Below are 57,671 nucleotides of genomic sequence, written 5' to 3'. Positions count from 1 at the left end.
AGAAAACTGTTGGAATGAATTTGGTGCACAACCCATTGTTAGCTCTCTCAATTTCGAGAGATGACTACGAACAGAAAAATGTTTAATTTCAAATTCATTCCACTGTTTGTGGAATATTTTCAGAAGGTGGAGTGAAATGGAAACATTGCACAAACGATGTGCAGGCCTAGATGTTCATTCGGAAACAATAGTTGCCTGTGTCATTCTTGGAGAATCAGAAACTGACTTGATTAAGGAGACCGAAACATTTCCTACTTTGACGAAGGATCTGTTTCATCTTCTTAAATGGCTTGAGGAGAAGGAAGTAACCCACATCGCAATGGAAAGTACAGGCGTCTACTGGAAACCTGTATACAATATCTTGGAGGATTTCTTTGATATTACTTTGGCAAATGCTCAAAGGATTAAAAATGTCCCTGGAAGGAAAACAGATGTTTCGGATGCTGAATGGATTGCTAAATTATTAAGACATGGCTTAATAGAGAAAAGTTTTGTCCCTCCCGAAGACTTTCGAAATTTGAGAGATTTGACTCGCCTCAGAAAAAAATGGATTGGACACATGACATCCGAAAAAAACCGAATCCAAAAGGTACTAGAGTCCTCAAACATCAAATTAAGCACAGTTATTTCAGATATATTTGGAGTATCAGGACGAAAACTATTGGAACAACTGATGAATGAAGGTTATATCGATCAAGAAGATGTCGAACAAAAGATACATGGAAGAATGGCCCATAAAAAGCAATTGATTACCGACTCACTATTTGGAACATTAAATGATCACCAGCTATTTCTTATTAAGCAATCTTGGATGCACATTGTTAATTTAGAAGAATTAATATTAGATATCGAGAAAAGAATCGACGTCATTTTATCCAACTATCAGGAGGAAGTACAGCTTCTGGTTACAATGCCGGGAATTAAGAAAGACACGGCAGCTGTTATCATTGCGGAAATAGGAGTAGATATGGGACAATTTCCAACCTCCAAACATCTTGCATCATGGGCAGGATTGTCGCCCGGAAATCACGAAAGTGCTGGAAGGAAAAAAAACACTAAAACGGTTAAAGGAAATCCTCATATTAAATCTGCATTGTGTGAGGCTGCGTGGGCTGTTTCAAGAAGTCGGAATCAAAGATTAGGAATCAAATATTGGTCACTAGCTGCAAGAAGGGGAAAGAAAAAAGCACTCGTTGCCATCGGACATCGAATGCTAACTATTGTCTATCATATGCTTCAGAATAAGGAACCCTACCATGAGTCAACTTAAATTAGCATTATAGACAAACAACAGAAAAGTTAAACGAGAAACCGAAAAATTCGGTAGCTCTGCTTTCCTATTGCCCAAATTAAATTATTTATAGCTTGCACCATTTTAATCAAGTTTAAACTTAATAAATTATTCTTAAAGGCGGAGTTTTATTTTCACAGAAAAAAGCTACAAACTTCTAAAAACCCTAAATCCTTTAGATGTATAAGCTTTTAGTAGTTTTATTACAAAACAACGTACTATCTACAAACAGTCAAAAAAGAAACATCCCTAAGAGATGCTTCTAAAAATGAAAATTAAACATCCTAGTTTCACTTGATTTTGCACATGTTTATTGGATTCTAACTTGAATTCCTCAAGGGGTGCGAAGGCATAGTACCCGAATAATATTATTATTTTTGAAACTGTAATTCAGGATATAATCTTGCAAATAAAAAGGACAACCTTTTATAAAATAGGTTGTCCCTTTTAACAAATATTAAGTTTAAATAGATTACCAACCTCTATCTTGCATTCGCTCACTTGCTGCAAGTGTAGAAATTTCTATGCCTTTCATCGCTGTTCCAAGGTTTTTAGACAATTTCGCAATAAGATCATAATCAGTATAATGAGTAGTTGCCTCAACGATTGCACGTGCAAATTTTTCAGGGTTATCGGATTTAAAAATTCCGGATCCAACAAAGACTCCATCTGCACCTAATTGCATCATTAGTGCCGCATCTGCTGGTGTCGCCACTCCACCTGCTGCAAAATTAACCACTGGAAGTTTTCCAGTTTCTTTAATTTCTAGCAATAATTCATAGGGTGCCCCTAAATTTTTTGCTTCCGTCATTAACTCATCTGTCGACATACCGACAACCTTTTTGATTTGTGCTTGCATTTGACGCATATGCCTCACAGCCTCAACAATATTACCAGTTCCGGGCTCACCTTTCGTACGGATCATAGAAGCACCTTCACCAATACGGCGACCTGCTTCTCCTAAATCACGTGCACCACAGACAAAAGGTACGGTGAAATCACGTTTGTTTAAGTGATATAATTCATCCGCTGGTGTTAATACTTCACTTTCATCAATATAATCAACACCCATCGCCTCTAAAATACGCGCCTCAACAATATGACCGATTCTTGCCTTTGCCATAACTGGGATTGTAACAGCATTCATTACTTCTTCAATAATCGTTGGATCTGCCATACGGGCAACCCCACCTGCTGCTCTTATATCTGATGGAACTCGTTCTAACGCCATTACTGCAACTGCCCCTGCTGCTTCAGCAATTTTTGCCTGCTCTGCATTCACGACATCCATAATGACGCCGCCTTTTTGCATTTCTGCCATCCCTCTTTTAACACGATCTGTACCTAATTGACTCATTCTTCCCACTCCTTTTTTTCTCTCACTCTCAATCAACCTCTTTCTATTTAAAGAAAGGAGTTTTTTGACAATAAAAATTATTTTCATCTTAGTGGTAGTATATCGGGGTTTGGATTGGTAAGATATATCCATAACCATTAATTTTTATCAATCCATAAAAGGAGGGATATGATGATAAAAATAGATCGTAAAAATCAAAAACCAATCTGGAAACAATTACTTGATCAAACGATAGAAAATATTACAAGCGGGAAATGGAAGGCAGGCTATAAGCTGACCCCGACTCGGGAGCTAGCTCAACAATTAGGCATTTCTCGTTCAACTGTACAAGCAGTCTATGAAGAGCTTTTCAGCAGAGGCTATATCGTGACATCACGTAGGGGTGGGACAAGAGTTAGTGATTGGAATCCTTCGGTCATTTCAACTGATGAACAAAGCGCCTATTATTTATCTCCCCCAGCCATCCCTATACTTGAGGAGAGTGTTCAACGATTACAGAAATGGTCTGGAAGCAGGGGGAAAAGTGAAATAATTATTGATTTTTCCCCCCATGAACCATATATCGATACTCTATTTCAGAAAAAATGGAGACAGTCCTTCATCCATTCCACTTCTGGAGAAGATTTATCCTGCTGGAGTTACGGAAATTCTTTAGGCTATGAGCCTTTACGTATACAAATTCAACATTATTTATCTGTTGAGAGGGGAATTCATGTTGATATAAATCAAATTTTATTAACCTCTGGAGCCCAACAGAGTGTGGACTTAATCTCACAGGCTCTCTTATTAGAAGGAGATACTGTTTCCGTTGAGGACCCAGGATTTCCACCTGCTTGGCTAGCTATGAAATACCGACGTATGAACGTCGTACCTGTACCTGTTGATGAGCATGGAATTAAAGTTAATCGTATTCCAGAATCGTCAAAGCTGATATATGTAACACCCTCTCATCAGTCTGCCACTGGTGTCATTATGTCTTTCAAAAGGAGAAAAGAATTAACGGAGCTAGCAAAGAAAAATCATGCCTGGATTATTGAGGACGATTATGATGGTGAGTTTAGATACAGCGGGGAACCTCTCCCGACATTATTTAGTCAAGAACCCGGATGCACCCTTTATCTTTTAAGTTTTTCCAAAATGACTGCACCAGGGGTTCGGATCTCTGCGATTATCGGACCTGTTGAGGCCATTTCACAAATGTCTCGAGTATACGAGCTTACTTCTCGTCATCTTCCGATTATGGAACAACTAACACTCACTCATTTTATTGAGCAAGGCCATTTCACAAGACATATGAGACGCACAAGAAATATCTATCGAAGAAGACATGAAGCAATGATCAAGGCGATTGCGGAAACGAAATTAGAGGAAGTATTTTCTGTTAAAGGGGTAGAAACAGGTCTTCATATGCTGCTTGAGGCGAATGAGGAATTTGATGAAGAGGGGATAATGAAAAAAGCCATTGAAAATGGCATACGTGTCTATCCGCTTAGCCCTTATTGTCTGAAAAGCAAGCGTAAAGGCTTGGTATTAGGTTTTTCAAAAGTGGATGAAGAAACAATTGAATACGGAATTAATCGCTTATCAGAACTCGTTAGAAGTTGATTTCGATACTATTCGAATCAACTTCTTTACTGAATGAGGGGCCCGGTTTTCAACCGATATTTGAGTTAGTACTTTCCCAAATAGAGGAAAGATCCATGTAAATAGAATAGACCTTTATTATGAATGCGTTGTATTATTTATAATGGCCGTTTTACTTATCTAAGCAGGTAAGAGGCTTCAACGCCCTTAACATTGGAAAAATATAAGATTTATACATTGAAACGGTATCCGGCTCCCCATACTGTTTCTAAATATTTTGGATGTGCAGCATCTCTTTCGATTTTTTCACGTAACTTACGAATATGAACAGTAACCGTTGATACATCTGCGGCAGAATCTACTCCCCACACTCGTTCGAATAACTGTTCTTTATTTAATACTTGATTGGGGTGCAGAACCAAAAAAGTTAACAGGTCAAATTCCTTTGTTGTAAAAAATACATATTCACCATTAATATGAACTTTGCGAGCTACTTTATCAATTGTAATTCCATGAACATTGATGATTGTTGATACATTCCCACCGGCCAGTCGTTCATAGCGTGTTAAATGGGCTTTTACTCTTGCCACAAGTTCACTAGGACTAAAGGGCTTTGTAATATAATCATCTGCCCCAAAGCCAAGACCACGAATTTTATCAATATCTTCCTTTTTAGCTGATACTAAGAGTATTGGAATATCTTTCACTGCTCGTATTTTTTGACAAATTTCAAATCCACTAATTCCAGGAAGCATGATGTCTAGAATAATCAAATCATAATTCTGTTCAAGTGCAGATTGGAGACCTTGTTCACCCGAATGTTGTATATCGACACTAAAACTATTTAATTCTAGATAATCCTTTTCTAATTCTGCAATACTTATTTCATCCTCTATAAGTAAGATCTTTTTCAATGTTACTCACCTTTTTCCATAGCTTTATTTAACGTAAAACAAATACTTGTCCCCTTATTTATCTCACTAGTTGCCCAAATCTCGCCTCCATGCTCATTGATTATTTTTTTGACAATGGCTAATCCTAAGCCACTACCACCTGTTTGAGAATTTCGAGACTGCTCTGCACGGTAAAACCGATTAAATATATAAGGCAAAGCTTCAGGTTTAATACCACATCCGTTGTCAGTCACTTGAACGACTATATCCTTAGCTCTCTCCCTTAGAGCGATAATAATATGCTTTTCACTTTTATCCATATATTTAACACCATTATTTATTAAATTGGCCATAACACGTTTTAGCTTTTCCCTATCAGCAATGACAAAAGTTTCCCCTAGCGTATGGATTAATTCCAAAAGGATACCTTGTTGAAGTAGATCAAGTGATAGCTCCTCTACATAATCCTTCATATATTGAACAAGTTCGATCTTTTCAAATGAAAACTGTTCCTTTTGTAAATCTAGTTTGGAGAATAAAAATAATTCATCTATCAATAGGTCCATGTCCCTTGCTTTTGTGTAAACTGTCGTCAAATACTTATCCATTTTTTCTGGTGTATTCGCTACACCATCTTTTATTCCTTCAACATATCCAATAATCGATGTAATAGGGGTCTTTAAATCATGCGAAATATTTGATAATAATTCTTTTCGATTTTCTTCATATTGGAGCTGTAGGTCGATAGAATCTTTTAACTTAATTCTCATTTCTTCAAATGCTTGATTCAATTGTCCAATCTCATCCTTTGAGGAGGGAATAATTTGAAAGTTTAAATCTCCAGATTTTATCCGTTCTGCCCCCTCTCTTAGAATAGATATTGGCTTGATAATGCTTCTTGACACTAAGTAATTCAGTACACCTATCATCATAATAAAAAGAAGGAGCAATGATCCTAATAAAATTGGAAATAACTCTTTAGATAACTCAGCGTAAGAACTTACTTTTCTTAAAACAAAAATACTTCCTTTTTCTTTATCTGAAAAGCGGAAATCAAATTTTACGTAGGTAAAAAATAAACGATTGACTTTTATCGTATCGCGAGAATTTATATTTGTCTCTTCGAAAGGCGGAAGCACTTTCAGTAAAGATTGACCGTCAAAGGTAGGCGACTGATAAGTGATTTTAGCGTCTTTTCTTACAATAATGCTTATATCCTTTTGATCGATCTTCCTTACTAATTCTTGATCCAGTAGCTTATCAGGAGTATGCTTAGCCAGAAGCTTTAAATCAAGGAATGCATTTTCCTCTACAGGGGTTAAAGGCTTTTGAACATAAGTATTTTTGTAAAAATGCTCGATGGATTTTAAATCGCCAGTAATCGAAAATATAATCAAAAAAGTAGCTACTAATAATAAAACAATTGAAAAAACAATTACTCCAATATAAGACAACAGAAACCTTACTTTAATAGATATTGTCATTCCCTCCTTCCCTCTTATTCTACATTCAAGAAATGTAGTCTGGGTGGTGTTAATTTTAAGAATATCTTAATACAAGAAGTTACCAAAACATATTACTTATCGATTGTGGAATATTTGTTGCTTTTGTAAAAGCATTATAACAGCGATTCTTATGAAGGTTCGTTCTGTCTAGTTCTTATATTCCATCAAACAAATTGGGGGAATGGTTCCCCATTCCCTCTTTTAAAACTAATATGCTTGTGCCATAAGACTTTATTAATGGGTAAATTCCGGTTTTAACTCTCCTTTATAAGGTTCATGCTCAACGAATACAGTTATATCGCTACCATCTTTAGCCTTACCAGTTCTTTTATACGTAAATTTATCATTATTAAGCTCGGTCAGTTCAAGTGCCGCACCATATTTATTATCTCCTAAAGAAACATGTGCTCTAATTTTATTTCCGTGCACAATATCGAAATAGCCATAATCACCGCGACTTTCTCCAGTTTCCGGATTGAAAAATTCATATTTATTCGTCTGACTATCAAATTTTGCAATACTAATAAAATTCTTATTATATGCTGTTACATCATTACCCTCTTCATCTAATACCTTTGTTCCATGCCATAAAGTGTCTGATAAAATCTCATCTCCATCAACGTCTGTAACGATCTGTCCTGTAGAAGTGTCTAACTTCTTGTCTTGATCAGTAAAAGTAAGTTCTTTGTCCTGATATGGAATATGTTCAACAAATACCTCTACCTCATTACCATTAGCGTCTTTGCCCATTCGTTTATATGTGAATATATCTTTATTTAATTCCGTAATATCGACAACAGCTTGATAATTCATTGATTCTGAAATTAATATTCGTTTCTCTCCATCATTAGTGATAAAGAAAGTTCCTTTATCTCCTCTACTATCTCCCGTTTTAGCATCGAAAAATTCATATCTACCAGTTTTAGCATCGTATTTCGCTAGACCAATAAAATTTGCATTCTCTTTTGTTAAATCATTATTATCTTTATCATACACTTTTGTACCTTGCCAATTTGTACTACTAAGTATCTCTGCCATTTCTTGGCCTCTAGTCAATTTAGCTTCGGAAGTTTTTTCATCATTTGTTTTAGTTACTTCTGTTTTTGTTTCTCTCTCTTTAGATGCAGGATCATTTACCTCTTGCTTTGATTGACATGCTGCAAGCAGGACTGCAACCGCAACACATGCTACCATCATTACTTTTAATTTATTCATATATTTACCTCCGTTGTGTGCATCATAAAATTTATAAAGCGTATTTAGACCCCGAAGAATCCATTTTGTAGCAGATCATATAAATGATTTGCCGCGTAATTAACAGCGAGTAATAACCAAAGGTTATTCTTCCTTTTTTACAGACAAAATCATCTCTCCTTATCTATAAGTAAAATCATGAACATCCTTATCGTACATCTAACACATAAACTGCCAATAAACTGCATCTTAAAAAAATCGAAAAAAAGAATAAAAATTTTTTAAGATTTATTCAATGCGGATACGATTTGGTCACTTGAAGAATTTCTATTGTGGAGGAATCAATAATGAATTTGAGGATTTGTAAAATAGCACGGTAAATAATGAGTTAAAGAACTTCAACCTTCTGCATTCTAATGAGAAATGAGCTGCAAATATATGAAAAAAAGTAGCGAAAGGAGGGACCTTAAAATCCGAAGATTCTAACATAAAAAAAGATGGTCTTGTATAACCATCTTAAATAAATCAAAAATATTATTCACATCTCTTACGGAGAAGGTGGGATTTGAACCCACGCGGGCAGTTAACCCCTAACGCATTTCGAGTGCGTCCCCTTCAGCCTCTTGGGTACTTCTCCAACATAATTAATTATAATAAATTCATTCTGACCTCTGCAATCTTTTTGATTAAGGAGGAAATCAATAGAATAGTGCTGGATATTTTCGGTTAAATTATTGTTAATTCTGCTCCAGATTGAACATGTAATTACTTTTAGGAAAACACGTGATATAAGGAGGAATATTTAGTATTGGAAAATATCGATTTTTTAAATTTTAAGGAAGACTGGACATATATAAAACGAATGATTATTAGTGTAGCTGTCCATTTAGAGGAAAAGCATGACTACATTCGGGAACGTGCTGTAGGAGATCTTATAGATATTATTCAGGAAATGGATAAGCGGGAGCCTAGAAAAGATTATTCGTAAATTACCAATAATTTAATTATTTCGATATAGTAAAATGCGTAAAACTGGTATAGACATCTTTATCACTTTATACTATTCTTACATTACGTAGTTTCTTCGATAAATTTCACCATTTATCGAGCTTACGTAATAAAATTTCTTGAGGTGGGCATTATGCTATCATTTTTACAAAAAATCGGTAAATCACTTATGCTGCCCATTGCTGTACTTCCAGCTGCTGGATTACTGTTACGCCTTGGTCAACCAGATTTACTTGATATTAAATTTATTGCAGAAGCAGGGAATGCTTTCTTCGGAAGCATGACATTGGATCCCGCCAATGACCCTGGAGCAGTTTTTAGCAATTTGGCTTTGCTTTTCGCGATAGGAGTAGCCATCGGTTTTGCAAAGGATAATAATGGAGCTGCCGCTCTTGCAGGTGCCATTGGTTATATGGTATTAGTTTTCACTACACACGCGATTGATCCTTCCGTAAATATGGGGGTTCTAGGAGGAATCATTTCGGGGATTGCTGCTGGATTACTTTATAACCGCTTTCATGACATCCAATTGCCTACATGGCTTTCCTTCTTTGGAGGACGTAGATTCATCCCAATTATTACTGCTGTTGTAAGCGTTATAATAGGGATTGTCTTTGGATATGTATGGCCATATGTACAAAATGGCATTGATTCGTTAGCTCATTGGATTACTACTAGTGGGGCATTCGGTTATGGTGCTTTTGGTTTCCTAAACCGACTACTTATTCCACTAGGATTACATCACATCATCAATACGTTAGTTTGGTTTGATTTCGGAACACTTACAGACGCTGCTGGTGCTGTTTATCATGGGGATATTACGAGATTCCTTCATGGTGACAAAACGGCCGGTGTCTTTACAACTGGGTTCTTCCCAATTATGATGTTCGGATTACCAGCTGCATGTATTGCTATGATTATGGCTTCAAAAAAAGAAAGACGGAAAAAGGTAGCAGGACTATTACTTGGTATGGCATTAACTTCATTTGTAACAGGTGTTACGGAACCAATTGAGTTCTCCTTTATGTTTATTTCACCTTTACTTTACGGAATTCATGCTTTACTAACTGCATCTTCTTTTGCTATTACGTATTTATTAGGTATTCATACATCGTTTAGCTTCTCTGCAAGCTTAATTGATTATATTTTGAATTTTGGAATTGCCCAGAAACCGCTTTTACTAATCTTAGTTGGTATCATTTACGCAGTTGTTTATTTCGTTGTCTTCTATTTCTTTATTAAATGGCGTGATTTAAAAACGCCTGGTCGTGAAGATGAAGAAGAGGTAAATGATGAAGTAGAAAATGTTACTGGTGATGATAAATATACAAGAATGGCTACGGGATTTTTAGCTGGACTTGGCGGTAAAGAGAACTTAACTAATATTGATAATTGCGCTACTCGTTTACGTCTTGATGTGAAAAATAGCGGAGATGTTAATGACAGTATGATCAAACGCTATGGTGCAAGAGGCGTCATGAAAACGAGCAAAACGAGTGTACAAATTATTGTTGGTCCAGATGTAGAATTTGCTGCTAATGCTTTAAAGAAGCTTTATGCCATGGATCAGCCACCCGTACCGGCAACATCTCCAATACAAGAGAAGGCTGTCGAAACTGAGGATCAAAAAGCACATGTGAACATTCAACAATTCTCCTCCCCTTTAACTGGGCAGATCATGGAGATTGAAAAGGTTCCTGATCAAGTCTTTTCACAAAAAATGATGGGGGATGGCTTTGGTATTGATCCACAAGATGGTGAAGTATATGCTCCATTTAATGGTATTGTCAAATCAGTATTCCCAACAAAGCATGCAATCGGACTTGAATCCGATGACGGTCTCGAAGTATTAATTCATATGGGGCTCGATACAGTTAATCTTAAAGGTGAAGGATTTACTGTCTATGTAAATGAAGGTGATCAAATATCAATTGGTCAAAAATTAGCTGATATCGATATTGAAGCCATTAAAAATAAAGTACCATCATTAATCACGCCTGTTGTGTTTACTAATTTAAAAGATGGACAGCAGGTAAAAGTGGTAAAATCAGGTTTCATTCATCATGGTGATAAAGAGTTTTTTGAAATTCGTTAATAATGATCTTTGTTGAAAAGGGCTATAGTGAGATAGCCCTTTTCAAATTTACTCTACTTTTTTCAATCGTTCCGGAAGACTTTGAATAGATTGGACAACTGCATCTAGCTTTGATTCAATTCGATAAAGAAGATACAGGGTCACAATGATTGGAAAGCCTACCTCACTGATGAAAGGCATGAGTTGGTCCACTTATTACCACTCCTTTCATTAGTAATAAATAAAGGCCTGTCCATTGTGGACGCAGACCTTTACTTTCAAGCTTAGATTAATCAATCATAATCTCTGTGATATTATTTTCAATCAATCTAGCCCCCTTCAATCCCATATATGCTGAACCATTTGAAGTACGAAAGACATTTGATTCAATAATATCTGCCATCGCAGCCTTTACTTGATCTGTATCAACTGGTTCAATTGGAGCTTCAATTGAAATTCTTGCCGTTTTATTATCATCAGTCGTGAATTGTAATTCTAAAGTTTTCAAAACTATCACCTCCCTATAAGTTGCTAAGTGAACGAATCTTATGCTTTAACATCTGAGCTGTCATTTCTCTCAATACTAAAAAGATTCTTCTGAGATAATGAGCCGATTGCTTGTGCAGCTTGCAGAAGTTCATCTGGTGTGGCTTCAAGACGAACATTGTTGAAGGTCCTTGATTGATAGACTGGCTTGCCATTATCGTCTAAACCATTGTCAAAAACTAATTTTAAGCTTGAACCCTTTAAAAGTACCTGTGCCATGTTGTTCACCTCCTTTCACTCCTTATATATAAGTGAAAGGAAAAAATAGACACCCCCAAAGAAAATAAAATAAAAAAATCAGTGAAGAAAGAATCCTCACTGATTAGTTTTATTTGCTCTTTTTTTGTTCATTATTTGCTTAACAATAAGTATTGCTAGTAGTGCGCCTCCTGAATCTAGTAACACATCTGTGACTGAAGCTGTCCGATTTGGTACAAGTGATTGATGATATTCATCACTCGCTGCAAACAAAGTTGTTAAAAACCAAGCAAAAAAGAGCTTATTTTTTCGAAATGCAAAATATAACAAGATCCCTAATAACCCAAAAATACAAATATGGGTTAGTTTTCGAATAATGAAATTTAACACTTCTGCTGCGCCACCATTCAATCCGGTTACACGCTCGATCCAATCTTGCGTATTAGATCCTGTTGATTCTGGTGAAGCTGTGAAACAATAAATAATCACACATAAAATGATGGCTATAGCCCACCATATCTTTTGCTTTTTCATCCAATCCTACCTTTACATTAAAGTGAGTTTAATATTTCGATTCCTTCGTTTCGGGGGCTATTAACAAATTCAGAAATAGGATATGCATCCATTGCAGTTGAATCATAGGGGATTAATAAAGACTTTAATTGGTCTTCATCCTGAATTTTACGATCAAGCCATTGCCGCTCTGACTCCTTTGTTAAAATAACAGGCATTCGATCATGAATATCAGCCATCAATTCATTGGCCTTCGTCGTAATAATTGTACATGTTTGTATTATTTCCCCTGCTTGAATCCAGCGATCCCAGAGTCCTGCAAAAGCAAATGGTTGTTTATCTTTTAAAAAAATGTGAAATGGCTGCTTCTTATTTCCATCCTTTTTCCATTCATAAAAACCATCAGCTATTACTAAACATCGTCTCCTTGTTAGCAATCGTTTAAAGCTTGGCTTTTCATGGATTGTTTCCGCCCTAGCATTAATCATTTTATACCCAATTTTTGGATCATTCGCCCAAGAAGGAATAAGCCCCCAACGTAAATATCCGCCTCGCCTTCCATCTTCTCCTTCTATAATTGCTAAAACATCTTGACTTGGAGCAATATTAAATCTAGGTAAAATTTCAAACATATCGCCATTAATAAGCTCAAACTGATCTAATAAAATATCGATATTTGAATACAAATTAAAACGACCGCACATACAATCCCTCCTGTGCACCCAACTTATTTTAACTTATTTGCTCTTTTTTTTGAAAGACACTGTTCAGATAGTTTGCAACCTGAATAAAACAAGCCACATTCTTTTACTAAGGCTGTTTTCTTTTAGTTTATTGCTTTTGTATAAACCCAACTACCCGCTTTTACTACCAATAAAGGATTCTAGCAGGTCTTACAGGGATTACAGCCTTAAATTTACTAGCAAAAAAATTCTAGAAAATAAAGGATTTACAAATAACTTATCGAATATTCATTAAATATACATATTTTAGACACAAAATAGACAATTTATTTACGAAGGGTGGATTTTTCTATGACTGTACGAATAAATCTATATTCATTTTTATTAGCATTCATCAGCATACTTCTTTTTACGTTTGTTTATTTTTTTGATTTTCCTACTACAATTACCACCATTCATCCATTATACATTACCTTTATATTATCACTAATCACATTCTATCTCAGCATAATAGGCTTATTCTCAGTTAAGGATTGGAAATCCGGAGTACGCAGTCTTTTGTCCATTATTATCTCTTTAGGTCTTATTGCTTTACAACTATCCATCATTATATTTTAAGGATCATGGTCAATTAAATCTTAAAAACAACAACCATTTTGATTTGCTTTGGTGATTTTGTCCTTCATGGAATGAGCACTTATAAAATCCTCTTATCCTATAGATCGGGCAAATAATACACAACCTAAAAAAGCTGAGAGAATCTAATTTCAAACATTCTCTCAGCTTTTTATTCATTCAATAACCTATTTACTATCATTATAAAGATGACAACTTACAAAATGTCCTGGCTTTGCTTCTTTCCAGTCAGGTTTCTTCTGTGCGCAGATGTCCATTGCATGGCGGCAGCGAGTTCGAAATACACAACCGCTTGGTGGGTTGATTGGACTCGGAACATCTCCTTGTAACACGATCCTTTCCCGTTTCAACTTCGGATTTGGAATCGGTACAGCCGATAATAATGCCTGAGTATATGGGTGAAGTGGCTCCTCATAGAGTTCTTCACTCTCACAAAGCTCCATCATATTTCCTAAATACATAACAAGGATACGATCAGAAATATATTTTACCATTGAAAGGTCATGGGCAATAAATAAGTAGGTAAGACCCATGCTTTTCTGTAAATCTTTTAACAGGTTTACAACTTGGGCTTGGATTGAAACATCCAGAGCTGAAATTGGTTCATCACATACGATAAATTTGGGATTTAACGCAAGTGCACGAGCAATTCCAATCCGCTGACGTTGCCCTCCACTGAATTCATGTGGAAAACGATTGATATGTTCAGGGTTCAAGCCGACTAGTTTTAATAATTCAAGAATACGCTCACGTTTCTTTTTACCGGTTAATTCACCATGAATGGTTAGTGGTTCACCAATAATTTCTTCTACAGTCATTCGTGGATTTAAGGAAGCATATGGATCTTGGAAAATCAGTTGAATATCTTTGCGAATTTTAGCCATTTCACTGCTATTATTATCGTAAATATTTTTTCCATTATAAAGAACTTCCCCTTCAGTTGCCTCATATAAACGAATGATCGTGCGACCCGCTGTTGATTTTCCACAACCACTTTCACCTACAAGCCCAACTGTTTCGCCTGGATAAATGTCTAAATTTAAATCATCCACTGCCTTTAATGGTTGACCACCAATATTGAAATACTTTTTTAAGTTTTTGATTTCGATAAGAGGAGTAAGAGTGCTCGTCTCGTTTGTTTGATTGGCTTCCATTGTTTTCGAATTCATCTTTTCCCCTCCCTATTTCCCGCTTGCCTTTTTCATCGTCGCCATTGGATGATGAAGCCAACAGGCAGCTGTTTGTCCTTTATCAACCTCTTCTAGCTCAGGTGAGTAATCTTTACAAATCCTCATTGCCATTTCACATCTTGCATAAAATGAACAACCCTTCGGTGGATCTAACAGATCTGGTGGTGTCCCAATAATTGGAGCAAGTGGTTCTTTTTTATCCATATCCAATCTAGGAACTGACTTTAATAGTCCTTTTGTATACGGATGCTGTGGCTTTTCAAAGATTTCTTCAACCGTTCCCGTTTCTACCACTTTTCCAGCATACATAACAATTACACGGTCACACATTTCCGCAACGACACCCAAATCATGAGTGATTAATATAATAGAAGTTTCTGTTTTTTGTTGTAGATCCTTCATTAACTCTAAAATTTGTGCTTGAATAGTTACATCCAAAGCTGTTGTCGGTTCATCAGCAATTAATAATTTTGGGCGACAGGCAAGTGCCATAGCAATCATTGCCCGTTGTCTCATACCACCGGAAAATTCATGTGGATACTGGTCTAATCTTTTTTCAGGTTGTGGTATACCAACTAGTTCAAGCATTTTCCTGGCAACTTCTCTTGCTTCTTTTCTAGGTATCTTATTATGCTGCAGGACTGCCTCCATAATTTGATTACCAATTTTACTTGTTGGATTCAAGGAAGTCATCGGATCCTGAAAAATCATACTGATTTCATTTCCACGTATTTTTTGCATTTCCTTTTCACTCTTTGGAATCATATCTGATCCATTGAATATAATCGATCCACTTTTATAATTAGCAGGTGGTGTAGACAATAGCTTCATAATCGATTTTGCCGTTACACTTTTTCCACATCCTGATTCTCCAACAATACCAACTGCTTCCCCATGTTTCACTTCAAAACTAACGCCACGAACCGCTTGGACTTCACCTGCATAGGTCCCAAAGGAAACATGTAAGTCTTTAACTTCTAGTAAATTACCCATGGTGATATCCTCCTTTACCTTCATATTTGACCTTTTTATCTCGGATCAAGTGCATCTCTTAGCCCATCTCCAAAGACATTAAAAGCAAACATGGTTAACGAAATTAAGATTGCTGGAATTAAGAGTTGATAGAAGTTTCCTATCAGAATGCTTTGAAGTGCATCACTTGCCAACGTTCCCCAGCTTGCTTGTGGTGCTGGAATACCTAACCCTAAGAAACTAAGTGTTGCCTCACCGAAAATCGCTGTCGGAACTGTTAATGTAATATTGACGAGAATGGGTCCCATTGTATTGGGGATCATATGCTTTCTTAATATCCAAGACGTTTTACCTCCTGCTAATTGAGAGGCATGAACATATTCAAATTCTTTCAATTGTAGTACTTGTCCACGAACAAGCCTAGCCATTTGTATCCAGCCGGTAATGGTCATAGCGACAATTATGGAAAACATCCCACGTCCTTCTTCTGGGAATACAACCATGATTAAAATAACCATTAACAGATATGGAATCGCATACAATACTTCAGCAATTCTCATCATAATATTATCTGTTCTCCCGCCTCTTAATGCTGAGATTCCTCCATAGATAACACCTATAATAAAGTCAATCACAGCTGCTGCGAGACCAATAAACAATGATATTCTTGCTCCTGACCATGCACGAGTAAATAAATCTCGTCCCAACGTATCTGTCCCGAACCAATGCTCAGCGCTTGGTTTTAAATTTTTTTGATCTAGATGCATTTCATCATATTTATATCCATTTAAATGTGGACCGATAATTGCCATAATTATTAACAGAGCAATAATAATCATGCCAACTAAAGCTAATTTATTTGCTTTTAATCTTCTCCATACGCCTGACCAATAAGAAGTAGTCGGTCGGGAAATTTTTTCGGCCTCTTTAAAATTATCTTCTGCTGGTAAAAACATCTCTTCAGTAAATTTTAAGTCATTTGCCATTATTTACTCTCCCCCGAAACTTTAATTCTTGGATCGATCCATGTGTAAGCAATGTCAACAATGAATATCAGCAAGATAAGAATCGCACTATAAAATACTGTAGAGCCCAGTATCACAGGATAATCCCGATTGAAAATACCTTTTACGAACATTTCACCCATACCTGGGATCCCAAAGATATTCTCAACAATAAAGCTACCTGTAACAACATTGGCAATTAATATTCCTAACACAGTAGTAACAGGCAGAATCGCATTTCGGATGGCATGTTTAATAATTACCATGCTTTTTCCTACGCCTTTTGCCTTTGCGGTTAATATATAATCTTGCCCGAGCACCTCCAGCATACTTGAGCGCATCAGTCTCGCAACATAAGCCATTGGCATTAAAGCTAAAGAAATTGAAGGTAGAATGGTATGTGCCCATGATTTCCATTGAGCGACAGGGAAAAATTTCCATTCAACAGCGAAGTAGTTGATTAAAATTGTTGCTAGAATAAAGTTTGGGATAGAGATTCCTAAAATCGCTAAAATCATAGAAAGATAATCAGGCCAACGGTTTTTAAATAAAGCAGCAATAACTCCGAAAATGATCCCAAAAGGAATGGCGATGACCATTGCCTGCAATCCTAAATGTAATGAAATTGGAAATCCTGTTCGAATATAATCGTTAACAGTAATGGATTGTGACTTTAATGAAGGTCCAAAATCAAATTGTAATAGCCCTTTTAAATATAAGAAGTATTGAACAACTAAAGGCTTGTCCAAATTATAATAGGCTTGAAGATTATCAAAAACGGCTTTTGGCATTACCCCTTCCTTCGCAAATGGATTTCCAGGAATACTATGCATAATGAAAAAGGTAATGGTAATAACTGCCCAGATTGTAATGAGTGCCATTACTAATCTTTTTATAGAATATTTTAGCATGCATATTCACCCTCTCTTAAGAAAAAGCAGGGGTATGTCTTGTTGACATACCAACTGCTTTCATAGTTTTACTTCTCAATATCTGCATAGATGTATTGAGGGTATCTGTTAATAGGTGTAAAGAAACCTTTAACATTTTCTTTTAAGACATAAGGTTTTGTATAGAAATAGATTGGAACAATTGGCATTTCATCCATTAGGATTTTTTCTGCATCATGCATTGCTTTCATACGAGTTTCTGTATCCATAGATGTTTTAGCAGTTTTGATCAGTTGATCATATTCTTTATTGCTCCAGTCAGCATCATTATATGCACCATCAGTTACCCAAAGATCCATAAATGTCATAGGGTCTACATAGTCTCCAACCCAACCTGCACGTGACATTTGATATTCTCCAGCTTTTTCACGATCAAGTTTAACTTGGAATTCAACATTCTCTAGTTGTACTTCAATACCTAAGTTTTCCTTTAACATTGCTTGAACGGCTTCAGCAATCTTCTTATGTCCTTCGTTTGTATTATAAAGGATGGAGAATTTAGGCATTTTATCCATACCTTCTTCTTTAAGTCCTTCTTCTAAAAGCGCTTTTGCACCCTTTAGATCCTCTTTAAATAAATCTCCGCCATTTTCTTGGTAATCACCATTATCTCCTTCTGGAATTCCTGGTGGTACAACAGAATAAGCAGGTTGTTGTCCGCCTTGAGCAACATTTTCAACAATAGATTTACGATCGATAGCCATAGAAATTGCTTTTCTTACTTTTACGTTGTTTAATGGTTTAACTTTTGTATTTAAGTTGTAGTAGTAAGTAGATAGATCTGGTCCATTATGATATTCTTTCTTCCCATCAAGAGTAGGTAAAACATCTTGTGGTAATGGATAAACCATGTCTAACTCGCCGTTTTGATACATTTGATATGCTGTTGATTCATTATCGATAACAGCAAAGTCTACTTCATCAAGCTTGATCTTATCTTTATCATAATAATTTTCATTCTTCTCTAACTTTAAGCTTTCCTTATGCTTCCACTCAGTTAACTTGAATGGTCCGTTAGATACAAATGTATCTGCTTCTGTATACCATTTTGGTGTTGCTTCTTGTACCTTTTTATTTACAGGATAGTACGTATAGAAAGATGTTAAATCAATGAAATACGGTGTTGCTTCCTTCAATTTTACTTCTAGTGTTTTATCATCAAGTGCTTTTACTCCTACTTTGTCCTCTAACGCTTTTAACTCATCTGCTGATAATTTCTTGATGTCAGCACTGTTGTATTCCTCTCCACCTTCAAGATAGTAAAGTTGGTAGGCATAATCAGCTGCTGTATTAGGATTTAAAGCATACTTCCATGCATATTCGAAGTCACCCGCTGTTACTGGGTCTCCATTTGACCATTTAATATCATCTTTAAGATGGAATGTGTAGGTCTTACCATCTTCACTTATTTCCCAACCTTCTTTTGCCATTCCGTCTACAATTTTTCCTTCAGGTGTTTTCTTTGTTAATCCTTCAAATGTTCCCTCTAAAATCCATGAGTCATGAGTTCCTTGTGCTTTACCAGGATGAAGCGCACCAGGTTCTTCTGTATTATTCAAATGAAGTACTTTTGGTCCTGCGTTTTCTTCCTTTTTCTTGCCGCTATCACCATCACCTGATTTCGATGCTTCTTCCCCACCGAAACAACCTGCTAGTAAAAGCATAGCTGCTAGGAAAACCGCAAAAAATGAGAAATATGACTTTTTCTTCAAGCTCTTTCCCCCCTATTTTTTTAGGTATTTCTAAAGTTATGAGTCTACATGCCCAATATAAAACTATTAGAATTCTTACGTCTGTATTCCGATGGTCGAAAAATTTTTCTCAAAAAACTTTACGGAAGACGAAATACATCATCAATAGCCATTTATTGTAAGCGCTTCAAACATGCAAACTACATAAAAGGATAAAAAATTTTGATTATTTTTTATCCTATGATATTTCAAAATATACCTCAATTTTAAATTATCTGTCAATAATTTATTCAAATTTTGTTGAAAATTGCATAAAGGTGGAATATTTAATTAATTGTGTTTATCTTACGTTCCCTTTCTAGTAAACTAGTCATATTCAAATAAATATTAAAGAAGTACAATAGACCTATAAAATAAAAAAACAGGCTCACCTGCATAGAAATTATGCAGAATGACCTGTCTCTTTCAAAAACTCTCTATTATTTATCCAAATAAATTACTAAAGAAATCAGCTATTGCTTGAAATATCTTTTTGAAAAAGTCTGCAACTCCTTGCCAAAATCCTTTATCACTAGCTACATCCTTTAATTTTTCCTTAATATTGTTGGCAATATCCCCTAGCTGATTTTTCATATTATCAAAATTGATGTTAAGATCTCTCATTCTATCAAATAATTTTACGAGAAGCTCACGATCCTTTGGACTTAGCTCAATTTTTAATGATTTTAGCTTTTCATCAATTATTTTTTCAATATCTTCTTTCGTCGCAGGGTTTTGATCTGCTATTGCCTGTTTAATTTCCGTTAAAAGTTGGGTAACCTTTTCTTGATCCATTCCTTCTTTTTTTGCTAAATTTGTAGCCAAGTCTAGCTCATCATTAGCGACTTCCATACGATCCTTGTTAAGATCTCCTCCACCTTTATCATAGGCTTTATAAATTCCTACAAGAGCAGAATGGCCGCTTACCTTGACAGGAGAAGCAACCTCAACATTTGCATCCTCTACTCCTGCAGTTAATAACGCATTCGCATACATTTCTTCCGTTACCTCTGTAATATTATCAGGTGTAACGATGGAAATAGCTAGCCCCTCACCCTTTTCTTTTCTAGTAATTTTTGCTGAAGAATACAAGTTTGAGTGGGGATCCCCGTTAATATATTTAACAAGATCATCAACCGTCACTGTAACCTCATTTACCTGACTACTATCATTTACGCCTAATAGCTCTTTTACCTTTTGTTTTTGGTCTGCTGATAATTTTTCACCGTATACAACAATAGGTGCACCAAACTTTTCATTTATGCTATCACTATTATCATTTGTAGATGCTTTAACTACATTATTCAATCCAATCCCAAACAGAAAAATAGCAACTAGGATTATTTTACTTATTCGTTTAATCATCATTTTCTACTCCTTTTATTTTCAGAGTGATCCTCCTATAAGGATTGTTATCTATAACCTTATAAGACACACTATTATATAAGACGGATTTCTATTCTTTTTTGTTTCATTTTTTTACTAATGGACAAATCATCATATTTTTTATTTTCCCGCATAACCTATCAATAGGTGATAAATATATGAGAAGAAAACAGAAGCCTATTTTAAAGATGATTGTCTTCATTAGTATCTTAATATTGTTTTGTCTATTATTATATGTCATCTTTTCTCAATCAGCAAAGGACCGTGCGACTAGTTTAGTAGATGACTTTTATCAATATGAAAAATCGGGAAACTTCGGTGGTTCATGGATTCTCTTCCATCCATTGATGAAGAAAAAATTCAGTCAAGATGATTACATCCAAAAGAGAGCCCACGTTTTCATGCAGGACTTTGGTGTAAAAACATTTAGCTATACAGTAGGAAAAGCAAAGCATCTGAAAAGCTGGAGATTTTCCAAAGAGAGTCCTAAACTAAAAAATGTTTATCAAGTTCCTATTACGCAAACATTTAAAAGCACTTTCGGAAAATTCACCATCCATCAAAATGTATACGTAGCAGAAAATAAAGATAAATGGACCATTCTCTGGTCCTATGAAAAGTAGAGCCATTAGTATCCTCTCACTAGTGGCTTAATTTATGCTCTTTTCTCATATATTGTTGCTATATATGAAAAGTTTTTACTAATAAGACCACTTCACCTTTCATTTATCTGGGAAAAGAACTACACACTACAAAAAAACCGCTTCACCCCTTTTTACGGGTAAAAGCCGGCAGTTGGGCTTTTACAAAAGCTACAATCATTACGAAGAAAATGTATTTATGCTCTTTTCTCAAGGTTTGTTACTATTTAAGTAAAGTTTCAACTATTACATTTCGGCTATAGACCGCTTACCTTTCATTTTCTTTGAGAAAAGAGCTACAAACTCCATAAAAACCGCTTCACCCTTTTTTCGGTGTAAAAGCCGGCAGTTGGGCTTTTACAAAAACAACAATCATTACAAAGAAAATTTTATTTATGCTCTTTTCCCATATATTGTTGCTATATATGAAAAGTTTTTTACTAATACATTGATAAAGACACTTCATCTTCAGTTCTCTGGGAAAAGAGCGGCAAACTCAAATAAAAACCGCTACACTTTTTTCTCTAAAAAATACTAATAAAAAAGAGTTGTTTGTAAGCGCTATCTTGTTACAATAGATTTATATAAAATTTAAATCATCCGAAGATTCTATTCTTCTTTACTAGCCAATTGAACATTGAAAAATGAATGAAGTCATTGTTCAACATTCCTTCATAGATACATGTACTAATAACATACAAATAGAACATGGCCATTCTATATAAAAACAAGGGAGGAATTTTGTGAAGAAGACAAAAAACAGATGGTTGATTGCCTTGTCTGGAGTTGGGATTCATATTTGCATCGGCTCTGTGTATGCCTGGAGCAATTTCACCAATCCATTAATTCAAGAATTTGGATGGTCTGCCAGTCAGGTACAAATGACCTTTAGTGTTGCCATCCTCTTCTTAGGTCTCTCTGCTGCATTTTTAGGTCATTTTGTAGAAAAACATGGGCCACGAAAAGCGGGATTACTTGCATCCATCTTCTTTGGAATTGGTGTTTTCGGTTCTGGTTTTGCTGTTCATGCCGGATCCTTGCCATTACTTTATCTTTTTTATGGAGTATTAGGGGGAATTGGTTTAGGTGTTGGCTACATCACTCCTGTATCCACCTTAGTAAAGTGGTTCCCTGACCGCCGTGGCCTTGCAACAGGCCTTGCTATTATGGGATTTGGATTTGCCGCTGCGATTAGTAGTCCGATCATGGATGCACTTATTAAAGGATTGGGAACCGCTAATGCGTTCTTCATCCTAGGTATTGGCTATTTTATCATTATGACATTATCTTCACTTTATCTTGAAAAGCCTGCTGAGGATTGGAAGCCTAAAGGATTTTCGGAGCAAAATAGGCAAAGAAAAGCTCGGGTGACTACCGATCTATCTCAATTAACTGCAAATGAATCGATAAAAACGGCACGTTTTTATTACTTATGGTTCATGCTATTTATTAACACAACTTGTGGAATTGCCATTCTTTCGGCAGCTAAGCCGCTAGCTCAGGAAAGTATCGGGCTAACAACAACGGAAGCAGCTGCACTTGTTGGAATCCTTGGTTTATTCAATGGCTTTGGTCGCTTAGGCTGGGCATCCATCTCAGATTACTTTGGACGTGCGAATACGTACACAACCTTCTTTGTTTTACAAATTATTTTATTCGCTGTTCTCCCACATACGACTATTTCCATTCTGTTTCAAATCATGCTAGCGATTATTTACACATGCTACGGTGGTGGGTTTGCTACCATTCCTGCCTTCATAGGTGACTTATTTGGAACCAAACAATTAGGTGCCATTCACGGATATATTTTAACTGCTTGGGCAGCAGCTGGATTAGCCGGACCATTATTTGCTGCCTGGATTAAGGATATTACTGGAACCTACGCAAATAGCTTAACTTTTTTCTCAGGATTATTCATTATCGCTTTTATTATCTCCTTAATTATTCGTATTGATATTAAAAAGCTAAGAGAGAAAAAGATACAACAGTCAACGACAAAAACCGCATGAACTTGCACACAAATAAGAAGGAAAGGTGGATAAAATGGGAAAAACAAAACATCAAGGTCCAATTAAACTACCAAAAACACCTGATCCGAAGCTTTGGGTCAGTCCTATTCCTTTTGGTCTTGGAAAAATAAAACCAAAGCATATTCGGGATACGATGAAGGTCGTCTGGGAAAATCGTGACAATCTTCCCTACGCAACAAGGATACTAACACAGGGAGTATGCGATGGATGCGCATTAGGAGTAGCTGGTCTAAGAGATCAAACTTTGACAGGTCCCCATGTTTGCACAACACGTTTAAATGTTCTTCGTTTAAACACGATGCCTGCAATGAAAGAATCTATTATTCATAGTGATATAGACGAACTACAAAAGTTTAGCAGTGCAGACCTTAGAAAACTAGGTAGGATCCCCTATCCCCTTTCAAGAAAAAAAGGAGAAAAAAGGTTCACTCGAATTTCTTGGGATGATGCATTAAACCGAATATCCAAAAAAATAAAAACCATTGATCCAAAACAACTTGCCTTTTTCTTAACATCTAGAGGGATAACAAATGAGGTATATTACACTGCAGGCAAAATGGCTCGATTTCTAGGCACGAATAATATAGACAATGCATCGAGGATTTGCCATTCACCAAGTAAAACTGCCTTGAAACGCTCACTTGGTATTGGTGCATCGAGTTGTAATTATCAAGATTGGATTGGGACCGATGTTCTTATCTTTTGGGGATCTGTTGCAGCAAATAACCAGCCAGTTTCGACAAAGTATATGTATGCAGCCAAAAGAAAAGGAACGAAAATTATATGTATTAATCCATACCGTGAACCAGCTATGGATGGCTACTGGGTACCTTCTATTCCTGATTCTGCCTTATTCGGGACAAAGCTAGCTGATGATTTTTACCAAGTGAATATCGGTGGAGACATCGCCTTTATGAATGGGGTGATGAAGCATTGGTTCGAGATGGAAGAAAAAGAAGTAGGATCTGCTATCGATCACCGTTTTGTTAACGAGCACACAATTGGTTTAGAAGAACTCAAAGCGCATATAGCAAAGCAAGACTGGGAGCTATTGGAACATTCTTCTGGGCTCTCGAAACAAAGAATGCTTGAATTTGCCCAGTTACTCGCAAACGCCAAAAGTGCTGTATTTGTCTGGTCTATGGGCTTAACACAGCATCGATTTGGGACGGATAATATTTCACAAGTCGCCAATTTAGCGATGCTCCGTGGTTTCATTGGTCGTGAACATTGTGGTGTTATGCCAATCCGTGGTCATTCAGGGGTTCAAGGTTCTGGTGAAATGGGAGCCGATCCTTTTGTCTTACCTGGTGGAGATTTTGATGCAAAGAATATTGAACGCCTTGAAAAGATATGGGGTTTTGAAATTCCTAAATGGCAAGGTGATATTGTTGGCATTTCGATTGAAAATGCCATGCTTCCTGAAGACCACGAGCGACGATTGAAGGTATTCTACACCTCAGGTGGAAATTTCTTAGAGACGATGCCCGATCCGACGTTTGTCAGGGAATGCTTATCCAATGTAGAACTTCGCGTTCATCAAGATATTATTTTCAATACATCCACGTTAGTTGAAGCAAAAGAAGAGGTTATTGTTTTACCTGCAATGACACGTTATGAACAACCAGGTGGTGGTACATCTACATCTACTGAGCGGATGGTCTACTTCTCCCCAGAAATTAAAGGGCCACGAATAGAGGAAGCCCGTTCAGAATGGGAAATCTATGTTGATTTAGCTTCTCGGATTAAACCAGAAGCAACGAAATATTTAAATTTCACATCTGCCGAGCAAATACGTAAAGAAATTGCAGTAGCCAACCCAAATTATGATGGAATTCAATATTTAAAGGAAAAAGGCGATGTTTTCCAATGGGGTGGTGCCTGGTTATGCGAAGATGGAGTTTGTCCTACTGAGGATGGACGTGGACATTTGTTAAGCATTGAACTCCCTGAGTTACGAAAGCCACAAGGACATTTTTATGTGACTACACGTCGAGGGAAGCAATTTAATTCAATGATTTACAATGAAACTGATTCCTTTAACGCGGCAGACCGTTATGATGTGCTCATCAATGCAGAGGACGCAGCTGATTTAAATGTATCCGAAGGTGAAGCAATTGTTCTATTCAATCAATATGGATATTTCCACGGTCGTGCCAAATTTGCTGATACGAAACGAGGAAATCTTCTACTCTTCTGGCCTGAAGGCAATGTTCTTATTCCAAAGGGCGTGTATGAAGAATATGCAGGGATACCTGAGTATAATACAGCTGTTATTGTGGAAAAAGCAGAAACCTATCATGCCCATAAAGATACAAAATACATTGAAAAGCGAATTGAAGATTTGGAAATGGAAATTAGTTAACGCCCTTCCTTGCCTGGCATACTTTCAGTTAAAGGGATACACATTTATACAATTTAAGGGAAAGAGGGGGTGCCATGAAAAATATCATTACACACACAAAGACACTTAAATATAGTGATGGAACATTAACAAATATACAGGATGATATCGCCATTGAATTTCCTTTAACGATTATCATTGATGGAGAGGAATTTGCGACGATGGTTTGCTCCCCCACCCATCTAGAAGAGCTCGTTATAGGGTTTCTCGCGGCAGAAGGTCTAATACGGCTCTCTTCTGATATTGAGCATCTTTCTATCGATGAAAGTCATGGATTTGCCTATATAAATTTAAAAAACAAGCAATCCATTAATAAGGATTTCTATTCGAAACGTTTTATTGGATCTTGCTGTGGAAAAAGCAGACAATTTTACTTTCATAATGATGCAAGAACAGCAAAGACGATTCAAAGGACTACCACCTTAACCATCGATCAATGCTTTCATCTAATGAAACTAATGCAAGAACAATCAACTGATTTCAAACAAACAGGCGGTGTCCATAATGCGGCTCTATGTACTTCAGATGAATTAATCATTAGTCGTACCGATATTGGTAGACATAATGCACTTGATAAAATTTATGGATATTGTCTGCAAAAGAAGATTCCCCGAGCAGATAAAGTCCTCGCCTTTAGTGGTCGTCTTTCTTCTGAAGTATTATTAAAGGTAGCAAAAATTGGAATAGGAATTATTCTTTCCAAATCTGCTCCTACAACATTAGGAATTGACCTTGCAAATGATTTAGGCATTACGATGGTAGGATTTATTAGACAAAATCAATTAAACGTTTACTCCCACCCTGAGCGGATTATCTTAAATCATGAGTAGTTATAGACATTAATTTTTCATAAAGGCTCTTATCTCAAACATTACAGCGGGATCGGCTTAACTTTAGAAACTGTATTAAATTTTATACTATCTCATCTTTCGAAAAAAAGCCGTCTGAAGCATTTTCAGACGGCTTTTTCATGGATTTATTCATTCTTCCCTAATTTACGTTGATACTCAGCAATTCTGTGATAATCCTCTTCCATTTTCCTACTGATTGAAAGGAAAATGGACATTAATTCTTCATACGTTTTAGTATTCTGAGCATTGGGTTCGATATCGTTAGTGGAGCCAATCATTTCTTCTACCACTTCTAATTGCTCTATTTCACCTAATGCATATAATCCTAAAACAACTGCACCTAAGCATGAGCTTTCGAAGCTCTCAGGTATGGTCACAGGCTGTCCAAAAACATCCGCCATAATTTGACACCACAGCTTTGAACGAACGAAGCCTCCACTCGCATGAATCTTTTTCGGTTCCCCGATTAATTCCTGTAAGGCAAGCATAACACTATAAAGATTATAAATTACACCTTCAAGCACCGCACGTACAAGATGAGCACGGGTGTGATATAGCGCAAGTCCAAAAAACGATCCTCGTGCATCGGCATTCCAAATTGGCGCACGCTCGCCCGCCATATACGGGTGGAAGATTAGTCCATCTGCTCCAGGAGCTATCTTTTCAGCCATTTCTGTAAGTAGCTCATATGCATCGGCACCGGCCTTCTCTGCTTGTTGAATTTCAGTCTGGCCAAATTGATCTCGGGCCCATTGGAAGGTAACTCCACCATTATTTACTGGACCACCAATCACCCAATGATCCTTGGTCAAGGCATAACAAAATGTTCGTCCCTTCGGATCAGTTAATGGCTTATTGCTAACAGTCCGTATTGCCCCACTTGTACCGATCGTAACAGCTAAAACACCGGGTTTAATGGCGTTTAATCCTAAATTGGAAAGAACTCCATCACTTGCTCCTACTACAAAAGGGGTCGCCTCGGAGATATTCATTTCATTAGCAAACTGATGGTGTATTTCATGCAAAACATGTGTTGTTGGCACAAGGATTGGGAGCTTCTCCTCCGTAATTCCTGCAATTTCTAATGCTTCTTTATCCCATTGCAGTGTATTTACATTAAACATTCCTGTAGCTGAAGCTAATGAGTAATCCATTACATATTGATGAAACAATTTATAAAAAATATATTCTTTTATGCCGATAAATTTATATGTCTTCTGAAAAACATCCACATGTTCATTTTTCAACCATATTAATTTCGTAATCGGTGACATCGGATGGATTGGTGTTCCTGTTCGACGATATAAATCTAATCCTCGATTAGATGCCTTTAATTCTTCCGCATATTTCACACTTCGATTATCTGCCCAAGTAATACTTTTCGTTAGTGGAGTGCCTTGGTCATCAACTGCAATGACACTATGCATAGCTGAGCTAAAAGAGATAAAACTTAGCTCATCCTGTCGTATCCCACTTTTATTCATTACTTCTCTAATAACTGTAATCACCGCTTGAAAGATTTCTTCCGGGTCCTGTTCAGCAATAGATGGAGTCGGATTATAAAGAGGATATCCCTTTGAAAAAGTTGTAATAACCTCGCCACTTTTTGTAAAAATGACTGCCTTTGTGCTTGTTGTTCCTATATCCACACCCATCATATATAACTGTTTCATGTTTTATTTCACCTCAAGTTTTGGTATAACTAAAAAATCGGCAAGGGGCTGCTACATAAGTGTCTAACACTTTGCTTATAGCAGCCCCAAATGATCATTTACTAATATTATACTATTACACTTAATAATAGCACGATAATGAGTGAAACGATGGAAAGAAGTGTTTCCATAACCGTCCATGATTTTAATGTTTGAGCGACACTCATATTGAAAAATTCTTTCACCATCCAGAAGCCCGCATCATTCACATGTGACAAAATCAATGATCCTGAACCAATAGCTAAAACAATTAGTTCTGTATTAACACCATTCACACTGGCTAAAACTGGTGCAACAATTCCAACTGCTGTTGTCATCGCAACAGAAGCTGAACCTGTTGCTACACGAATTAACGCTGCTACTAACCAAGCAAACAAGATTGGAGAAATATGCGTATTTACAGCAAGGTTAGCTATAGCATCTCCAACCCCACTCGTAATTAAAACATTCTTGAAGGCTCCTCCTCCACCAATGACTAAAATAATGGTAGCGGTAGGTGCTAAACATTCACCCATAAAGCTTGAAAGCTGCTGTTTATTAAAGCCCCTAGCATATCCAAGAGTGAAAAAGGAAACGATGACTGAAATCAAAAGCGCAACAATTGGTTTTCCTAGGAACCCACTCCATTCTGATAATGTCTTACTCTCTTCTAAAACATCACTTAAAGATCCAATTAACATTAAAATTACAGGTAATAAAATGGTGAATAGTGTAATTCCAAAGCTTGGTAACTCCTTTGAATCCTTCTTTGAAAATTGTTCTGACAATGCTTTTGGCATTTCTAGACCCGATATCCTTTTTGCGATAAACGAACCAAAAACTGGCCCAGCAATTATAACGGATGGAATTGCTACAATTAATGCATAAAGTATAGTTTTTGCGACATTTGCATTCAAGCCTTCAACCGCGATCATCGGTGCTGGATGTGGGGGCAAAAGACCATGAACAGTTGATAAACCTGCTACCATCGGAATTCCTATTTTTAATAGTGACATCCCTGATTTTCTTGCTACTGTATAAACTAATGGGATTAATAGTACGAGTCCTACTTCAAAGAAAACGGGAATCCCAACGATAAAGGCAACAATCATCATTGCCCAATGAACCCTACGCTCGCCAAACTTATTCAGCAGTGTATTTGCTATTTGGTCAGCTCCTCCTGACTCAGCCAGCATCTTTCCGAGGATTGTCCCTAAACCAATAATAACTGCTATAGAGCCAAGCGTATTTCCCACTCCATCTTGGATGGCATCTGCCACATCAGGAAGTTTCATTCCTGCTAGCATTCCTAAAATGACAGAAGTTAATAATAGAACAACAAATGGATGCCATTTTACTTTTGCAATCAAAAAGATCAAAAGGATAATAGCGATCAAGGTGTAAATTAATAGACTTATATCATGACCTGACATTTATTCCAAACCTCCTAGTAGAACCTCTTTGACAAGGCTTACATTCCTAACCGTAATCGGTTCCATTTTGTTATAAAACCATTCCCTACTACGTTGTTTATATTAAAGACGTAATAGCAACGGAAAAATATTAAACGTTTACATTTATATTTGAAGAAATATTTTTTCATCACATTACTATTTTACGATAAAAATTTTTTATTTCAACATTTTTGATTAAGAATATTTTTCCTATATGAAAATTTTTCTTGAGCCCATTTACTGAGAAAAATATATAAAACTGAGGCGAATGAGTAATCATTCGTAAAACAGATAAGAAAAAAACTTTAAAGTCTGTTATTTCTTGTAAACGAGGGGTGAAATAATTTTCTACGATATTTTTCTAATAATATTTATCTAATATTCTTAACAAGAAACCTTTACCATCAACTTTTTTCGAAACCGTTTACAAAAACAGTGAGAATTGTATTACAATATAATAGATATAAGTAATAGAAAGAGGTTTTTTACAGATGGGAGCAAATTTTAATAACTTCCCCTGCTTACCTAGAATCCGAACAATGTATTCTCAATTTAGTGAAAAGGAAAAAACGATTGCCGATTATATATTAGAACACCCTGAAAAAATCATTCATTCTACGATTAACCAAGTGTCCGATGATTTATTTGTTGCTGACGCAACGGTCTTCCGTTTTTGTAAACGAATCGGTTTCAATGGTTTTCAATCAATGAAAATCGCACTAGCTTCAGAAATTGTCAACCCTATACAAGATATTCATGAAACCATCCAGGAGGATGATACGGAAAAAGAAATAGCAGAAAAGGTGTTCAAATCAAATATTCGGACACTAGATGATACATTAAATATTTTTAATGAAAATCGTTTTGAGGATGCTATCGAAATGATTATGAACGCAAGAAGAGTTGAATTTTACGGGAATGGGGGTTCAGGAGTTATTGCAATGGATGCTCATCATAAATTTTTAAGAACTGGCATACAATCAGTCGCTTATACTGATTCCCATTTTCAAATAATGTCAGCATCACAATTAACGGATCAAGATGTGATTGTGTTGATTTCTCACTCAGGGTCTAATAAAGATATGATGGATGTTCTACAAATTGCCAAAAAAAATGGAGCAAAATCAATTGGAATTACCAATCTAGCGAAATCCCCCTTAAGCCAAAAGGTAGATATACCATTATTTACTGCTTCCCAAGAGACAGATTACCGATCTGAAGCACTCTCCTCACGTATTGCGCAATTAAGTATCATTGATGCTCTTTATGTAAATGTCATGGCCAAACTTAATAATGCTGGCCATGAGTCACTTCATAAGATGCGTGAAGCTGTTTCTTTAAAAAAGTTATAATCCAAAAGGGGCATCTATTAATGCTAAACCATTAATAGATGCCCCCTTTATATGATAAGTTCTTTACGTGTTGTAAATCCATAGCTATTATAATAAATTCTTAGAAAGGATATTCTACTATGATTCGGCTCCTCTCAAACAATATCACTTTTAAATATTTTCACTAGTATATAGGTTGGAAATTTCCCACATCGATTCCCCGAGAAAAGAGCATCTAGCTTCACAAGTATCACCGAATCTTTATTAGCTATAAAAGCAGGCAGTAGGGCTTTTATAAACTATTCGAAAACAACCTATGATTAAAATAATTTTTCGCCAACTATTTGCTCCTTTGATATCGTACCAATGCTCGGATCACGGCTATCAAGGCTTTCACCCGGGGTTCGATTGTCACCCATAATAAAATAACTGTCAGTGCCGACGACCACTTCATCGATATCCATCGACTGACCGATTATGTATGGCTCATCCAATACTTGCTGATTAATATAAACAATACCATCTTTAATTCGAACATGATCATTTGGGATACCAATCACTCTTTTGACAATGTCAAACCCCTCTGGGTCTTTTACTACAATTATATCTCCTCTTTCTGGAGTAAAGAAAAGCTTACTTACAACAACTATATCCCGATCCTGAATCGTAGGATTCATTGAATCCCCACTGACAATTTTTATACCGATCGTATAATGTATAGCTCCATATAATATTACGATGATAAGTATAAATCGTATCCAGCTAATCCACTCTCTTTTCACAGTTCGAGGAACATCCTTTATATCAATTTCAGAATGAAGTATTTTTTCATTACTCATTAAACAGGCCTCCAGCTCTATTTTTGCTCTACATCCTCGCTTTCATTTGCACCATTATCTTCCTGATTGGTTTCTCCCTCGGATTTGTCTTTTCCATCGTTTTCCGCTTCATTATTTTCATCGGGCTCTTTTGGAGACATCTCCTCTTTTTTCGGTATTGTTTTCTCCATCTCATTGATTGCTTCATTCATAATGAATAGTAGTTTTTCACTCATTTGCTGTTTTTCTGCTTCATTATCAATATGCAAGTTAGCAATGAGGTGGTTAGTATACTCTTTCAGCTCATTGATACGATTCATTCTTTCTTGTTCCGTAAATGAGATAAGATCATCCTCGGATCGCTTTAATTCTAGTTGCAATTCTTCTTTTAACCGCATCTTCTGCCTATCTTTTTCTGTCATAATAGCCTGCTCAATCGTGAGAATTGATTCGCTCCCTTTATTGTCAAACCATCTGGATAATAAACCATGAATGTCTTGATCAGCATAAACAAAACCAATACTACTACCTATTGTTATACTTAAAAAAAGAATTCCAACTAGAAGCCTATATTTATTATGCTTCCTTTGTTTTAGGCTACTTCCCTTTTTACTATCCATTTACTTCCCTCCACTTCAATCAAATCAGAGCTCCAAAATGGAACTCTGATCACATGTCCCCCCACTATTATTTTCCTTATATTAGAATATTGATTTAGATTCCACTAATCACTGAATCTAATTCATTTTTAGCTATCTGCTCAAGTTCTGTAGCTTTTGCGGCAATGATTTGTTTTTGCTGAGATAATAATTCATCTGCTTTTTGATTAATTAGCTCTCTTAACTGCACAATTTTGGCATCTATTGCTGCCTTTATCTCTGTTGTAGAAGCTTCTGTTTGATAATCAAGCTGCTTTTGTATTTCCAGCTTTGCCAAATCAATGGCCTCTCTTAATTCATTAACTGCTTTATCCTTTGAAGCTGTTAACTGTGTCGTCATATCAGTGAGCGCCTTCTTGCCTTCCGCATCTGTATATTTTCCTAAATCACTTGTTGCTAGAGCATATGCTCTGTCTCCTGCACTATTAATTTCCGTCTGAGCATCAGAAACGATGCCGTCAAAAGCAGCACCCATTTCGTTTAGGATTTTTTCCTTTTGATTATTTAAATTTCTAATATGGCTATTCTTTGCATTCTTGATGGCATCATCAGCCATTGATGTTTGCATATCCTTGGCATCAGAAATTTGCTCACCCTTTTCATCCTTTAGATTGTTATATTCTTCTTTAAGACCCGGTGCTTTTGATTTTGCATATGCCTTTGTATCATCTGCAATAACCTTTGCTGATTTATCAAATTGTGCCTTATACCAAGCTTGCAATCTTGCACCTGCATCTGTATTGGCAAATACAGCACCTATTCCTGATATTAATCCTAATGCAATGACTCCGGTAACAATTTTCCCTTTAACTGATTTCATTCCACTCATTAGCTCCCTTTTTAAAATGTAGGATTAGACTTACTCCTTTGTTAAGTCAGTTAATATATCTGTTAGGTCCTTTACGATTTGCTCGCTTTCAAATTGTTTCTTTTGTTCCGTATAAACTATTATTCTATCTAGTTGTTGATATTTAGCTTCTTCGGAAAATAACTGAACTTGGCTAAGACGGTTTCTTTGATACAATGTTATATTATTTAGTACATCAACTAGGCTATTGGATTCATAATCACCTATTTCCTTCTCTGATTTTGAATTTACTGCTTTTATATCTTTTTTGAATTGTTCTAAGGAGGTTTCTATTTCATTTGTTGGAGTCTCGCTAGTAGTTACTTGTAATTTGGAGTTAGATCCTTTGCCGCTCGGATCCAATAATGCATAGGTTGTCCCAGCACTGATGAATGAAAAGATGACAAAAAGTATGACCATTGTCCGTTTAATTGTTTACCGCCCCCTTCTTTTACTTTGAGTAAATGTTTTTTAGCTTCCAGTGCCTGCCCCTCAGGATCAATGAACATCCCTAAAATGAAGGTAAAGTTTGGTTTTCAGACTACCAAGGCACCTACGCTTTTTATTGCCATGTCCATTATTAAGAACATTTGATATAATTATATTTTTTATCTCTACTTAAAGAAACAGTACGAAACACCTAATTTTACTAAATTTTCAATTAAATGATAGGTATTTTGGTTTATTTTGAGGCTAAGGCGCATCATTTCTATATGACTCAATACTTTCTACTAAAAAATACATAGAAAAGGGATATCTTATTTCGTTCTTTACAAGGAACAGGAGAAAATCACCTATGCACGGTAACCTATGCGAGGGGTTGGTTACTGGGATGGACGAATTGGCGGGCGTTCGGTAATCAAAGAGAGAGTTTGGTTACCGGGATGGAGTAAAGGGCGGGGGATCGGTAACCTAAGACAACGGTTGATTACCGGGATGGACGAATTGGCGGGCGTTCGGTAATCAAAGAGAGAGTTTGGTTACCGGGATGAAGAAAAGGGCGGGGACTCGGTAGCCTAAGACAGCGGTTGATTACCGAGTGGTCGAATTGGCGGGCGTTCGGTAACCTAAGACAACGGTTGATTACCGAGATGGACGAATTGGCGGGCGTTCGGTAATCAAAGAGAGAGTTTGGTTACCGGGATGGAGTAAAGTGCGGGGACTCGGTAATCTAAGACAACGGTTGATTACCGAGATGGTCGAAATGGCGGGCGTTCGGTAACCAAAGAGAGGGATTGGTTACCGGGATGAAGAAAAGGGCGGGGACTCGGTAACCTAAGACAACGGTTGATTACCGAGATGGATGAATTTGCGTCTGTACGGTAACCAATAGGAGTGGTTGATTACCGGGATGGAGTAAAGTGCAGGGAATCGGTTACCTAAGGGAGTGTCTGAATGCCGTGAAGGTAGAAAATACCGATACATATAGCTATCCCCCCTTTCATTTTACGAGAAAAGAACTGAAAACCCCATTGACCGATCTGAATCCTTTACTGGGAGTAAAACAAAACATGCAGTTGGGCTTTAACAAAAGCAACAAACTTGCGAAAACAATCTTCCAAAAAAAAGAGTGTCTGAAAAGTAATATATCAGACACCTCATATACTTAGAATCTACTTACATTTTAATCATTTTTACTAAAAATACAGTTACCAAAAAAATTATCCCCAAATACTCTTTTAGTGAAGCTTTTCTAATTCTGCATTGCTAGGAATACCTACCACCAAGTTCTTTTCTATTGGTTCGCTTTTATTTATGAAGCATATGACATAGAAAAAGCTTTTGTAATAAACTATTAAGCTTCTACAAAATAGTCTTTTAGCCTTGATCTTAGTTCACGTTTAAGAAATTTTCCTACGGATGTCTTTGGAATATCATCCATAAAAATAATTTCATCGGGCAACCACCATTTAGCGAATTGTGGTGCAATAAAATCAAGTAATTCCTGTTTATTCACCTTTTCCTTAAAGGCATCCTTCAAAACAATACATGCAACAGGACGCTCCTGCCATCGCGGGTGGGGAACTCCAACAACCGTTGCCTCAAATACAGCCTCATGTGCCATTAATGCATTTTCTAAATCAACAGACGATATCCATTCCCCACCACTTTTCACTAAATCCTTCGTACGATCAACAAGTTTAATATTTCCCTCTTCATCCACGGTTGCTACGTCACCGGTATAGAGCCATCCATCCTTAAATGCTTCACTCGTACGATCATCCTTATAATATTCATTCGCAATCCAAGGGCCTCTAATAAGTAGTTCTCCCATTTCTTTTCCATTCCATTGAACCTCATTGTCACCTGCAATGACTTTCATATCTAATCCAGGTACTAGTAAGCCTTGTTTAGAACGAATGGTTAATATCTCCTCTTGCTCTAGGTCCTTTTGATAGCTTTTTAATGTTGAAATGGTCGCAAGTGGTGTTGTTTCGGTCATCCCATAGGCATGTAAGAAAGGGATATTATATTTTTGCTCAAATGCCTGGATCATCGCTTTTGGTGCAGCTGAGCCTCCACAAAGAACTCCTCTTAATGAAGATGTATCATAGTCTCCTTGCTCTAATTCCTTTAATAATCCTAGCCAAATTGTAGGTACTCCTGCTGTCACCGTAACCTTTTCCTCTTGAATAAATTGGGCAAGCAGCTTAGGTGTAAACATTGGACCTGGGAGTACTTGCTTTGCTCCAAACCATGTAGCAGCAAAAGGGAGACCCCAAGCATTTACATGAAACATAGGAACAACGGCCATTGATGTATCCTTTTCAGATAAGGCAGTTGTATCTGCTAATCCTAATGCAAAGCTATGGAGAACAATGCCTCTATGAGAGTATACAACTCCCTTTGGGTTTCCCGTTGTTGCTGATGTATAGCACATTCCAGCAGGGTCATTTTCATCAATGTTTTGAATGAAAGAGTGTGTAGGGTCCCCGGCTTCTATTAGTCTTTCATACGAATAGACAGGCTCCAATGTAGTTGAAGGCAATTTGTCCTTATCTGTCATAATAATAAATGCTTTTACGGTTTTCAGATGATCTTTTACTGCTTCAACAAGTGGCAAGATATCTTCGTCAACAAATAGTACTTGATCCTCTGCATGGTTAATAATATAAGAAATATGTTCTGGAGATAATCGAAGATTAATGGTGTGTAAAACGGCTCCTATTCCTGGAGCAGCAAAGTATATTTCAAGATGGCGATGGTGATTCCAAGCTAATGTTCCTACTCTATCCCCTTTTTGAATACCAAGTCTTTCTAGTGCACATGCAAGCTTACGTGTTCTTTGTCCGATTTCCTTGTAGGTAAAACGGCTTATTCCAGACAATGTTCTTGAAACGATTTCCTTTTTCGGAAAGAACTTTTCAGCCCTTTCTAGTATAGAACCAACTGTTAATGGTACCTGCATCATGACACATATCCCCTTTATCTATGATAAATTTTTTAAATCACCTATTTGATTCTCTGTATCATTCCTTAGGGTGTCAAAATTTCTTAATCTTTCTCTCAATAGAAACTTTTGTATCTTACCACTTGCATTTCTAGGTAACATATCACAGAAGATATATGTCCTCGGGCGCTTATAATTGGCAAGATGCTCACTGTTCTTACACCATTCATCTAGTTCCATTTCTGTTACTGCTGGATCCTTTTTTACCACGAAAGCGATAACCCTTTCACCCCAATGCTCATCTGGCTGGCCAATTACTGCTATATCTAACACGCCTTTGTGTTCATAAAGAACATCCTCAATTTCTCTTGGAAAAATGTTCTCTCCTCCACTAATAATCATGTCATCCACACGGTCCTTTACCCAAAGATAACCATCCTCATCGATATAACCGATATCTCCTGAATGGTACCAGCCTTTATACATCGCCCTCTCTGTTGCTTCCTCGTTTTCAAAATAGCCACTCATCATACAAGGACCTTGGACAATAATTTCTCCTTCTTCCCCAATCGGAACGAGATCATCCGGGTCTGAAGGACCATCTTCGCGTGGCCTAGCAATCCGGATTTCATGATTTAAACAGGCTTGACCTGCAGATCCAGATTTTATCATTTGGTCATCTTCTAAAAGAAAGGATATAGCAGGACCCATTTCTGTCATCCCATATGCTTGAACAAGAGCAATACCTAACTGTTGCTGGCAAGCACGGACTAAGGCTGGAGCCATTGGTGCCGCACCATACAGACCAAGTACTAAGCTGTCAAGATTATATGATTCCAAGTCTTCCTGTAGGAGCATATTCCACATTGTTGGTGCAGCAAAGAATTTCGTGATTCTTTCCTGCTCAATTAATGATAGAATTTGCTTTGCGTTAAATTGGTGTAAAATCGTATTTTTAGCTCCAACATGAATTCGCGGTATTAGTGCACAATGTAACTCTGCACAATGAAACATTGGGGCAGTAACAAGTCCATGATCATTTGCATGGAGCTTCATCGCACTAATCACAATTAGGCTTTGTTCGATCACTTCACGATGACGATGTATAACTCCTTTCGGACGTCCAGTTGTACCACTCGTATACATAATGGCATAATCATCATTTTCTTCGATTGAAATTTCTTCTAGAACACTTGAAGCTTCTTGGATCTTATGTTGATAATTGGCTGCATAGGATGGTGTTTGATCATCAATAAACCAAAACGAAATTTGTGGATAGCGCTGTTCGATTGAGGAAATTGTAGATGCTAGCATCTGTTCAAAAAGGACAACTTTAGGCTTTGCATCATCTAAAATATACGCGAGCTCCTCCGACATTAATCTGAAATTTATCGGATTCAAAATCGCTCCGATTTTAGCACAAGCAAAAATAGCAGTTGCTAATTCCTCATTATTAAACAGATAGGTAGAGACTCGATCTCCTTTACGGACTCCTTCCCCTTTAAGAGCATTTGCTAAACGGTTCACCTGTTCCTCCCATTCTTTATAAGTAAATCTCCTATTTCGTCTAACATCATATATTGCTTCCTTATTAGGAAACTTTTTAACCGTTAAATCGAATAGTTTACCAATTGTTGTGGACATATACGAACCCCCAGCCTAAATGAATTTTTCATTTCAATTAAATTACCCTAGCCTTTCAATAATGGTTGCATTTGCCATTCCATAACCTTCACACATCGTCTGTAAACCATAAAGCCCACCTGTTCTTTCAAGCTCATGCATCATTGTTACCATTAGCCTTGCCCCACTTGCACCTAAAGGATGGCCAAGAGCGATTGCTCCTCCATTTGGATTAAGTTTCTTGGGATCAGCACCCGTTTCCTTTAACCAGGCTAATGGAATAGGGGCAAATGCTTCATTCACCTCAAAAACATCAATCTCTTCAATTGTAAGTCCCGCCTTTTTTAACACTTTTTCTGTGGCAGGAATCGGTCCCGTTAGCATAAGTGTCGGGTCAGATCCAACGACAACACGGGTATGAACTTTAAACCGAGGGACCATTCCGAGATCTTCAGCCTTTTCTCTGGACATTAGTAGGAGTGCTGCTGCACCATCACTTATTTGACTTGCATTTCCTGCATGGATGATGCCATTTTTTTTAAAGGAGGCTTTTAAAGAATTTAATGCCTCGATCGATGTTTCCTTTCTCGGACCTGAATCACTATATATCTTTGTATCACCATTGCTAATTGGGATGATCTCCCTCTGAAAATATCCTTCTGCTTGAGCCTTTAAAGCCTTTTGGTGACTCTCATACGAAAAGCGGTCCAATTCCTCTCTTGTGAATTGATAGTTTTCAGCAATTCGCTCTGCAGACAATCCTTGGTGAATCATTTCATAACGATCGGTTAATCTTGCACTAAAATTAGCCCCTTGGAAATTTGAAGCAATTGGAACTCTCGACATGCTTTCGACACCGCCTGCAACCACTATATCCATATCCCCTGATAGAATAGCTTGTGCTGCAAAATGAACCGCCTGTTGACTCGAACCGCACTGACGATCAATCGTTGTACCAGGTACGTCTATTGGATAACCTGCAATTAATGCTGCCACCCTCGCAATGTCACCTGCCTGTTCACCTGATTGCGTGACACAACCTAAAATTACATCATCTATCATCCCAGGGTCGATACCGGTACGTTCGACAAGAGCTTTCAGGACGTATGCCGCTAAATCATCTGGTCGTATATTTTTCAAATCACCATTTTTTCTTCCGATCGGGGTTCGTAGTCCTTCAACAATGACAACTTCTCTCATCTTCATCTTCCTTTCCATTGACTAACTACAATCCTAGTTTTTTAGCAATAATCGCTTTCATTATTTCATTGGTTCCAGCATAAATACTAGCAACTGGAATATCACGATATCTCCTTGCAATCTCATATTCTTCCATATAGCCATATCCTCCATGTAATTGCATACATTGGGTAGCTATATTTCTAGCCATTTCCGTCAACTTCCATTTCGCCATTGAAACTTTTGTAACGACGTCTACACCTTCAATATGTTCAGCTATTAATTGATCTAAAAAGGTTCTCCCCATTTCAATATCAGTAGCCATTTCGACAAGCTTAAACTGGTTATGTTGGAACTGGCCAATCGACTTTCCAAATGCCTTACGAGATTTTACATAATCAATGGTTAATTCCAGCATCCTCTCTGCCGAAACCTGTGCAGCAATTGCAACTATTAGTCGTTCCTGCTGCAGCTTTTCCATCATATACGTAAATCCTTCTCCTTCAATTCCAATCAAATTCTCCTTAGGAACTCGGCACTCTTCAAAGATTAACTCTGCCGTATCTTGAGAATGTAACCCTACTTTATTTAGCTTTCTTCCTCTCGAAAAACCAGATGTTCCACGTTCAATAGCAAGCAAGCTTATCCCTTTATGTTTTGGAACAGCCTGCGGATTCGTTTTACATGCCACTATTACAAGATCTGCATGAATTCCATTCGTAATAAATGTTTTTTGCCCATTTACAATATAATAATCCTCTTCTAATCTTGCGGTTGTTTGGATATTAGCCAAATCTGAGCCTGCTCCTGGCTCTGTCATTGCAATAGCTGTAATCATTTCGCCTTTTGCACACAAAGGAAGCCATCGTTGCTTTTGTTCTTCTGATCCATAAGTTGAAATGTACGGAATCACAATGTCACTATGTAATCCAATTCCAATAAGACTGGAGCCTACCCTTTCTAATTCCTCATTAATGATAACTGAAAATCCCCAATCAACCCCACTTCCTCCATAGGCTATGTCTATATCGGGACAAAGATATCCTTGCTCCCCCATTTTCAACCAGAAGGATCGTGGAATCATTTGATCTTCTTCCCACTTTTCATAAAAAGGAAGACATTCTTTTGCAAGAAATCTTTGCAATGTGCGACGAAATATTTTATGTTCCTCCTTAATATAAGGATGTTGCATGAGAAACAATCCCCCCTATACACGCTTTCCTCTATTGTAACTGATATCACAAATAATTATTAGAATATTTTGACTTAAAAACTAAAAAATATTTTATACTCTATTAAAAAGTTGTATGATGAGTGTAAAACGAATATATTAGAGGTGATGAATGATGTTACCTATCAAAAAGATAGAAAATGATTTGAAGGAACGAGCAAATAAAAACGAAGCGATTCTAATAGAAGGATGCTTTCTTTTAGTTTGTTGCTTTTGTAAAAGCCCTACTGCCGGCTTTTACACCTAATAAAGATTCATCGATTCTTATGAAGATTGCAGCTCTTTTCTCAGTGAATTGAAGGGTATTAAGGGTCTTCAACCTATATTTATTTGTTAAAACTTTAACTAAATAGAAACAATGGTTGAGAAAAGAGCCTAATGCAAAAATATATGAAAAATAATTTCAAGTTTTTCGGGTTACGCGCACCTCTTGTAAAAGAAGTTTTCAAAAACTTTATTTCATATTATTCAATTCAACAGAATGAATTAAAGGATTTAATTACTTATTTATGGGTAAAGGAAGAAAGAGAATATCAAATGATCGCCATATTGTTTTTAAACCACTATAAAAAATGGTTGAAAGAAGAGGATTTAACTCTTATTCAATATTGTATTACCCATAAATCTTGGTGGGATTCTGTTGACTCAATTGCAACGAATATTTTAGGACATTATATGAAAACATACCCACATCACATTCACCCAACAACAGAAAAGTGGTTGGAATCGAATGACATTTGGTTGCAAAGGAGCATCTTACTATTTCAATTAAAATATAAAACTAACACTAATCTATCTATCCTTTTTAATAACATTCTATTTTTAAAGGATTCTAAAGAATTCTTCATCCAAAAAGCGATTGGCTGGGCACTAAGGGAATATTCAAAAGTCGACTCTGAGAAGGTCATTCAGTTCGTTGAATCGACTGATCTTGCCCCTCTTAGTAAAAGAGAGTCATTAAAATGGATCAAATCAAAAAATAATCTAAAGTAGATGGTTACTTTAGTAAACGCCCCACCGCCGCCTTTTACACCAAATATCTACCTTTGTAGTCTGCAGTTCTTTTCTAATCAGCAACAAAAAAAGCCATTGAAAATTGGGGGATGCACGATTGAAGACAAAAAAAGGTGTTTCACTTTTTCGGATTTTCTGGGTTATATTCTTAATCTTCATCGCCATTTTTTTCGTTTATCTTTATCGACTTCATATAGAAGGAACCTTAGGAAAGCATCTCCTTCAAATCAGTAATGAAATAGCTAAAATTTTCAAGAAAAATCCCATCCTCATTTGGTTGCTACTTAGCTATATAGTCATTTTCTATTTTGGTTATTTACTTGGAAAGAACCGGAAATAGAGAAGGATAATATTAACTCATTTCCCTTTTAACATTAAATACTTTGTCAGCGTTCATTAAATAGTCCTTTTTCCAGTTGATAATTAAGCATTTTATTACTATCATTAGATTATTGTCTAAAACTTTTCTACTCAACAATTTTGCGCATAATCTCAAAAAAGCCGCATATTTTTTGTAAAGACAAATTTAGCATCTAGAATGGGATGCCCATTGGCATTATCTATGTAAAAGGAATGATATGAATGACTGATTATACGAATATTTATAATAAATTAACTTCAATCATTGATGAGAGAAATATTAAAATAAATGAAATCCTAAAAAACCATACTTATACAAGACTAGGTGGCAAGGCCGATATTTTCTTAACACCATCTACTTATGAAGAAGTACAAGCGGTGGTCAAGTTTGCCAAGTTAGAAAACATCCCTTTTACCTTATTAGGGAATGGTTCCAATCTTATTGTAAAGGATGGCGGTATTCGAGGCATCGTCATCTTGCTTAAGAACTTCAATCGCATATCAACAAATGGGAATCAGCTTGTGGCACAAAGTGGGGCTGCAATTATTGATGCTTCTAGATATGCGTTAAAAGAGCATTTATCCGGATTAGAATTCGCATGTGGGATCCCAGGAACAGTTGGTGGAGCATTGTACATGAATGCAGGTGCCTATGGAGGAGAAATTAAAGATGTCCTCGATTATGCAATTGTTGTTGATAAAAATGGTGCTGTCGTTAAGAGAACAGCAGCAGATTTGGAGCTAAGTTATCGGACGAGTAATATCCCAGAAAAGGGTGATATCGTTCTTGAGGCAACATTTAATTTAAAACCTGGAAACTATGATGAAATTAAAGCGGTAATGGATGATCTTACATTCAAAAGAGAATCAAAACAACCATTAGAATATCCTTCCTGTGGTAGTGTATTTAAAAGACCGCCTGGTTACTTTGCAGGAAAGCTGATTCAAGACAGCGGGCTCCAAGGTACTCGATTGGGTGGAGCTGAAGTATCGACGAAGCATGCAGGATTCATTGTGAATAAAGATAATGCTACGGCAGAAGAGTATATTTCATTAATCAAGCATGTTCAAAAAACAGTGTTGGAAAAGTTCAATGTTGCGTTAGAAAGAGAAGTAAAGATTATTGGAGAAGATCTAGAAAAGAAATAATGAGTGAGGGGTTGTCTATTAGAGGGTCTAACCCTTAATAGACAACCCCTTTTTCAAGCTTCTTATCATATAGATATCGAATATAACTTGTAACATGAAAAAATGAAGAAATATGTTTTTTCCAATTCTATTCTTCTTTTGGGTAGAAAAGGGATTAAAAATATCTATAAATAAAAACACTCTAATGATAGAGTGTTTTTATTAGGCTCTTTTCTCAAACATTGTTGCTAATCTTTATTAAGTGTAAAAGCCGACAGTTGGACTTTTACAAAAGCAACAAACTATACGAATACAGCCTTTATTTATTATTCAACTACGCGTCTAACGACACCTTTAAATGTTGATCTCCAGTATGAATTACTCATAGAGTCAATTGATACCCCGTGTGAGCTGTTATCATTTAAGAAGGTTCCGTTCCCTAAATAAATTCCTACATGCCCATTTCTCTTATACGTATCAAAAAATACTAAGTCTCCACGTTTCATCTCTGAGGCGCTTACTGCCCTACCTTGAACTACTAATGAATCAGTTGTTGTACCTGAAATAGGTCCTAAATTCACTCCCGCTTCGGCATATGCCCAACGTACGAATGATGAGCAATCAAAAGAACGGTTTGCAATATCACTCGCAGAACGTCCACCACCCCAATTATATGGAGAACGTCCAACTATGGATGATCCAACACTAATAGCTGTTTCGATTCCACCAGAGCCTATATTGATAGTTACATTATTTGATTGAGGTGGTGCACTATAACTAGAATTATCTGAAGATGTAGTAACTCTTGCTTGTTCCTGTGCTGCTTTAGCAGCTTGTGCAGCTTTTGCAGCAGCTCGTTCTTGCTCTGCAATTTTTGCTGCTTGCCCCTTTAACTCTCCAAGTTCATTTGAGGCAACTTTTTGTTCTTCCTTAATTTTTGCTAGAATACTATTTTTATCATTAATTTGATACTGTAATGCTACCTTCATATCTTCTAGTTCTTTTAAATCCTTCTCAACTTTTGCAAGTTTATTTGAAAGATCTGCTTCAGCTTTTTCTAGTGATTCCTTGTCTTTTTTCTGTTCATTTACTATATCCTGATCTGCATTGACAATCGTTGTTACCGCCATTGCCCGATCAATGAAATCTCCAAAGCTTTCTGCACCCAAAAGCACATCTAGATAGCTTGAGCCACCATTCTCTTGCATTGCACGCGCACGTTTTTCTAGTAGTTCATTACGTTCTTCAATTCTCTTTTTTGTTTTTGCAATTTTTACTTTTAACTCTTCTGATTCTTGTTTCGTAGTAGCTATTTCTGCCTTAGTTTGTTTCATTTTTTCATTTGTATTTTCAACTTTTGCGTTAATTTCAGCTACTGTCGCTTTTAAACTCTTTTCATTCATTTGAAGTTCTGAAATTTCTTGTTGTTTATTATTAATTTTTTGATTTAAATTCTCGGCTGCAAACACGCTATGGGTAGTAAATAATCCGCTCGTCCCAATTACAGACGCTAAACTAAGTGAAAGTAATCTTCTCTTCATTTTCTATATTCCCCCGATTCATAGTCGATTCCTGTTGCATTCTGTAGATATATATTTAAGATCTTATCGTCTATTATTATGTAAAAATAAGAATTAACTGTCTTTTTCACAAAGGCTATTATAGCATCAAACTATGTTAAAATGGGGGTTTTTCATATTACAATTATATTTCAATTCTATTACTACAATATAATTCAATTAAATTAACTTAAAATCATCATCGAAAGAAAATTATTTATTATAGTAGAAAATAGGAAATTTGTCGAAAGTGGAATGAATAAATGAGTACCCTAATGATTAATATTTTTATAGGGCAATAAAAATGTAATGAATCCAAGAATGATTGCAAAAAAACTAATAATCACACCAATCAGATAACCAAGCCCAGACATAAACATATCTTCTCCTGGATAGGAAGGTTCAAGGGTAAAAAAAACATAAATAAAATATAGTAAAAGAATGAAGTAAATAGAATGCCCTATAAAAAAGGCATACAATCGTTCTACAAATGGTTTTCTAAAGCATATCCTAATACAATTCCAAGAAATCACACTAATTACTGGTGATAACACAATAAAAAAAGGGGTTGAAATGGGAAACAAGACTACTCCTAAAATTGTCATTCCAAGTAAAAGTATATTTATACCTAACAATGCACTACCAGCAGACCAAAAATACTTAAATACAAAATTTATCTTTCCATCTATTCTTGTAAATTTCAGTCCAAAAAAGGCTAAAATGAGTGCAATAAACGATAAAGATGTTAGAGACATTCTCTCTCCTCCTAATACATAGAATTTCTATGTATATGTATAAAAAATTAAAGACCGTGAACGATCCCATAGTTAAAAGCTACTCTACTGATCGGATAAAAAAGTATTGTGGCAATCATACAAAGAATAATAAATATTGGATCTAGAAGTGGTGAATAAAACTCTTTGGGAATCATATTACTCAGTACAAGAATCATTAATAACAGATTGGGAATTAATGCTCGCATTACAATTTGACTAATACATTTTTTCCCTTTTGGACCATAAACTTTTCCAATAGTGAAGCCTAAGAAAAACCAGTAAACGGAATAAAGTAAAAGAATATATTGAGATATTCGCTCTAATACAATCCAAGCTTGATGCAGACCCGGAAAATGAAACATTTGATTCATTATTGTTAATAATATTCCGCCGATGAAGAAACACCAATTTAATAGAATGGCCATAGTTGTTTTATTTTGACCTTCTACTGGTAAATGATAGTTCTGTCCAAGTTCAGTTGGGTCACCTAAGTCACTTAAAATCGTATCAAGAGCTTCTTTTTCACTTATTCCATAAAGCATTCTTTCCCGTATGCCTTCAGCAATATGTGATGAAATTTCACGGCAAATCAAATCTTTTTCGGGATGATTGCCTAGTGATTGTTTCAGTTTTTTTAGATATACAGCCTTTTGATCTAACATTATGATTCACCTAGCATTTTAGAAATAACTCCAACAAAACGATTCCATTCTTTTGACTTTTGTAGCAATACTACTTTCCCATCTCCTGTAATACGGTAATATTTACGTGCAGGACCTTTTTCTTGCTCGACCCAATAAGAATCAATATATCCCTTTTCCTCTAATTTTTTTAATGCAGGATATAGGGTCCCTTCCTTTACATGAAGAGCCTCTTCACTTCTACGTTCCATTTCTCTCGCTAATTGATAGCCATACATATCATGTTCATTCAATAAGTGAAGTAAAAGAAGAGAAGTACTTCCTTTGACCAATTCTCGATTAAACAAATAATCACCTACCTAGAATTAAGATGTATATTCATTTTTACCATAATTAGAAAATGGCAGCAATATTAGTTGCAAACAAAAATAAGAATCTGCTGCCAGATTCCCAAAAAATCCTATTATTCAAACGTTTGATTAGTATCGTTTGTTGCGTATGTAAAAGAAAAACCCAAACCCTACTACTAGCTTTTACACTTAATAAAGTATTCAGCGGTTATTATGAAGGTAGCAGCCCTTTTCTCAGTAAAATAAAGGGTTTAGCGTTCTTCACCCACTAAAGATTACCAATTTTTTGAGAAAAGAGCATTACCCATCAGATCTCACATAACATTGAAATACCTAGCTTCAGGATGGGAAAAAACAATCGCCGTCACCGCTGCCTCAGGTTCCATCATAAACCCTTCTGTTAATTGAAGACCAATTCTTTCAGGGTGGAGTAGCTTAAAAAGTTTTTCTTGGTCTTCAAGATTTGGGCAAGCAGGATAACCAAATGAGAAACGTTGTCCTTGATATTTTGCAGCAAATCGTTGTTGCATCGTAAATTCTGGTGCATCTGGAAATCCCCATTGATCCCGCATAAGCTGGTGGACTCTCTCCGCAAATCCTTCAGCAAATTCAAGAGCCATCGCTTGCAATGCATGACTTCTGAAATAGTCCCCTTCTGCTTTAAAGCGCTGAGCTCGTTCACGAATGTTTTTCCCTGCAACCACTGCAAACATACCTACATAATCCATCACACCACTATCTTTCGATCGTAAAAAATCTGCAAGGCAAAGATACGGTTTCTTGTCCTGTCTCGGAAATGTAAATCGTTCTAGTATTATGCTCGGTGTATCAGGGTCATATATAATTACATCATCACCCTCGGACTGAGCAGGAAAAAATTGAAAGATGGCAGATGGCACAATAATCTTTTCCCTCTTTGCTAATTCTAAGAGTTCGTCAACCTGCTGTGATAGCTTCAATGCTTTTTCGTCTTGTTCGGCAAGAAGTTTCGACAACTTTCCTTTAAGACCTAAATGATGTCCAAGTAACATTTGCCTATTTACATAAGGTTCGATGTGTGACACCGAATAGTCTCGTAAAATATGTGTTTTCAAATCAGAAGGTATATATACTGGCGCATCCTTCGCGACAGATGAACGTTCAATCACCTTCTTCGCAGGACGTTCAATTGTTCGTTCAATTTCTAATTGTTGAAGCTGTTTTTGTCGCTGTTCTTGTAATAGAATTTCTCTTTCCTTTTCATCCTGTAATCGATTGGCAAGTGATAATCCATCCATCGCATCCTTTGCGTAAACGACCAAACCATCATACTCAGGTACGATTTTATTAAGGGTAAATTTTCTCGATAAAGCTGCCCCTCCCACTAACATCGGAATACTAATGTCAGCTTCTTTCAAGTCTTGAGCAGTAGCAACCATTTGCTGGGCGGATTTCACCAATAATCCTGATAATCCAATCAACTTGGGCTTCTCTCTTCTAATGGCTTCAATGAGCTCCGCTGGAGCTACTTTAATTCCGAGATCAACAACATCATAACCATTATTATTTAAAATAATATCCACTAAATTTTTCCCTATATCATGAACATCACCTTTTACTGTCGCAAGTAGAATTTTTCCCTTCGAACTCGATGTATCATTTTTTTCCATATACGGTTCTAAAAAAGAGACTGATGATTTCATGACCTCAGCACTTTGTAATACTTCCGCTACGATCAACTGATTATCATTAAAAAGACGCCCTACTTCTGCCATTCCATCCATCAGTGGTCCATTTATTATTGCCAATGGAGAAGTGTATTCCTTCAATGCCTTTTGCAAATCATCAATTAATCCTTCCTTCGTCCCTTCGATGACATAACTAGCTATTCTCTCAGGAAGTGATAATTGCTGTACATCTACCTTTTTTTCTTTCTTTTTCCCACGATAAAATTCTGTAAACACCGTTAGTGCCTTTTCACTCGTATCAAATAGAAGCTGTTCAGCCATTTGTACCTCTAATTCAGGGATAGAAGCAAAACGTTCCAGTTTCTCCGTATTTACAATCGCATAGTCTAGTCCTGCTTTTGTACAATGGTAAAGAAAAACCGAGTTTAATACTTCACGACCGGCAGGAGGTAAGCCAAATGAAACATTACTCACCCCTAAAATTGTTTGGCATTTAGGAAGCTGTTCCTTAATTAGACGAATCCCTTCAACGGTTTCTTTTGCTGCTCGGAAATATTGCTCATCCCCTGTCCCAGCAGGAAAAACAAGAGGATCAAAAATAATATCATGAGGATTGACTTTATACTTATTTACTAAAAGATCAAAGGATCGTAAGGCAATTTCCAGCTTCCGTTCTGCTGTAACTCCCATGCCTTTTTCATCAATTGTCCCAACAACGATCGCACCACCATATTGATGCAAAAGAGGGGTTACTTTCTCAAATCTCTCCTCGCCATTTTCTAGATTTATCGAATTGATTATATTTTTCCCTTGGCAAAATCTAAATGCACATTCAATTACATTTTCATCCGTCGAATCGATCATCAATGGTACTTTCACCTTTTTTACAACTTCTTGAATAAAGTTCTCCATATCCTCTAATTCTTCACGGTCAGGGTCTGCCAAACAAATATCAATAATATGTGCCCCATTTTTTACTTGTGCACGGGCGACCTCGCTCGCCTCTTCAAATCTCCCTTCAGCAATGAGACGTTTAAATTTACGGGAACCAATGACATTGGTACGTTCACCTACGAATAACGGCCTACTACTTTCATCTTCATAAATAAATGGTTCAATCCCAGATACTGCATGTGGATGGCTAGTATTCGCGATTCTAGGGTGAATATCTTTTAAAGCATCCACCATTGCTTTAATATGTGCAGGAGTCGTTCCACAACAACCTCCGGCTAGATTTAACCAGCCCTTTTCGGCAAAAGCCTTAATTTTTGCTGCCAGTGATTCAGGTGTTTCATGGTAATTGCCTTCCTCATCTGGTAAACCTGCGTTTGGATAACAACTGACAGCAGTTGTCGATAAATTAGAAAGGGAACGAATATGCTCTGCCATAAATTCAGGTCCTGTTGCACAGTTAAGTCCAACTGCAACAGGATTCATATGCTCAACGGAGATATAAAATGCCTCAATACTCTGACCAGCCAAAGTTGTTCCCATCGGTTCAATTGTTCCAGATATCATAAGAGGAACTTGCTTTTTTGTTTGTTCAAATGCTGTTGTTATCCCAAGATAGGCAGCCTTTACATTTAATAAATCTTGTGATGTTTCCAAAAGAAGAACATCTACTCCACCACGAATTAGTCCTCGAGCTTGTTCCTCGTAGGCTGCTCTTAATTGTTCAAATGACGCCCCACCTGTTATAGATAAGGTTTTCGTTGTCGGCCCCATTGACCCAGCAACAAAACGTGGATGCGCCACTGTCGAAAATTCATCCGCCACCCTTTTAGCAATTTTTGCAGATACATAATTGATTTCCTCAGCTTGATTTCCTAACTGATACTCATCTAAAACCGTACTAGTTGCACCAAATGTATTCGTTTCAATGACATCTGCACCTGCAGCAAGATATTCCCTATGAATCTCTTCAATAATTTTTGGAGCAGTGATACTTAAATATTCATTACATCCTTCATACTCTTCGCCTCCAAAGTCACTTGCCGATAGATTTTTCGATTGAATCATCGTCCCCATCGCACCATCTAATATGAGAATCCTTTTCTTTAATTGTTGTTCAAATACGGTTTGTGACATGGACGACATTCTCCTTTGCATGAATATAATTCGAGCATTCAATCGTTAAATCATAGCGAATAAATGGGGTAATTAAATAAATACCATTAAAATATTCCATTGCTGTATCAATAAGAGATTTTGAAATAGCCAAGCTTTCTGTCGTTGCTTGAAGTGGATCATCTGCTGCCTTTTCCATAGCCGATAAAATCGTATCAGTTAACGTAATACCTGGAACCTCATGGTGAAGGAAGTTTGCATTTTTATAACTAGTTAATGGCATAATGCCAATATAAATAGGTGTCTGTAAATGTTTGGTCGCTTCATATACTTCTATAATTTTTTCTTCACTAAACAGAGGTTGGGTTATAAAATAATCTGCCCCACTCTTTATCTTTCTCTCTAGTCTGCCAACTGCACGATCAATATTCCGTACATTCGGATTAAAAGCGGCCGCTACAGAGAAAGAAGCTTTTTTTCGTAGTGATTTTCCAGAATAAGAGAGTCCCTCATTAAATTGTTTGATCATTTGAATTAAATCAATGGAGGACACATCATATACCGATGTCGCTCCAGGAAAATCACCTATTTTTGAAGGATCACCTGTTACTGCAAGAACCTGATCAATGCCTAAGGCATCCAATCCCATCAAATGTGATTGCAAGCCAATCAAATTTCGATCACGACATGTAATGTGTACGAGCGGGCGAATATTGTATTGTTCCTTTAAAATTGTCCCCATAGCAACATTGCTAATTCGCGGGGAAGCCAATGAATTATCGGCCATCGTAATAGCATCAATATTTACCGCTTTTAATGCTTTTGCCCCTTCTATAAATCTTTCTGTTTGCAGATGCTTAGGTGTGTCTAATTCGACAATAATAGAGGTTCTCCCCTTAACAATTTCGTGTAATGGGGGTTCAGTAGGAACTTGGGTTATAGCTAATTCGATCTTTTCTTTAGAAGGCTTAACCACCTTCTTTGTAATCGGCACGAGTCCCTCAATCCCCTCTGTGATGGCTCGTATATGCTCAGGTGTTGTCCCACAACATCCCCCGATAAGCCGAACTCCTTGCTTCACTAATTGGACAGCACAATCCTTGAAATACGTTGCATTATTCGTAAAAACAAATCTTCCATCCTCATAATCAAGTAAACTTGCATTTGGATAGGCAGATAGAAAGGCATTCTTCGGTAAAGGGATTTCTTCTAGCGATTGAATCATATGATGAGGTCCGAGCCGACAATTTAAACCAATTACATCTGCTCCCATCTCCTCCAACCGGTATAACCCTTCCCTTAATTCCATTCCATTCTGCAGGACACCCGGTTCTAGCAAAGAGAATTGAGCAATAACCGGAAGATCTGACTCTTTTTTAGCAATTTCAACTATCGCCAAAAGCTCTTCCACATCGTAAAAGGTTTCAAGCAAAATTCCATCTACACCTTCATTAAGGATATGAAATAACTGTTCTCTAAAACTTCTTTTAATTTCTGATAATGTAATATCCGCCTTACGAATGCCTCTGTATCCACCAAAGGAACCTAAGATGATGGTTTCTTTGTTTGCGGCTTTCTTGGCGATACGAACCGCTTCTGTATTCACTGCCTTTACTTGCTCTTCAAGACCATATTGGCTCAATTTAAAATAATTTGCTCCGTATGTATTGGTCTGAATTACCTGTGCACCTGCTTGTATATAAGCTTGATGAATATTAATTATTTCATCTGGGTGAGACAAATTAAATTCCTCATAGCAAGTATCCTTCCCGTAAGAATAAAGAAGGGTTCCCATCGCACCATCTGCTACTAGTACAGAAGATTTTAGTTTCTCAACAATGTTCATCCGAACCACACTCCCCCTTTTAATGCTAATCGGCTATACATGCTCGGTAACCTCGCCAATTTTACTAGGTAAAATTCTACTGCCAATTTTACTAGGTAAAATTTTACTGCCAATTTTACTAGCTACTAATAGGGCTTGCTCAATGTCCTTAATTAAGTCATCCACATTTTCTAATCCCACAGATAAACGTAATAATCCATCTGTAATTCCTCTTTTCTCTCTTTCCTTTTTCGGCATTGCAGCATGGGACATTGTAGCCGGATAGGACAGAATGGATTCAACGGCACCCAAACTAACAGCAAACACAGGAATCTTAAGACTTTCAACAAATAATTTAGTGGTTGCCTGATTAGGTAAGCTAAAAGAAAGAACCGCACCTGCTCCTGATGATTGTCGAAAATGGACGGAGTGTCCTGGGTGAGTTGTAAATCCTGGATAATATACCGCTTCAATCAGTGGATGACTTTGCAAACGTAATGCAATCTCATTTGCCGACTGGGAGGATTGCTTCAGTCGAACACCTAATGTTTTCATCCCACGTAATAGTAGCCAGCAATCATGGACTCCTAAAATTGAGCCAAATGCATTTTGAATATAGCCTAATTGTTCCGCCAATTGTTCATCTTTAACCACAGCTAGACCTGCAACGACATCACTATGACCGGATAAAAACTTTGTCGCACTATGTATTACAATATCCGCTCCCAACTCAAGTGGTCTTTGCAAAAAAGGAGTCATGAATGTATTGTCAACAAAGACGAAACAATTTTTAGCTTTGGCTAATCTCACCACTTCTTTTATATCTGTAATGTGCAAAAGTGGATTAGAAGGCGTTTCAACATAAACTACTTTCGTGTTTGGTTGAAAGGAACGGGCTACTTCACTTAAATCCGTCATATTGACAAAGGTATGTTCAATCTTAAATCTTGACAGGACCTGAGTAATCATTCGAAATGTACCACCATACACATCTTCCGAGATTAAAACATGGTCTCCAGCAGAAAGAAGCATAAAAGCAGAAGAAATAGCGGCCATCCCAGATGCAAAGGCAAATCCTTTGGCCCCCCCTTCTAAATCCGCAATCATATCCTCGAGTACCTTACGAGTTGGATTACCAGAACGACTATAATCATATGGCCCAAATTGATCAAATTGATGTTGATGAAATGTTGAAGAATAATGAATCGGTGGATTGACAGCCCCTGTAGCCGAGTCGATAAATGCTGATTGAGAAGTAAGTCTTGTTTCAATATCAAAATCATTTTGGCTTCTACTCATAGGAATTGTTCCTCCTTCTGAAGCAACTGAAAAGCCTGTTCAAGATCGTTCTTTATGTCTTCAACATATTCAATTCCTACAGAGAAGCGAAGCAATCGATTACAGACTCCATTCTTTATTCTAATTTCCTCAGGTATATCTCCATGAGTTTGCGTGGCAGGATAAGTAATAAAGCTTTCAACTCCACCTAAGCTTTCAGCAAAAGTTATAAGCTTTAAGTTCCTTAAAAACGGCGAAATCCACTCCTCTTTTTCCAAACGAAAAGAAACCATCCCACCTCTACCCGGATACAAAACATCAGTTACTTCTTGACGTTCATTTAAAAATTCCACTAGATGTTTTGCATTATCTACATGCTTCTCCATTCGTAATGCTAAAGTTTTCAAGCCTCTTATTAACAGCCAAGAATCAAAAGGTGATAATACTGCACCTGCACCATTATGAAAGGCAGAAAGCTTCTCACATATCTCTTTGCCCTTTGCCACAACAAGTCCAGCAAGTACATCATTATGTCCACCAATGTACTTCGTTGCGCTATGCACAACAATATCAGCACCAGAAAGAATTGGTTTTTGAAGATATGGAGTTAAAAAAGTATTATCGACAATGAGCAATAGTTGGTGATCTTTAGTAAAAGTGGCCACTTTCGTAATATCCGTTTCCACCATCAGTGGATTAGTAGGTGTTTCAATAAAGATCGCCTTTGTTTTTTCAGTGATTGATTCATTTACTAACTCAATATCATTTACATTTATATATTTCGTTACGATTCCATATGCCTTCGCATAATGTTCAAATAGGCGATAGGTTCCCCCATATAAATCATCAGATGCAATTAATTCATCTCCACTTTCAAAAAGAGATAATACCAATTGTATAGCTGCCATTCCAGAACTGCAGGCAAATCCTTGATCTCCCTCTTCTAATTTCGCAAAGCTATCTTCTAGCAACGCACGAGTTGGATTTTTGGTTCGTGAATAGTCAAACCCTGTTGACAATCCTATTCCCTCATGTCGATAAGCAGTCGATAAAAAAATAGGTGGATTGACTGCTCCTGTCTCGGATTCACTTCGATTACCAATTTGAACAAGATTCGTTTCAATATGATGATTGCTCAATTTAAACTTCCTCCCTCATTTTTACTTGGACTATGAGGAGAACATACAACTAAAAAAGGGACTTCTATAAGAAGAAGTCCCAATTAGCCATTAGATTCTCCTTATCGTTCAGGTTATAAAACCTGCTGGAATTAGCACCATATCAATCATGTTGACTGGTTGCTGAGGCGTCATAGGGCCAGTCCCTCGACCTCTCTAGATAAGATTTAACTATATAGTTTATGTGTTAAAATTTTCAAACTTAATGTTAAATGTACAATAAAATTATTAAATAATCAAGATTTTTTAACTTCATTTAATTATTCGAATTTTTCCTGCCTACTCTCTCATATAGGTCCATTAAATAAACACACCACTCGCTAACCTGCTGTTAAAACTGCATATCCTAAAGTATAATGTCTGTTCACAACAAATATAGTTAAACATTCACATCGGTCTTCCAAACGAGTCATTTATTAATGGATGTTTTCGTATCGTTTGTTGCTCTTATAAAAGCCCAACTACCATCTTTTTCCCCAATAAAAAATTCCTGCAATTCTTATGCTTATTGTAACTCTTTTCTCTAGTAAAAATTTAAAGGTGTAGCGATCTTCAGCCGATAGTTATTCGTTAAAACTATACTTAAATAGCAAGGATGTTTAAAAAAGAGCCTTATTAATCAAAGGAAAAGATGTATAAATGATTCAATGCCGTTGAATCAGCTTATTTTTTCTTTTGATACGAGTTCCGGATAGCCATAGCTGCCATGTTCACTTAAATCGAGTCCAATGGTCTCTTCTTCTTCAGTGACACGAAGCCCCTTCATCATTTTCTTCATTACAAATAAAATGACATATGATACAAGAAAGGCATATAACCCAGAAGCGAAAACGCCCATAAACTGTACTCCTAATTGATGAAATCCCCCTCCGTAAAATAAGCCTGGTGATCCAACAGTTGCAAGTTCCTTTGTAGCAAAAAATCCTGTAGACAATGTTCCCCATATACCCGCTGTCCCGTGAACTGATAATGCATATATCGGATCATCAATGTTTCTTTTATCAAAAAATCTCATGCTATAAAATACTAAAATACCAGCGATAAAGCCAATAACTACTGCTGCCCACGTAGCTACAAACGCACATGATGCTGTAATCGCTACTAGCCCTGCCAATGCTCCATTTAAAATTGCCGGTACATCTGCCTTTCCTAGCAATAACCACGATATAAGAAGTGCCCCTAATGCTCCTGATCCCGCAGCTAAGTTTGTATTTAAAGCAACAAATCCAAAAAACCCTTCTGAGACAGATAATGTGCTGCCTGCATTGAAACCAAACCAACCAATCCACAAAATTAAAACTCCTAATGCAGTAAACACCTGGTTATGTCCCAAAATTTGATTAACTGAACCATCCTTATTGTACTTACCTATTCTTGGTTTCAATAATAATGTTGCTGCTAAGGCGGCCATTGCCCCCGTCAAGTGAACAACTGTAGACCCTGCAAAATCTTGCTTACCATGCTCAGCAAGCCAGCCACCACCCCAAATCCAATGGGCAATTACTGGGTAGACCATTATCGAAAATAAGATAGAAAAAATCACATAAGTGGAGAATTTAGCACGTTCAGCAAAACCACCAAATGCAATGGTTAATGCAATTGTCGCAAATGCTAATTGGAATAAGAAGAAGACAGAAGAAGAAAGTTCACCATTCAATTCATTGCTCGAGTAAAAAAAGTGTGATAGTCCAACAAAAAAGTTAGAGTTTTCACCAAATATAAATGCATACCCACAGGCCCAAAAAATAAGTGATCCAATCCCAAAAGTAAAAATTGTTTTTCCAGCTATATGTCCCGCGTTTTTCATTCGTGTAGATCCACACTCCAGTAAAATGAATCCCCCTTGCATGAGGATAACTAAGATAGCCCCCAACATTACCCACATATTGTTCATTAATATCTCTACTGCCATATAAAAACCCTCCCTGTAAGTTTAATTGCATAATTCATGTTAAAAAATCTAACATGATTACATTTTTTCTTATTATTTTAGTGGATTTTAAGCGTGTGTCAATAGAGAATTGTAAAAAATCTAAAAATTAATGTTAAAAAACATTACACGAAATTAAAAAGACCAAAAAAAGAGGCTTAAGCCCCTAAATATTTTTCAAATAATTGTTCCTTCGACATTAATAAATATGTTGGTTTTTTTCTTTTTATCTTTCTAATTGACAAGGATGTTGTAGAAAGAAGATAGATAGGCATTTGCGATATTCGCTTAAAATGAATATAAAATCCGTTTTCTGGATACATTAGCTCAAACCCAAGTTTCTTCACACCCTTATTGAGCATCGTAATTCCGATAATTCCCTTTATATCATCAACCTTACGATGATTTTCCAGAAACATAGCTAAAATTGGCATCGATTGTTCCACCATTCGATAAATCGCTCGTGTTCTGTGTAATGAATCATTCACTTTAATCACTTCCTTCAGTATACGAACATTATGAAGATGAATTTTAAGCAAACGATCATTTTTTGTAATTAAAGTTCCATCTGATAAAAGAAAATCCTTCCCTTTATATTTGGTCAACTTTACCCGAAACACAGCTTTTCTGTTTTGAAATGTACCAATATATTTCAGCCTTCTAACTAAATGATAAAAAGGATCAAATAATGTCCACAAAGAGATGATTGAATGTCGTATAAACAAAATGATCTTATCCCCTTTCAACTAACCATCTTTTTATAGGATGAGCATCTTCCTGCGTTTTCAATCTCTTATAAAGCTGGTAAATAGTATAGCGGTATAAAAATAAACTCCCACACAATCATTCAGTGAGGAGTTTATTGACATTGATATTATATGCAAAATACTTATTTAGATTTCCTTTCTTCTATAGGAAATAAGCTTATTTTTCACTAAAAAACCAGCACTTTTATATAATTTTAATGCCTTCTCATTTTCTGCAGCTACACATAATTGAATTTCTTCAATCGAAAAATGGTTAAAGAGTTGAAA

General features: G+C 36.6%; 47 protein-coding genes, 1 tRNA gene, 1 pseudogene and 1 riboswitch (1 of these 50 cut by a window edge). Of the genes and pseudogenes, 12 read left to right on the top strand and 37 right to left on the bottom strand.

Annotation, left to right across the window (positions count from 1 at the left end; all coding sequences use genetic code 11):
- Positions 1–136 precede the first annotated feature (136 nt).
- Positions 137–1,270, top strand: coding sequence for an IS110 family transposase (locus tag MHI39_RS02760; protein ID WP_259544790.1), 1,134 nt, complete (start codon positions 137–139; stop codon positions 1,268–1,270).
- Between the two features lie 493 nt (positions 1,271–1,763).
- Here the strand turns inward: MHI39_RS02760 and pdxS are convergent, their stop codons facing one another.
- On the bottom strand, positions 1,764–2,648 hold the full coding sequence (gene pdxS / locus MHI39_RS02755) for a pyridoxal 5'-phosphate synthase lyase subunit PdxS (RefSeq protein WP_058004068.1): 885 nt from the start codon (positions 2,646–2,648) through the stop codon (positions 1,764–1,766).
- Positions 2,649–2,819: 171 nt separating this feature from the next.
- Between pdxS and MHI39_RS02750 the strand changes: the two genes are divergently transcribed.
- On the top strand, positions 2,820–4,253 hold the full coding sequence (locus MHI39_RS02750; protein ID WP_342540649.1) for a PLP-dependent aminotransferase family protein: 1,434 nt from the start codon (positions 2,820–2,822) through the stop codon (positions 4,251–4,253).
- Positions 4,254–4,462: 209 nt separating this feature from the next.
- Here the strand turns inward: MHI39_RS02750 and MHI39_RS02745 are convergent, their stop codons facing one another.
- The 4 genes and pseudogenes from MHI39_RS02745 to MHI39_RS02730 form a co-directional block, all read right to left on the bottom strand.
- On the bottom strand, positions 4,463–5,146 hold the full coding sequence (locus MHI39_RS02745; RefSeq protein WP_058004066.1) for a response regulator transcription factor: 684 nt from the start codon (positions 5,144–5,146) through the stop codon (positions 4,463–4,465).
- A 2-nt stretch (positions 5,147–5,148) separates the two neighbouring features.
- On the bottom strand, positions 5,149–6,603 hold the full coding sequence (locus tag MHI39_RS02740; RefSeq protein WP_342541414.1) for a HAMP domain-containing sensor histidine kinase: 1,455 nt from the start codon (positions 6,601–6,603) through the stop codon (positions 5,149–5,151).
- A gap of 261 nt (positions 6,604–6,864) precedes the next feature.
- A pseudogene (locus MHI39_RS02735) lies at positions 6,865–7,689 on the bottom strand (DUF4822 domain-containing protein); the annotation flags it as partial.
- Between the two features lie 685 nt (positions 7,690–8,374).
- Positions 8,375–8,461 (bottom strand) — tRNA-Ser (locus tag MHI39_RS02730).
- Positions 8,462–8,632: 171 nt separating this feature from the next.
- On the opposite strand from MHI39_RS02730, the gene MHI39_RS02725 reads away from it, so the two are divergent.
- Complete coding sequence (locus tag MHI39_RS02725; RefSeq protein ID WP_058004064.1) at positions 8,633–8,812, top strand: hypothetical protein; 180 nt, start codon at positions 8,633–8,635, stop codon at positions 8,810–8,812.
- A gap of 153 nt (positions 8,813–8,965) precedes the next feature.
- A complete protein-coding gene (gene nagE, locus MHI39_RS02720) occupies positions 8,966–10,927 on the top strand; it encodes an N-acetylglucosamine-specific PTS transporter subunit IIBC (RefSeq protein WP_342540648.1) in 1,962 nt (653 codons plus the stop codon).
- A 48-nt stretch (positions 10,928–10,975) separates the two neighbouring features.
- Here nagE and MHI39_RS02715 read toward each other — a convergent pair whose 3' ends face one another.
- From MHI39_RS02715 to MHI39_RS02695, 5 genes are all read right to left on the bottom strand, one after another.
- On the bottom strand, positions 10,976–11,119 hold the full coding sequence (locus tag MHI39_RS02715) for a YvrJ family protein (protein WP_058004062.1): 144 nt from the start codon (positions 11,117–11,119) through the stop codon (positions 10,976–10,978).
- Positions 11,120–11,195: 76 nt separating this feature from the next.
- Complete coding sequence (locus MHI39_RS02710; protein ID WP_342540647.1) at positions 11,196–11,423, bottom strand: DUF2922 domain-containing protein; 228 nt, start codon at positions 11,421–11,423, stop codon at positions 11,196–11,198.
- Between the two features lie 29 nt (positions 11,424–11,452).
- Positions 11,453–11,671, bottom strand: coding sequence for a DUF1659 domain-containing protein (locus MHI39_RS02705; RefSeq protein WP_058004060.1), 219 nt, complete (start codon positions 11,669–11,671; stop codon positions 11,453–11,455).
- A 96-nt stretch (positions 11,672–11,767) separates the two neighbouring features.
- The gene (locus tag MHI39_RS02700) at positions 11,768–12,184 is read right to left on the bottom strand and encodes a VanZ family protein (protein WP_058004059.1); all 417 of its coding nucleotides are present in this window, start codon (positions 12,182–12,184) and stop codon (positions 11,768–11,770) included.
- Positions 12,185–12,201: 17 nt separating this feature from the next.
- Positions 12,202–12,867: an SOS response-associated peptidase gene (locus MHI39_RS02695; protein ID WP_058004058.1), complete on the bottom strand. Its 666-nt coding sequence runs from the start codon at positions 12,865–12,867 to the stop codon at positions 12,202–12,204.
- 330 nt (positions 12,868–13,197) lie between these two features.
- Between MHI39_RS02695 and MHI39_RS02690 the strand changes: the two genes are divergently transcribed.
- Complete coding sequence (locus MHI39_RS02690) at positions 13,198–13,464, top strand: hypothetical protein (RefSeq protein WP_251339734.1); 267 nt, start codon at positions 13,198–13,200, stop codon at positions 13,462–13,464.
- Between the two features lie 185 nt (positions 13,465–13,649).
- On the opposite strand, the gene MHI39_RS02685 is transcribed toward MHI39_RS02690, so the two are convergent.
- The 6 genes from MHI39_RS02685 to MHI39_RS02660 all read right to left on the bottom strand — a co-directional run bounded on the left by MHI39_RS02685 (position 13,650) and on the right by MHI39_RS02660 (position 20,693).
- Positions 13,650–14,651: a dipeptide ABC transporter ATP-binding protein gene (locus MHI39_RS02685; RefSeq protein ID WP_058004057.1), complete on the bottom strand. Its 1,002-nt coding sequence runs from the start codon at positions 14,649–14,651 to the stop codon at positions 13,650–13,652.
- Between the two features lie 12 nt (positions 14,652–14,663).
- Positions 14,664–15,665 carry an ABC transporter ATP-binding protein gene (locus MHI39_RS02680; RefSeq protein ID WP_058004056.1) on the bottom strand — a complete coding sequence of 334 codons (1,002 nt, stop codon included), beginning with the start codon at positions 15,663–15,665 and terminating at the stop codon, positions 14,664–14,666.
- A gap of 35 nt (positions 15,666–15,700) precedes the next feature.
- The gene (locus MHI39_RS02675) at positions 15,701–16,630 is read right to left on the bottom strand and encodes an ABC transporter permease (RefSeq protein WP_058004055.1); all 930 of its coding nucleotides are present in this window, start codon (positions 16,628–16,630) and stop codon (positions 15,701–15,703) included.
- The gene (locus MHI39_RS02670) at positions 16,630–17,559 is read right to left on the bottom strand and encodes an ABC transporter permease (RefSeq protein ID WP_058004054.1); all 930 of its coding nucleotides are present in this window, start codon (positions 17,557–17,559) and stop codon (positions 16,630–16,632) included. The genes MHI39_RS02675 and MHI39_RS02670 overlap by 1 nt, the downstream gene beginning before the upstream one ends.
- Before the next feature lie 68 nt (positions 17,560–17,627).
- A complete protein-coding gene (locus tag MHI39_RS02665) occupies positions 17,628–19,310 on the bottom strand; it encodes a peptide ABC transporter substrate-binding protein (RefSeq protein WP_251339736.1) in 1,683 nt (560 codons plus the stop codon).
- Positions 19,311–19,772: 462 nt separating this feature from the next.
- A complete protein-coding gene (locus MHI39_RS02660; protein ID WP_342540646.1) occupies positions 19,773–20,693 on the bottom strand; it encodes a DUF1002 domain-containing protein in 921 nt (306 codons plus the stop codon).
- Positions 20,694–20,872: 179 nt separating this feature from the next.
- On the opposite strand from MHI39_RS02660, the gene MHI39_RS02655 reads away from it, so the two are divergent.
- From MHI39_RS02655 to fdhD, 4 genes are all read left to right on the top strand, one after another.
- Positions 20,873–21,337: a hypothetical protein gene (locus MHI39_RS02655; RefSeq protein ID WP_259548761.1), complete on the top strand. Its 465-nt coding sequence runs from the start codon at positions 20,873–20,875 to the stop codon at positions 21,335–21,337.
- Positions 21,338–22,098: 761 nt separating this feature from the next.
- The gene (locus MHI39_RS02650; RefSeq protein ID WP_251345585.1) at positions 22,099–23,364 is read left to right on the top strand and encodes an OFA family MFS transporter; all 1,266 of its coding nucleotides are present in this window, start codon (positions 22,099–22,101) and stop codon (positions 23,362–23,364) included.
- Between the two features lie 34 nt (positions 23,365–23,398).
- Positions 23,399–25,750 carry an FdhF/YdeP family oxidoreductase gene (locus tag MHI39_RS02645; protein WP_259548760.1) on the top strand — a complete coding sequence of 784 codons (2,352 nt, stop codon included), beginning with the start codon at positions 23,399–23,401 and terminating at the stop codon, positions 25,748–25,750.
- Between the two features lie 74 nt (positions 25,751–25,824).
- Positions 25,825–26,619 carry a formate dehydrogenase accessory sulfurtransferase FdhD gene (gene fdhD / locus MHI39_RS02640; protein WP_259548759.1) on the top strand — a complete coding sequence of 265 codons (795 nt, stop codon included), beginning with the start codon at positions 25,825–25,827 and terminating at the stop codon, positions 26,617–26,619.
- Positions 26,620–26,765: 146 nt separating this feature from the next.
- Here fdhD and gntK read toward each other — a convergent pair whose 3' ends face one another.
- Positions 26,766–28,298: a gluconokinase gene (gene gntK, locus MHI39_RS02635; protein WP_342541413.1), complete on the bottom strand. Its 1,533-nt coding sequence runs from the start codon at positions 28,296–28,298 to the stop codon at positions 26,766–26,768.
- Between the two features lie 122 nt (positions 28,299–28,420).
- On the bottom strand, positions 28,421–29,764 hold the full coding sequence (locus MHI39_RS02630) for a GntP family permease (RefSeq protein ID WP_342540645.1): 1,344 nt from the start codon (positions 29,762–29,764) through the stop codon (positions 28,421–28,423).
- Positions 29,765–30,276: 512 nt separating this feature from the next.
- Here MHI39_RS02630 and MHI39_RS02625 point away from each other — a divergent pair.
- The gene (locus tag MHI39_RS02625; RefSeq protein ID WP_342540644.1) at positions 30,277–31,137 is read left to right on the top strand and encodes a MurR/RpiR family transcriptional regulator; all 861 of its coding nucleotides are present in this window, start codon (positions 30,277–30,279) and stop codon (positions 31,135–31,137) included.
- Between the two features lie 299 nt (positions 31,138–31,436).
- On the opposite strand, the gene lepB is transcribed toward MHI39_RS02625, so the two are convergent.
- The 8 genes from lepB to MHI39_RS02585 all read right to left on the bottom strand — a co-directional run bounded on the left by lepB (position 31,437) and on the right by MHI39_RS02585 (position 40,825).
- Entirely contained in the window at positions 31,437–31,955 is a 519-nt protein-coding gene (gene lepB / locus MHI39_RS02620; protein ID WP_058004047.1) for a signal peptidase I, read from the bottom strand.
- 17 nt (positions 31,956–31,972) lie between these two features.
- Positions 31,973–32,554 carry a hypothetical protein gene (locus MHI39_RS02615; protein WP_058004046.1) on the bottom strand — a complete coding sequence of 194 codons (582 nt, stop codon included), beginning with the start codon at positions 32,552–32,554 and terminating at the stop codon, positions 31,973–31,975.
- 94 nt (positions 32,555–32,648) lie between these two features.
- Positions 32,649–33,413, bottom strand: a complete 765-nt coding sequence (locus tag MHI39_RS02610) for a hypothetical protein (RefSeq protein ID WP_342540643.1) — start codon at positions 33,411–33,413, stop codon at positions 32,649–32,651.
- 39 nt (positions 33,414–33,452) lie between these two features.
- Positions 33,453–33,860 (bottom strand): hypothetical protein, encoded by a 408-nt coding sequence (locus tag MHI39_RS02605; protein ID WP_259548753.1) that lies wholly within the window; start codon positions 33,858–33,860, stop codon positions 33,453–33,455.
- A 1,375-nt stretch (positions 33,861–35,235) separates the two neighbouring features.
- Positions 35,236–36,852 carry a long-chain fatty acid--CoA ligase gene (locus MHI39_RS02600; RefSeq protein ID WP_342540642.1) on the bottom strand — a complete coding sequence of 539 codons (1,617 nt, stop codon included), beginning with the start codon at positions 36,850–36,852 and terminating at the stop codon, positions 35,236–35,238.
- Between the two features lie 18 nt (positions 36,853–36,870).
- The gene (locus MHI39_RS02595) at positions 36,871–38,475 is read right to left on the bottom strand and encodes a fatty acid--CoA ligase (RefSeq protein ID WP_342540641.1); all 1,605 of its coding nucleotides are present in this window, start codon (positions 38,473–38,475) and stop codon (positions 36,871–36,873) included.
- A gap of 42 nt (positions 38,476–38,517) precedes the next feature.
- Entirely contained in the window at positions 38,518–39,654 is a 1,137-nt protein-coding gene (locus tag MHI39_RS02590) for a thiolase family protein (RefSeq protein ID WP_342540640.1), read from the bottom strand.
- A 25-nt stretch (positions 39,655–39,679) separates the two neighbouring features.
- Entirely contained in the window at positions 39,680–40,825 is a 1,146-nt protein-coding gene (locus tag MHI39_RS02585) for an acyl-CoA dehydrogenase family protein (RefSeq protein WP_342540639.1), read from the bottom strand.
- Positions 40,826–41,242: 417 nt separating this feature from the next.
- Here MHI39_RS02585 and MHI39_RS02580 point away from each other — a divergent pair, with 417 nt between their 5' ends.
- On the top strand, positions 41,243–41,857 hold the full coding sequence (locus tag MHI39_RS02580) for a DNA alkylation repair protein (RefSeq protein ID WP_342540638.1): 615 nt from the start codon (positions 41,243–41,245) through the stop codon (positions 41,855–41,857).
- 603 nt (positions 41,858–42,460) lie between these two features.
- The gene (murB, locus tag MHI39_RS02575) at positions 42,461–43,387 is read left to right on the top strand and encodes a UDP-N-acetylmuramate dehydrogenase (protein ID WP_212946331.1); all 927 of its coding nucleotides are present in this window, start codon (positions 42,461–42,463) and stop codon (positions 43,385–43,387) included.
- Positions 43,388–43,692: 305 nt separating this feature from the next.
- On the opposite strand, the gene MHI39_RS02570 is transcribed toward murB, so the two are convergent.
- The 11 genes from MHI39_RS02570 to MHI39_RS02520 form a co-directional block, all read right to left on the bottom strand.
- Positions 43,693–44,907 (bottom strand): NlpC/P60 family protein, encoded by a 1,215-nt coding sequence (locus MHI39_RS02570; RefSeq protein WP_212946332.1) that lies wholly within the window; start codon positions 44,905–44,907, stop codon positions 43,693–43,695.
- A gap of 290 nt (positions 44,908–45,197) precedes the next feature.
- The gene (locus tag MHI39_RS02565) at positions 45,198–45,680 is read right to left on the bottom strand and encodes a hypothetical protein (RefSeq protein WP_259548746.1); all 483 of its coding nucleotides are present in this window, start codon (positions 45,678–45,680) and stop codon (positions 45,198–45,200) included.
- A gap of 47 nt (positions 45,681–45,727) precedes the next feature.
- On the bottom strand, positions 45,728–46,363 hold the full coding sequence (locus MHI39_RS02560) for a permease prefix domain 1-containing protein (protein WP_259548745.1): 636 nt from the start codon (positions 46,361–46,363) through the stop codon (positions 45,728–45,730).
- Positions 46,363–46,689 carry a helix-turn-helix transcriptional regulator gene (locus MHI39_RS02555; protein WP_212946335.1) on the bottom strand — a complete coding sequence of 109 codons (327 nt, stop codon included), beginning with the start codon at positions 46,687–46,689 and terminating at the stop codon, positions 46,363–46,365. Before MHI39_RS02555 ends, MHI39_RS02560 begins: the two co-directional genes overlap by 1 nt.
- Before the next feature lie 317 nt (positions 46,690–47,006).
- Positions 47,007–50,447, bottom strand: a complete 3,441-nt coding sequence (gene metH / locus MHI39_RS02550) for a methionine synthase (protein ID WP_342540637.1) — start codon at positions 50,445–50,447, stop codon at positions 47,007–47,009.
- Entirely contained in the window at positions 50,428–52,272 is a 1,845-nt protein-coding gene (locus MHI39_RS02545; protein WP_342540636.1) for a bifunctional homocysteine S-methyltransferase/methylenetetrahydrofolate reductase, read from the bottom strand. Before MHI39_RS02545 ends, metH begins: the two co-directional genes overlap by 20 nt.
- A 33-nt stretch (positions 52,273–52,305) precedes the next feature.
- Positions 52,306–53,550, bottom strand: a complete 1,245-nt coding sequence (metC, locus tag MHI39_RS02540; protein ID WP_342540635.1) for a cystathionine beta-lyase — start codon at positions 53,548–53,550, stop codon at positions 52,306–52,308.
- Positions 53,547–54,668 carry a methionine biosynthesis PLP-dependent protein gene (locus tag MHI39_RS02535; RefSeq protein ID WP_058004029.1) on the bottom strand — a complete coding sequence of 374 codons (1,122 nt, stop codon included), beginning with the start codon at positions 54,666–54,668 and terminating at the stop codon, positions 53,547–53,549. The genes metC and MHI39_RS02535 overlap by 4 nt, the downstream gene beginning before the upstream one ends.
- A 98-nt stretch (positions 54,669–54,766) precedes the next feature.
- Positions 54,767–54,874: riboswitch (SAM riboswitch) on the bottom strand.
- Positions 54,875–55,365: 491 nt separating this feature from the next.
- Positions 55,366–56,619: an ammonium transporter gene (locus tag MHI39_RS02530; RefSeq protein WP_058004028.1), complete on the bottom strand. Its 1,254-nt coding sequence runs from the start codon at positions 56,617–56,619 to the stop codon at positions 55,366–55,368.
- A 176-nt stretch (positions 56,620–56,795) separates the two neighbouring features.
- Positions 56,796–57,362 (bottom strand): hypothetical protein, encoded by a 567-nt coding sequence (locus MHI39_RS02525; RefSeq protein ID WP_058004027.1) that lies wholly within the window; start codon positions 57,360–57,362, stop codon positions 56,796–56,798.
- Positions 57,363–57,530: 168 nt separating this feature from the next.
- Positions 57,531–57,671 carry the 3' portion of a GNAT family N-acetyltransferase gene (locus MHI39_RS02520; RefSeq protein ID WP_342540634.1) on the bottom strand. 444 nt of this gene lie beyond the right edge of the window, so 141 of the gene's 585 nt are visible here — the last part of the coding sequence; its start codon lies beyond the right edge, outside the window — the gene reads right to left on this strand; it ends in the stop codon at positions 57,531–57,533.

Source organism: Heyndrickxia sp. FSL K6-6286 (assembly GCF_038630395.1).
Taxonomy (GTDB): domain Bacteria; phylum Bacillota; class Bacilli; order Bacillales; family Bacillaceae_C; genus Heyndrickxia; species Heyndrickxia oleronia.
This window is presented reverse-complemented; position numbering and strand designations above follow the sequence as displayed.

What these genes read in the sequence shown, in the direction of transcription:
- MHI39_RS02695 (WP_058004058.1), bottom strand. Translation starts at nt 12,867, where the DNA reads ATGTGCGGTCGTTTTAATTTGTATTCAAATATCGATATTTTATTAGAT.
- gntK (WP_342541413.1), bottom strand. Translation starts at nt 28,298, where the DNA reads ATGATGGGTGTGGATATAGGAACAACAAGCACAAAGGCAGTCATTTTT.
- metH (WP_342540637.1), bottom strand. Translation starts at nt 50,447, where the DNA reads ATGTCACAAACCGTATTTGAACAACAATTAAAGAAAAGGATTCTCATA.
- nagE (WP_342540648.1), top strand. Translation starts at nt 8,966, where the DNA reads ATGCTATCATTTTTACAAAAAATCGGTAAATCACTTATGCTGCCCATT.
- MHI39_RS02685 (WP_058004057.1), bottom strand. Translation starts at nt 14,651, where the DNA reads ATGAATTCGAAAACAATGGAAGCCAATCAAACAAACGAGACGAGCACT.
- MHI39_RS02655 (WP_259548761.1), top strand. Translation starts at nt 20,873, where the DNA reads ATGAGAAGAAAACAGAAGCCTATTTTAAAGATGATTGTCTTCATTAGT.
- pdxS (WP_058004068.1), bottom strand. Translation starts at nt 2,648, where the DNA reads ATGAGTCAATTAGGTACAGATCGTGTTAAAAGAGGGATGGCAGAAATG.
- MHI39_RS02660 (WP_342540646.1), bottom strand. Translation starts at nt 20,693, where the DNA reads ATGATTAAACGAATAAGTAAAATAATCCTAGTTGCTATTTTTCTGTTT.
- MHI39_RS02750 (WP_342540649.1), top strand. Translation starts at nt 2,820, where the DNA reads ATGATAAAAATAGATCGTAAAAATCAAAAACCAATCTGGAAACAATTA.
- MHI39_RS02760 (WP_259544790.1), top strand. Translation starts at nt 137, where the DNA reads ATGGAAACATTGCACAAACGATGTGCAGGCCTAGATGTTCATTCGGAA.
- MHI39_RS02700 (WP_058004059.1), bottom strand. Translation starts at nt 12,184, where the DNA reads ATGAAAAAGCAAAAGATATGGTGGGCTATAGCCATCATTTTATGTGTG.
- MHI39_RS02600 (WP_342540642.1), bottom strand. Translation starts at nt 36,852, where the DNA reads ATGATGCAGGTACCATTAACAGTTGGTTCTATACTAGAAAGGGCTGAA.
- MHI39_RS02705 (WP_058004060.1), bottom strand. Translation starts at nt 11,671, where the DNA reads ATGGCACAGGTACTTTTAAAGGGTTCAAGCTTAAAATTAGTTTTTGAC.
- MHI39_RS02605 (WP_259548753.1), bottom strand. Translation starts at nt 33,860, where the DNA reads ATGGTCATACTTTTTGTCATCTTTTCATTCATCAGTGCTGGGACAACC.
- MHI39_RS02545 (WP_342540636.1), bottom strand. Translation starts at nt 52,272, where the DNA reads ATGAACATTGTTGAGAAACTAAAATCTTCTGTACTAGTAGCAGATGGT.
- MHI39_RS02630 (WP_342540645.1), bottom strand. Translation starts at nt 29,764, where the DNA reads ATGTCAGGTCATGATATAAGTCTATTAATTTACACCTTGATCGCTATT.
- metC (WP_342540635.1), bottom strand. Translation starts at nt 53,550, where the DNA reads ATGAGTAGAAGCCAAAATGATTTTGATATTGAAACAAGACTTACTTCT.
- MHI39_RS02625 (WP_342540644.1), top strand. Translation starts at nt 30,277, where the DNA reads ATGGGAGCAAATTTTAATAACTTCCCCTGCTTACCTAGAATCCGAACA.
- MHI39_RS02580 (WP_342540638.1), top strand. Translation starts at nt 41,243, where the DNA reads ATGCAAAAATATATGAAAAATAATTTCAAGTTTTTCGGGTTACGCGCA.
- murB (WP_212946331.1), top strand. Translation starts at nt 42,461, where the DNA reads ATGACTGATTATACGAATATTTATAATAAATTAACTTCAATCATTGAT.
- MHI39_RS02585 (WP_342540639.1), bottom strand. Translation starts at nt 40,825, where the DNA reads ATGCAACATCCTTATATTAAGGAGGAACATAAAATATTTCGTCGCACA.
- MHI39_RS02670 (WP_058004054.1), bottom strand. Translation starts at nt 17,559, where the DNA reads ATGCTAAAATATTCTATAAAAAGATTAGTAATGGCACTCATTACAATC.
- MHI39_RS02615 (WP_058004046.1), bottom strand. Translation starts at nt 32,554, where the DNA reads ATGGATAGTAAAAAGGGAAGTAGCCTAAAACAAAGGAAGCATAATAAA.
- MHI39_RS02645 (WP_259548760.1), top strand. Translation starts at nt 23,399, where the DNA reads ATGGGAAAAACAAAACATCAAGGTCCAATTAAACTACCAAAAACACCT.
- MHI39_RS02610 (WP_342540643.1), bottom strand. Translation starts at nt 33,413, where the DNA reads ATGAAATCAGTTAAAGGGAAAATTGTTACCGGAGTCATTGCATTAGGA.
- MHI39_RS02590 (WP_342540640.1), bottom strand. Translation starts at nt 39,654, where the DNA reads ATGAGAGAAGTTGTCATTGTTGAAGGACTACGAACCCCGATCGGAAGA.
- lepB (WP_058004047.1), bottom strand. Translation starts at nt 31,955, where the DNA reads ATGAGTAATGAAAAAATACTTCATTCTGAAATTGATATAAAGGATGTT.
- fdhD (WP_259548759.1), top strand. Translation starts at nt 25,825, where the DNA reads ATGAAAAATATCATTACACACACAAAGACACTTAAATATAGTGATGGA.
- MHI39_RS02570 (WP_212946332.1), bottom strand. Translation starts at nt 44,907, where the DNA reads ATGAAGAGAAGATTACTTTCACTTAGTTTAGCGTCTGTAATTGGGACG.
- MHI39_RS02680 (WP_058004056.1), bottom strand. Translation starts at nt 15,665, where the DNA reads ATGGGTAATTTACTAGAAGTTAAAGACTTACATGTTTCCTTTGGGACC.
- MHI39_RS02675 (WP_058004055.1), bottom strand. Translation starts at nt 16,630, where the DNA reads ATGGCAAATGACTTAAAATTTACTGAAGAGATGTTTTTACCAGCAGAA.
- MHI39_RS02565 (WP_259548746.1), bottom strand. Translation starts at nt 45,680, where the DNA reads ATGTCTCTAACATCTTTATCGTTTATTGCACTCATTTTAGCCTTTTTT.
- MHI39_RS02595 (WP_342540641.1), bottom strand. Translation starts at nt 38,475, where the DNA reads ATGTCCACAACAATTGGTAAACTATTCGATTTAACGGTTAAAAAGTTT.
- MHI39_RS02560 (WP_259548745.1), bottom strand. Translation starts at nt 46,363, where the DNA reads ATGTTAGATCAAAAGGCTGTATATCTAAAAAAACTGAAACAATCACTA.
- MHI39_RS02690 (WP_251339734.1), top strand. Translation starts at nt 13,198, where the DNA reads ATGACTGTACGAATAAATCTATATTCATTTTTATTAGCATTCATCAGC.
- MHI39_RS02530 (WP_058004028.1), bottom strand. Translation starts at nt 56,619, where the DNA reads ATGGCAGTAGAGATATTAATGAACAATATGTGGGTAATGTTGGGGGCT.